This window comes from Kitasatospora sp. NPDC059812, from assembly GCF_042732075.1.
In the GTDB taxonomy this organism is placed as follows: domain Bacteria; phylum Actinomycetota; class Actinomycetes; order Streptomycetales; family Streptomycetaceae; genus Kitasatospora.
In genome coordinates, this window is the sequence record NZ_JBHWIO010000009.1 from 70,525 (window position 1) to 127,608 (window position 57,084).

44 protein-coding genes and 1 pseudogene (1 of these 45 only partly in view) are annotated in these 57,084 nt (G+C 74.5%); 32 read left to right on the plus strand and 13 right to left on the minus strand.

What is annotated here, in order from left to right; genetic code table 11:
• The first annotated feature begins 167 nt into the window (after nt 1–167).
• Nucleotides 168–1,163 carry a LysR substrate-binding domain-containing protein gene (locus tag ACFV6D_RS07345; protein ID WP_363369282.1) on the plus strand — a complete coding sequence of 332 codons (996 nt, stop codon included), beginning with the start codon at nt 168–170 and terminating at the stop codon, nt 1,161–1,163.
• 89 nt (nt 1,164–1,252) lie between these two features.
• Here ACFV6D_RS07345 and ACFV6D_RS07350 read toward each other — a convergent pair whose 3' ends face one another.
• Nucleotides 1,253–1,579, minus strand: coding sequence for a WhiB family transcriptional regulator (locus tag ACFV6D_RS07350; protein ID WP_063348997.1), 327 nt, complete (start codon nt 1,577–1,579; stop codon nt 1,253–1,255).
• Nucleotides 1,580–2,139: 560 nt separating this feature from the next.
• On the opposite strand from ACFV6D_RS07350, the gene ACFV6D_RS07355 reads away from it, so the two are divergent.
• The 4 genes from ACFV6D_RS07355 (at nt 2,140) to ACFV6D_RS07370 (ending at nt 6,898) form a co-directional block, all read left to right on the plus strand.
• Entirely contained in the window at nt 2,140–2,751 is a 612-nt protein-coding gene (locus tag ACFV6D_RS07355) for a response regulator transcription factor (RefSeq protein WP_014136228.1), read from the plus strand.
• Nucleotides 2,752–3,089: 338 nt separating this feature from the next.
• The gene (gene shbA / locus ACFV6D_RS07360; RefSeq protein ID WP_079135824.1) at nt 3,090–3,806 is read left to right on the plus strand and encodes an RNA polymerase sigma factor ShbA; all 717 of its coding nucleotides are present in this window, start codon (nt 3,090–3,092) and stop codon (nt 3,804–3,806) included.
• 285 nt (nt 3,807–4,091) lie between these two features.
• Nucleotides 4,092–5,594 carry an IMP dehydrogenase gene (gene guaB / locus ACFV6D_RS07365; protein WP_063348998.1) on the plus strand — a complete coding sequence of 501 codons (1,503 nt, stop codon included), beginning with the start codon at nt 4,092–4,094 and terminating at the stop codon, nt 5,592–5,594.
• 176 nt (nt 5,595–5,770) lie between these two features.
• Nucleotides 5,771–6,898 carry a GuaB3 family IMP dehydrogenase-related protein gene (locus ACFV6D_RS07370; protein ID WP_063348999.1) on the plus strand — a complete coding sequence of 376 codons (1,128 nt, stop codon included), beginning with the start codon at nt 5,771–5,773 and terminating at the stop codon, nt 6,896–6,898.
• A 65-nt stretch (nt 6,899–6,963) separates the two neighbouring features.
• Here the strand turns inward: ACFV6D_RS07370 and ACFV6D_RS07375 are convergent, their stop codons facing one another.
• Nucleotides 6,964–7,527, minus strand: a complete 564-nt coding sequence (locus tag ACFV6D_RS07375; protein WP_063349000.1) for a hypothetical protein — start codon at nt 7,525–7,527, stop codon at nt 6,964–6,966.
• Nucleotides 7,528–7,781: 254 nt separating this feature from the next.
• Here ACFV6D_RS07375 and ACFV6D_RS07380 point away from each other — a divergent pair, with 254 nt between their 5' ends.
• Entirely contained in the window at nt 7,782–9,767 is a 1,986-nt protein-coding gene (locus ACFV6D_RS07380; RefSeq protein ID WP_380490516.1) for a protein kinase, read from the plus strand.
• A gap of 10 nt (nt 9,768–9,777) precedes the next feature.
• Here the strand turns inward: ACFV6D_RS07380 and ACFV6D_RS07385 are convergent, their stop codons facing one another.
• A complete protein-coding gene (locus ACFV6D_RS07385; RefSeq protein WP_063349002.1) occupies nt 9,778–10,320 on the minus strand; it encodes an SHOCT domain-containing protein in 543 nt (180 codons plus the stop codon).
• A gap of 57 nt (nt 10,321–10,377) precedes the next feature.
• Between ACFV6D_RS07385 and ACFV6D_RS07390 the strand changes: the two genes are divergently transcribed.
• From ACFV6D_RS07390 to ACFV6D_RS07425, 8 genes and pseudogenes are all read left to right on the plus strand, one after another.
• Nucleotides 10,378–11,502 carry a protein kinase gene (locus ACFV6D_RS07390; protein ID WP_380338895.1) on the plus strand — a complete coding sequence of 375 codons (1,125 nt, stop codon included), beginning with the start codon at nt 10,378–10,380 and terminating at the stop codon, nt 11,500–11,502.
• A 160-nt stretch (nt 11,503–11,662) separates the two neighbouring features.
• Nucleotides 11,663–13,414, plus strand: coding sequence for a serine/threonine-protein kinase (locus tag ACFV6D_RS07395; RefSeq protein WP_380558809.1), 1,752 nt, complete (start codon nt 11,663–11,665; stop codon nt 13,412–13,414).
• 86 nt (nt 13,415–13,500) lie between these two features.
• The gene (locus ACFV6D_RS07400; RefSeq protein ID WP_380558812.1) at nt 13,501–15,132 is read left to right on the plus strand and encodes a succinic semialdehyde dehydrogenase; all 1,632 of its coding nucleotides are present in this window, start codon (nt 13,501–13,503) and stop codon (nt 15,130–15,132) included.
• Between the two features lie 168 nt (nt 15,133–15,300).
• The gene (locus ACFV6D_RS07405) at nt 15,301–17,106 is read left to right on the plus strand and encodes a GMC oxidoreductase (protein ID WP_380558815.1); all 1,806 of its coding nucleotides are present in this window, start codon (nt 15,301–15,303) and stop codon (nt 17,104–17,106) included.
• Between the two features lie 218 nt (nt 17,107–17,324).
• Nucleotides 17,325–19,073, plus strand: a complete 1,749-nt coding sequence (locus ACFV6D_RS07410) for a hypothetical protein (protein WP_380558818.1) — start codon at nt 17,325–17,327, stop codon at nt 19,071–19,073.
• Between the two features lie 1,092 nt (nt 19,074–20,165).
• A complete protein-coding gene (gene guaA / locus ACFV6D_RS07415) occupies nt 20,166–21,761 on the plus strand; it encodes a glutamine-hydrolyzing GMP synthase (protein WP_063349008.1) in 1,596 nt (531 codons plus the stop codon).
• A 190-nt stretch (nt 21,762–21,951) separates the two neighbouring features.
• A pseudogene (locus ACFV6D_RS07420) lies at nt 21,952–22,500 on the plus strand (DoxX family membrane protein); the annotation flags it as partial.
• 204 nt (nt 22,501–22,704) lie between these two features.
• A complete protein-coding gene (locus ACFV6D_RS07425) occupies nt 22,705–22,989 on the plus strand; it encodes a Rieske (2Fe-2S) protein (protein WP_279634955.1) in 285 nt (94 codons plus the stop codon).
• A 16-nt stretch (nt 22,990–23,005) separates the two neighbouring features.
• Here ACFV6D_RS07425 and ACFV6D_RS07430 read toward each other — a convergent pair whose 3' ends face one another.
• Both ACFV6D_RS07430 and ACFV6D_RS07435 read right to left on the minus strand, forming a co-directional pair.
• Nucleotides 23,006–23,215, minus strand: coding sequence for a hypothetical protein (locus ACFV6D_RS07430; protein WP_063349010.1), 210 nt, complete (start codon nt 23,213–23,215; stop codon nt 23,006–23,008).
• Nucleotides 23,212–24,648, minus strand: coding sequence for a PspC domain-containing protein (locus ACFV6D_RS07435; protein ID WP_380558821.1), 1,437 nt, complete (start codon nt 24,646–24,648; stop codon nt 23,212–23,214). The genes ACFV6D_RS07430 and ACFV6D_RS07435 overlap by 4 nt, the downstream gene beginning before the upstream one ends.
• Nucleotides 24,649–24,911: 263 nt before the next feature.
• On the opposite strand from ACFV6D_RS07435, the gene ACFV6D_RS07440 reads away from it, so the two are divergent.
• From ACFV6D_RS07440 to pcrA, 3 genes are all read left to right on the plus strand, one after another.
• Entirely contained in the window at nt 24,912–26,240 is a 1,329-nt protein-coding gene (locus ACFV6D_RS07440; RefSeq protein WP_380558863.1) for a PspC domain-containing protein, read from the plus strand.
• The gene (locus ACFV6D_RS07445) at nt 26,233–26,910 is read left to right on the plus strand and encodes a response regulator transcription factor (RefSeq protein WP_063349012.1); all 678 of its coding nucleotides are present in this window, start codon (nt 26,233–26,235) and stop codon (nt 26,908–26,910) included. The genes ACFV6D_RS07440 and ACFV6D_RS07445 overlap by 8 nt, the downstream gene beginning before the upstream one ends.
• Nucleotides 26,911–27,027: 117 nt before the next feature.
• Nucleotides 27,028–29,655: a DNA helicase PcrA gene (gene pcrA, locus ACFV6D_RS07450; RefSeq protein WP_380484490.1), complete on the plus strand. Its 2,628-nt coding sequence runs from the start codon at nt 27,028–27,030 to the stop codon at nt 29,653–29,655.
• 25 nt (nt 29,656–29,680) lie between these two features.
• On the opposite strand, the gene ACFV6D_RS07455 is transcribed toward pcrA, so the two are convergent.
• Nucleotides 29,681–30,538, minus strand: coding sequence for a peptidoglycan DD-metalloendopeptidase family protein (locus ACFV6D_RS07455; RefSeq protein WP_380558824.1), 858 nt, complete (start codon nt 30,536–30,538; stop codon nt 29,681–29,683).
• A gap of 358 nt (nt 30,539–30,896) precedes the next feature.
• Between ACFV6D_RS07455 and ACFV6D_RS07460 the strand changes: the two genes are divergently transcribed.
• On the plus strand, nt 30,897–31,304 hold the full coding sequence (locus ACFV6D_RS07460) for a cobalamin B12-binding domain-containing protein (RefSeq protein WP_063351339.1): 408 nt from the start codon (nt 30,897–30,899) through the stop codon (nt 31,302–31,304).
• A gap of 81 nt (nt 31,305–31,385) precedes the next feature.
• Here the strand turns inward: ACFV6D_RS07460 and ACFV6D_RS07465 are convergent, their stop codons facing one another.
• Both ACFV6D_RS07465 and ACFV6D_RS07470 read right to left on the minus strand, forming a co-directional pair.
• The gene (locus tag ACFV6D_RS07465) at nt 31,386–32,987 is read right to left on the minus strand and encodes a DUF5691 domain-containing protein (RefSeq protein ID WP_380558827.1); all 1,602 of its coding nucleotides are present in this window, start codon (nt 32,985–32,987) and stop codon (nt 31,386–31,388) included.
• Between the two features lie 52 nt (nt 32,988–33,039).
• Nucleotides 33,040–34,338 (minus strand): SWIM zinc finger family protein, encoded by a 1,299-nt coding sequence (locus tag ACFV6D_RS07470; RefSeq protein ID WP_380558830.1) that lies wholly within the window; start codon nt 34,336–34,338, stop codon nt 33,040–33,042.
• 150 nt (nt 34,339–34,488) lie between these two features.
• On the opposite strand from ACFV6D_RS07470, the gene ACFV6D_RS07475 reads away from it, so the two are divergent.
• The 5 genes from ACFV6D_RS07475 to sucD all read left to right on the plus strand — a co-directional run bounded on the left by ACFV6D_RS07475 (nt 34,489) and on the right by sucD (nt 41,578).
• Entirely contained in the window at nt 34,489–35,601 is a 1,113-nt protein-coding gene (locus ACFV6D_RS07475; RefSeq protein WP_363369253.1) for an AAA family ATPase, read from the plus strand.
• Nucleotides 35,598–38,015: a DUF5682 family protein gene (locus ACFV6D_RS07480; protein WP_380558833.1), complete on the plus strand. Its 2,418-nt coding sequence runs from the start codon at nt 35,598–35,600 to the stop codon at nt 38,013–38,015. The genes ACFV6D_RS07475 and ACFV6D_RS07480 overlap by 4 nt, the downstream gene beginning before the upstream one ends.
• 20 nt (nt 38,016–38,035) lie before the next feature.
• Nucleotides 38,036–39,199: a VWA domain-containing protein gene (locus ACFV6D_RS07485; RefSeq protein WP_063349019.1), complete on the plus strand. Its 1,164-nt coding sequence runs from the start codon at nt 38,036–38,038 to the stop codon at nt 39,197–39,199.
• 302 nt (nt 39,200–39,501) lie between these two features.
• Nucleotides 39,502–40,674 carry an ADP-forming succinate--CoA ligase subunit beta gene (sucC, locus tag ACFV6D_RS07490; RefSeq protein ID WP_063349020.1) on the plus strand — a complete coding sequence of 391 codons (1,173 nt, stop codon included), beginning with the start codon at nt 39,502–39,504 and terminating at the stop codon, nt 40,672–40,674.
• 19 nt (nt 40,675–40,693) lie between these two features.
• Nucleotides 40,694–41,578, plus strand: a complete 885-nt coding sequence (gene sucD / locus ACFV6D_RS07495; RefSeq protein ID WP_063349021.1) for a succinate--CoA ligase subunit alpha — start codon at nt 40,694–40,696, stop codon at nt 41,576–41,578.
• A gap of 71 nt (nt 41,579–41,649) precedes the next feature.
• Here sucD and ACFV6D_RS07500 read toward each other — a convergent pair whose 3' ends face one another.
• Complete coding sequence (locus ACFV6D_RS07500; RefSeq protein ID WP_380558836.1) at nt 41,650–43,362, minus strand: LuxR C-terminal-related transcriptional regulator; 1,713 nt, start codon at nt 43,360–43,362, stop codon at nt 41,650–41,652.
• A 132-nt stretch (nt 43,363–43,494) separates the two neighbouring features.
• Here ACFV6D_RS07500 and ACFV6D_RS07505 point away from each other — a divergent pair, with 132 nt between their 5' ends.
• A complete protein-coding gene (locus tag ACFV6D_RS07505; RefSeq protein WP_380558839.1) occupies nt 43,495–44,982 on the plus strand; it encodes a DUF6350 family protein in 1,488 nt (495 codons plus the stop codon).
• Nucleotides 44,983–45,013: 31 nt separating this feature from the next.
• On the opposite strand, the gene ACFV6D_RS07510 is transcribed toward ACFV6D_RS07505, so the two are convergent.
• Nucleotides 45,014–45,661, minus strand: a complete 648-nt coding sequence (locus ACFV6D_RS07510; RefSeq protein WP_063349025.1) for a hypothetical protein — start codon at nt 45,659–45,661, stop codon at nt 45,014–45,016.
• Nucleotides 45,662–46,029: 368 nt separating this feature from the next.
• On the opposite strand from ACFV6D_RS07510, the gene purN reads away from it, so the two are divergent.
• On the plus strand, nt 46,030–46,689 hold the full coding sequence (gene purN / locus ACFV6D_RS07515) for a phosphoribosylglycinamide formyltransferase (RefSeq protein ID WP_371518479.1): 660 nt from the start codon (nt 46,030–46,032) through the stop codon (nt 46,687–46,689).
• A complete protein-coding gene (gene purH, locus ACFV6D_RS07520) occupies nt 46,686–48,263 on the plus strand; it encodes a bifunctional phosphoribosylaminoimidazolecarboxamide formyltransferase/IMP cyclohydrolase (protein ID WP_063349027.1) in 1,578 nt (525 codons plus the stop codon). The genes purN and purH overlap by 4 nt, the downstream gene beginning before the upstream one ends.
• Before the next feature lie 131 nt (nt 48,264–48,394).
• Here purH and ACFV6D_RS07525 read toward each other — a convergent pair whose 3' ends face one another.
• Together ACFV6D_RS07525 and ACFV6D_RS07530 are read right to left on the minus strand one after the other, a co-directional pair.
• The gene (locus ACFV6D_RS07525) at nt 48,395–49,021 is read right to left on the minus strand and encodes a hypothetical protein (RefSeq protein ID WP_063349028.1); all 627 of its coding nucleotides are present in this window, start codon (nt 49,019–49,021) and stop codon (nt 48,395–48,397) included.
• 135 nt (nt 49,022–49,156) lie between these two features.
• Nucleotides 49,157–49,279, minus strand: a complete 123-nt coding sequence (locus tag ACFV6D_RS07530) for a hypothetical protein (RefSeq protein ID WP_363369236.1) — start codon at nt 49,277–49,279, stop codon at nt 49,157–49,159.
• Nucleotides 49,280–49,570: 291 nt separating this feature from the next.
• On the opposite strand from ACFV6D_RS07530, the gene ACFV6D_RS07535 reads away from it, so the two are divergent.
• The 6 genes from ACFV6D_RS07535 to ACFV6D_RS07560 all read left to right on the plus strand — a co-directional run bounded on the left by ACFV6D_RS07535 (nt 49,571) and on the right by ACFV6D_RS07560 (nt 55,156).
• Nucleotides 49,571–50,425: a bifunctional methylenetetrahydrofolate dehydrogenase/methenyltetrahydrofolate cyclohydrolase gene (locus ACFV6D_RS07535; RefSeq protein WP_063349029.1), complete on the plus strand. Its 855-nt coding sequence runs from the start codon at nt 49,571–49,573 to the stop codon at nt 50,423–50,425.
• 35 nt (nt 50,426–50,460) lie between these two features.
• The gene (locus ACFV6D_RS07540; protein ID WP_063349030.1) at nt 50,461–50,886 is read left to right on the plus strand and encodes a DUF3017 domain-containing protein; all 426 of its coding nucleotides are present in this window, start codon (nt 50,461–50,463) and stop codon (nt 50,884–50,886) included.
• 204 nt (nt 50,887–51,090) lie between these two features.
• A complete protein-coding gene (locus tag ACFV6D_RS07545; protein WP_063349031.1) occupies nt 51,091–52,083 on the plus strand; it encodes a malate dehydrogenase in 993 nt (330 codons plus the stop codon).
• A gap of 125 nt (nt 52,084–52,208) precedes the next feature.
• Nucleotides 52,209–53,534: a hemolysin family protein gene (locus tag ACFV6D_RS07550; RefSeq protein WP_063349032.1), complete on the plus strand. Its 1,326-nt coding sequence runs from the start codon at nt 52,209–52,211 to the stop codon at nt 53,532–53,534.
• 30 nt (nt 53,535–53,564) lie between these two features.
• The gene (gene trpS, locus ACFV6D_RS07555; protein ID WP_063351340.1) at nt 53,565–54,605 is read left to right on the plus strand and encodes a tryptophan--tRNA ligase; all 1,041 of its coding nucleotides are present in this window, start codon (nt 53,565–53,567) and stop codon (nt 54,603–54,605) included.
• 62 nt (nt 54,606–54,667) lie between these two features.
• Nucleotides 54,668–55,156 (plus strand): 2'-5' RNA ligase family protein, encoded by a 489-nt coding sequence (locus ACFV6D_RS07560; RefSeq protein ID WP_363369230.1) that lies wholly within the window; start codon nt 54,668–54,670, stop codon nt 55,154–55,156.
• A gap of 20 nt (nt 55,157–55,176) precedes the next feature.
• Here the strand turns inward: ACFV6D_RS07560 and ACFV6D_RS07565 are convergent, their stop codons facing one another.
• A protein-coding gene (locus tag ACFV6D_RS07565) for a CDP-glycerol glycerophosphotransferase family protein (RefSeq protein ID WP_380558842.1) crosses the window boundary here: on the minus strand, nt 55,177–57,084 show its 3' portion. 603 nt of this gene lie beyond the right edge of the window; 1,908 of the gene's 2,511 nt are visible here — the last part of the coding sequence; the start codon falls outside the window, past its right edge; it ends in the stop codon at nt 55,177–55,179.

Here is a 57,084-nt window from a genome sequence, read left to right on the forward strand (position 1 = left end):
GGGGGCCCCCGCCGTGCTCGCGCCCACCCTCCCCGCCCGCTTGCGGTCCGCGGGGCGGCCGGCCGCCCCCGGGGGGGGGGCGGCCGGGCCTCCGGCGTGTCCGGCGTTTGAGGCTTCAATCATCAGTGGAATTTTGCCATTGGCAAAGATTGCCTTATAACTAAGGCATGATCGAGGCCCGTCACCTGCGCGTCCTGCGTGCTGTCGCCCGCACCGGCTCCTTCTCCGCCGCCGCTCGCGAGCTGGGCTGTACGCAGCCCGCCATCAGCCAGCAGATGAAGGCCCTGGAGAAGTCGGTGGACACCCCGCTGGTGGTCCGCTGCGGCCGGGGCATGCAGCTCAGCGAGGCGGGGCGGGTGCTGCTCAAGCACGCCACCGGGATCCTGGCCGGGCTCTCCGCCGCCGAGGAGGAGATCGCCGCGATCGCCGGGCTGCGGGCCGGCCGGGTGCGGCTGGTCTCCTTCCCGACCGCGAGCTCCACCCTGGTGCCGCCCGCGGTCGCCCGGCTGCGGGACAGCCATCCGGGGGTGCGCGTGTCGCTGGTCGAGGCGGAGCCGCCGGAGTCGCTGGCGATGCTGCGCGGCGGCGAGTGCGAGATCGCGCTGGCCTTCCGCTACCCGCAGTCCGACGGCGGCGCCGCGCTGCCGGCGCCCGCGCACGGGACGCCGCGCGAGGCGCGGGCCGAGGCCAACCTGGAGGCGCAGCAGCTGAGTGCCGGCTCCGACTGGTCCGATCTGGTGGTCACCCCGCTGCTGGACGACCCGCTGGTGGGCCTGCTGCCCGCCGCGCACCGGCTGGCGGGGCGCGGCAGGCCGGTGGAGCTGGCCGAGCTGGCGGGGGAGCAGTGGATCGCGGGCTGCCCGCAGTGCCGGGGGCACCTGGTGGAGCTGTGCGCGGGGGCGGGCTTCGAGCCCCGGATCGACTTCGCGACCGACGACTATCCGGCGGTGGTCGGCCTGGTGGCGGCCGGACTGGGGGTGGCGGTGCTGCCCCGGCTGGCGCTGCAGTCGGTGCGCCCGGACGGGGTGTCGACGGTGCCGGTGCGGACGGCCGCGGGGGCGCCGGCGGTGCGGCAGGTGGTCGCGCTGACCCTGCCGGATCTGGCCGAGGTGCCGGCCGTGGCGCTGATGCTGGAGCGGCTGGCGGGGTCGGCCGGGCGCTGACCTCTGGGGCCTGAGCGTTCTGGACCGGGCTTGAACAGCCCGAAACGCCGCGAGGAAACGTTTCTTCACGGCGCGCCGTGGAGGCGGGGCTAGCGCCGGGCGATCGCCGGCGGGGTCAGCGGGACCTCCACCAGCCGGTGCCGCGAACGCCCCAGCATCTCCTCGCGCTCGTCCTCGGTCATCCCGCCCCAGACGCCGTACGGCTCGCGGACCGCCAGCGCGTGCGCCGCGCACTCGGTGATCACCGGGCAGCGCATGCAGACCTCCTTGGCACTGGCCTCGCGTGAACTCCGCGCGGCCCCGCGTTCGCCCTCGGGGTGGAAGAAGAGCGAACTGTCCACGCCACGGCAGGCTGCGGAGAGCTGCCAGTCCCAGAGGTCCGCGTTGGGACCTGGGAGGCGGGAGAAATCTGCCATGGCTCATTCCCTTCAGAGGCTCGTCGGCCGTGGGCCGGCGCTCAGCGGGCTGCTGCTGGGCGGCGCGGCGGGCGTCGATGCACTGGTGTGGACACCTGGAAATATGACTTACGGCAACTCCATGGACAAGTCACCCACAGAGTGGCACAACAGTCAATGACCATACGAAAGCTATAAAAACGGGCAAAGTGGGCAAGGGGTTCGGCGGGCGCGGGCGTGGCATTCGGGTGGCCGACGGGCGCGCGACACTCCGCGCCGGTGTGCGGGTCGTGCGCCCACCGCGCGCGAGCTGGGCAAAAGTGCGGCGTGTGCACCGCGATGCGGCTGATCGGTAATGGGTTGGCCACGTACAGTGGTGGAGATGGCCCCGAAGGCCGTAACTCATTCGAGTGACGGTCGTTGGAAGTGCGGAGGCGGTTAGCGGGCGCCGGACGTCGGGAACGATCGCGGGGAATTTGAGGCGATCAGCACGGACTCTGTCGCCGATCGGCCGTGTCGGAGAGGTTCGTACCAGCCAGGAGGCTCAACGTGACGCGGATCAGCTGCGGAGGACGACGGTCATGACTTCCGTTCTCGTTTGCGACGATTCCCCGCTCGCCCGCGAGGCGCTTCGCCGCGCGGTCGCGACCGTACCCGGTGTGGACCGGGTCACCACCGCGACGAACGGGGAGGAGGTCCTCCGCCGCTGGGTGGCCGACCGCTCCGATCTCGTTCTGATGGACGTCCGGATGCCCGGCCTCGGCGGGGTCGAGACGGTCCGGCGGCTGCTGTCCGCCGATCCGGGCGCGCGGATCATCATGCTCACCGTCGCCGAGGACCTCGACGGGGTCGCGCTCGCGGTGGCCGCGGGCGCCCGCGGGTACCTGCACAAGGACGCCTCGCGCGCCGAACTGCGGGCCACCGTCACCCAGGCCCTCGCCGACCCGACCTGGCGGCTCGCCCCGCGCCGGCTGCGCAGCCCCGACATGGGCGCGGCGCCCACGTTGACGGCGCGTGAGATCCAGGTGCTGGAGGGCATGAGCCACGGCCGCAGCAACGCCGAGATCGGCCGCGAGCTGTTCCTGTCCGAGGACACCGTCAAGACCCACGCCCGACGGCTGTTCAAGAAGCTCGGGGCCTCCGACCGCGCGCACGCGGTGGCGCTGGGTTTCCGCTGGGGCCTGGTCCGCTGACCGCCGGTGGCGCCGCCGGCTGCGGCGCGCCGCCGGCGGTTCCCGGCACGGGCGCCGTCCGGGCGTGTGACGTTACGGTCCCGAGGTTGCACCATGGAGTAGTGGAGCACCTCGGGGACCAGCGGACAGGCACTGCGGCGAACCACACGGCCGCAGCACATTCGGCGGACGGCGCGAAGGACGGGACCACCGACGGCGGCGGGGCGGGAGGCGGCACGGTGCAGGAGGGGCCGGTGGTGCGCGGCGGCACGCCGTACGGCACCGCAGCGCATAACGTTCCGGTGCACAACTCCGGACGCGGTGCCGCGTTTTCCCGCGCGACCAGGCACCATGGACCGATGCGTGACGACGTCGCCGGTGCGGCCGGCCAGGCGGACCCGGTGGAGGCCGAGCCCTCCGGCCCGGGTGGCGATCCGTCGTACGCCGACCCCGGCGGCCCCGGCGCGGTGCCCGGCCCCGGTCGACCGCCGGTGCTCGGCGCGGGCGGCTCCCCGCTGGTGGGCGAGCTCGTCGCGGCCGCCGTCCGCGGTGAGGGCCCGGCCATCGACGCCCTGCTCGCCTACGTCCATCCGCTGGCGCTGCGCTACTGCCGCGGCCGGCTCGTGCGGCTGCCCGGCGGCGCCCGGCACCACGTGGACGACGTCGCGCAGGAGGTCTGCGTCGCGGTGCTGTGCGCGCTGCCCCGGTACAAGGACCAGGGGCGGCCGTTCGAGGCCTTCGTCTACGGCATCGCCGCGCACAAGATCGCCGATCTGCAGCGGGCCGCGATGCGCGGGCCCGGCTCGACGGTCGTCCCGCAGGACGACCTGCCGGAGGTGCCGGACGAGGCGCTCGGCCCGGAGGAGCAGGCGCTGCTGAGCAGCGACGCGGCCTGGGCCAAGGAACTGCTCTCCAACCTGCCGGCCCGTCAGCGCGAACTGGTGCTGCTGCGGGTGGCCGCCGGGCTCTCGGCGGAGGAGACCGGCGAGGTGCTGGGGATGTCCCCGGGCGCCGTCCGGGTGGCGCAGCACCGGGCGCTCAGCCGGCTGCGGGCGCTCGCGGAGGAGTCCTCCTAGGTCCTGTCCGGCAAGATCCGCCGGTCAGGACCTAAGTCCTGACCGGCCGGAATGAGCCACGGGGGGCCGGTGTTGTCAAGGGCACACGAGGACACATTCGCCGTGCCAGTACCATGGGGTATCGGCGCCTGGGCGGGTTGCCAAAGTTTCGCGGGTGCGCGCGGGGTTCCCCTGGAGGTTCCTCCAAAACCACCCGGCTTCGGCGGTCTGCTGCGAGTGAGCGATGAACGCGCCCCACCCTCAGGGCGTGAGCGGAATAGGCCGGCCACGGAAGGTACCCCCCAAATGTCTTACAACGCCGCAGGCGTACCCGAGAAGTTCGCCATGCTCGGGCTCACGTTCGATGACGTCCTGCTGCTGCCCGGGGCTTCCGCGGTGCTGCCGAACCAGGTCGACACCTCCTCGCGGGTCTCCCGGAACGTGCGCGTCAACATCCCGCTGCTCTCCGCCGCGATGGACAAGGTCACCGAGGCGCGGATGGCGATCTCGATGGCCCGCCAGGGCGGCGTCGGCGTGCTGCACCGCAACCTGTCGGTCGAGGACCAGGCCAACCAGGTCGACCTGGTGAAGCGCTCCGAGTCCGGCATGGTCACCGACCCGATCACGGTCGGCCCGAACACCACGCTGGCCGAGGCCGACGCGCTGTGCGCCAAGTTCCGCATCTCCGGCGTGCCGATCGCGGACGAGGCCGGCAAGCTGCTCGGCATCGTCACCAACCGTGACATGGCCTTCGAGTCGGACCGCAGCCGCCAGGTCCGCGAGATCATGACCCCGATGCCGCTGATCACCGGCAAGGTCGGCATCTCCGGGGTGGACGCGATGGCGCTGCTGCGCCGCCACAAGATCGAGAAGCTGCCGCTGGTCGACGACGAGGGCCGGATCAAGGGCCTGATCACCGTCAAGGACTTCGTCAAGGCCGAGCAGTACCCGAACGCCGCCAAGGACGCCGAGGGTCGTCTGCTGGTCGGTGCCGCCGTCGGTGCCAGCGCCGAGGCGTTCGACCGGGCCCAGGCCCTGGTCGAGGCCGGTGCGGACTTCCTGGTCGTGGACACCTCGCACGGCCACAGCCACAACGCGCTGGCCTGGATCGGGAAGATCAAGTCGGCCGTCGGGATCGACGTGGTCGGCGGCAACGTGGCCACCCGTGACGGCGCCCAGGCGCTGATCGACGCCGGCGTGGACGGCGTCAAGGTCGGCGTCGGCCCCGGCTCCATCTGCACCACCCGCGTGGTCGCCGGCATCGGCGTCCCGCAGATCACCGCCATCTACGAGGCCGCGGTGGCCTGCCAGGCGGCCGGCGTGCCGGTCATCGGCGACGGCGGCCTGCAGTACTCCGGCGACATCGGCAAGGCGCTGGCCGCCGGCGCCGACACCGTGATGCTGGGCTCGCTGCTGGCCGGCTGCGAGGAGTCCCCGGGTGAGCTGATGTTCATCAACGGCAAGCAGTTCAAGTCCTACCGCGGCATGGGCTCGCTGGGCGCGATGCAGTCCCGCGGCCAGGGCCGCTCGTACTCCAAGGACCGCTACTTCCAGGCCGAGGTGGCCTCGGACGACAAGCTCGTCCCCGAGGGCATCGAGGGCCAGGTGCCCTACCGCGGCCCGCTGTCGGCCGTGCTGCACCAGCTGGTCGGCGGCCTGCGCCAGACCATGGGCTACGTCGGCGCCGCCACCATCGCCGAGATGGAGAGCAAGGGCCGCTTCGTCCGGATCACCTCGGCGGGCCTCAAGGAGAGCCACCCGCACGACATCCAGATGACCGTCGAGGCGCCGAACTACTCCAACCGCTGAGTCCGCGCTTCCCAAGGGCCCGTCGCCGCACCGCGGCGCCGGGCCCTTCGGCGCGCCCGGGGGCGGGGGCGGGCCCCGCGCCCCGGAGGCGAGCGCGCGAGGCAACCGGGGTGCGGGATACTGGGGGCGGCCGGGGTGACCCGGCGGGCATGAGCAACAAACCAGAAGGGCTCGAAGTGACTGAGATCGAGATCGGGCGAGGCAAGCGCGGCCGACGGGCGTACTCCTTCGACGACATCGCCGTCGTCCCCAGCCGCCGTACCCGGGACCCGAAGGAGGTCTCGATCGCCTGGCAGATCGACGCCTACCGCTTCGAGCTGCCGTTCCTGGCCGCCCCGATGGACAGCGTGGTCTCGCCGCAGCAGGCCATCGCCATCGGCCGCCTCGGCGGCCTCGGCGTGCTGAACCTCGAAGGCCTCTGGACCCGCTACGAGGACCCGCAGCCGCTGCTCGACGAGATCGCCACGATCACCGACGAGGCCGCCGCGACCCGCCGCCTCCAGGAGATCTACGCCGCGCCGATCCGCGCCGAGCTGATCAAGCAGCGGATCCAGGAGGTCCGCGACTCCGGTGTGGTCACCGCCGCCGCGCTCTCGCCGCAGCGCACCGCCGAGTTCTCCAAGGCCGTCGTGGACGCCGGCGTCGACGTCTTCGTCATCCGCGGCACCACCGTCTCGGCCGAGCACGTGTCCAGCGGCGCGGAGCCGCTCAACCTCAAGCAGTTCATCTACGAGCTGGACGTCCCGGTGATCGTCGGCGGCTGCGCCACGTACACCGCGGCCCTGCACCTGATGCGCACCGGCGCGGCCGGCGTGCTGGTCGGCTTCGGCGGCGGCGCCGCCCACACCACCCGGGGCGTCCTCGGCATCCAGGTGCCGATGGCCACCGCCGTCGCCGACGTGGCCGCCGCCCGCCGGGACTACATGGACGAGTCCGGCGGCCGCTACGTGCACGTGATCGCGGACGGCGGCGTCGGCTACAGCGGCGACATCCCGAAGGCCGTCGCCTGCGGCGCCGACGCGGTGATGATCGGTGCCGCGCTGGCCCGCGCCACCGACGCGCCCGGCAAGGGCTTCCACTGGGGCATGGAGGCCGTCCACGAGGAGCTGCCGCGCGGCAAGCGGGTGGACCTCGGCACGGTCGGCACCACCGAGGAGATCCTGACCGGTCCCTCGCACACCCCCGACGGCACCATGAACCTGTTCGGCGCGCTGCGCCGCGCGATGGCCACCACCGGCTACACCGAGCTCAAGGAGTTCCAGCGGGTCGAGGTGACCGTCAACCCGGCGCTCAACCACCGCTGAGACGCGTCGTGGTGAAGGCCCCCGTCGGTTTCGCCGGCGGGGGCCTCGGGCTGTCCGGACCGGCGTCAGCCGCGGTTGGCGGTGCGGCGGGTGAGGAGGAAGCCGCCGACCAGGGCGATGCCGTAGAAGGCGAGGTCGAGTGCGCGCAGCTCGGCGCGCCAGTGCGCCAGGGCGTCGTGCGGCAGGCCGCGCGGGCCGGGGCCGGCCGCGTGCACCCGGCGGAGCTGGCCGGTCAGCTGGCCGAGCAGCAGCGCGCAGGCCGCGAGCAGCGCGCCGAGCAGCGGCAGCACCCGGCTGCGGCCGCCGAGCCGGCCGAGCGGTAAGGCGACCAGGGCGGCGAGGGCGATGGCCAGCCAGCCGAGGCTGTCCGCGGCCCGGGCCGGCGCGCAGCCGTAGGCCAGGCCGCCGAGCAGCATGGCGAGGACGGCGAGGGCGACCGCCAGGGCGGTGCGGCGGCGCGGGCCCGTCCGGTGGGAGCGGACGGTGGGGACGTATCCGGCCACCGGGACACCGGGCATACCGGGCGCGACGTAGCCCTCGGGGGAATCCAGGGTGGGTGTGACCGAGTAGTGCTGGGCGGTGCGCGGCCGGCCCGACTGGCCGTCAGCGCCCGGTGCGGGTGCGGTCATGGGCGTCGGATCCCCCCGGAAAGACGATGAGCTGCCGAACGGTAGCAGCGCCCCGGCCAGATCTTGGCGAGTTTTCGATCACAGATCGGGCACGGAGCGCCGAGCCCGATCCGGTATGCCCCGGATCGGGTGCGGGGGTCGGGTGGTCCCGGCCCCCGGGGACAGGGGATGATGGAGACTTGGGCGTTCGGGCCTGAGGCCGGGCCGACACGCCGTCACCACGACCGCCAGCAGCACATGGGGGAACGTTCCGAATGACCCAGGCGCAGGGTTCCACCGGCCGCCTCCTGGCCGGCCGCTACCGGCTGAACGGCGTGCTCGGGCGCGGCGGCATGGGCACCGTCTGGCGCGCCGAGGACGAGATGCTGGGGCGGACCGTCGCGGTCAAGGAACTGCGGATGAACGCCAGCGTCGAGGAGGAGGAGAAGCACCGGCTGATTGTCCGGACGCTGCGCGAGGCCAAGGCCACCGCGCGGATCCGGCACAACTCGGCGGTCACCGTCTTCGACGTGGTCGACGAGGACGACCGGCCGTGGATCGTCATGGAGCTGGTCGAGTCCCGCTCGCTGGCCGACGTCATCCGGGAGGACGGGCCGCTGGCCCCCGCCCGGGCCGCCGAGATCGCGCTCGACGTGCTCGGCGTGCTGAGCGCCGCGCACGCGCTGGGCATCCTGCACCGGGACGTCAAGCCGTCCAACGTGCTGATCGGCGACGACGGCCGGGTCGTGCTCACCGACTTCGGCATCGCCAGCGTGGAGGGCGACGCCTCGGTCACCTCCACCGGCATGCTGGTCGGCGCCCCCTCGTACATATCTCCGGAGCGGGCCCGCGGGCAGAAGCCCGGGCCGCCGGCCGACCTGTGGTCGCTGGGCGGCACGCTGTACGCGATGGTCGAGGGCCGGCCGCCGTACGACCGGGGCTCGGCGCTGGCCACCCTGACCGCGGTGATGACCGAGGAGCTGACCGCCCCGGTGAACGCCGGGGCGCTGCAGCCGGTGATCGAGGGGCTGCTCGCCAAGGACCCGGCCGAGCGGCTGGACGCCTCGCAGACCCGGTCGATGCTGAAGCGGGTCGTCGCGGAGGCCACCTCGAAGGCCGAGTCGACCACCGTGCACGCGCTGCCGGTCGAGAGTCCGGCCGCCGCCGCGGAGCCCGAGGAGGCCCCGGCCGAGGCCGAGGAGGGCCGCAAGCGGTCCATCGGGGGGCTGCTGGGGACGGTCCGGGTGGGCAGCCGGGCCAAGGACGAGGAGCCCGCCGCCGTGGCGGAGCCCGTCGTGGAGCCGGCGCCCGAGCCCGCTTCGCCGTCCTCGGACGTGGCATCGGGCTCGGCGTCGGGTTCGCTCGCGGCGTCGGGTTCGGCTCCGGCGGCCGAGCCGATCCGGCCGGTGACCAGCGAGTGGACCCTGGGCGCCACGCAGGCGGCCGGCGCCGACCCGCGCAACGGACGGCGGCGGCTGGCCGTCGTCACCGTGGTGCTGGTCCTGCTGCTGATCGCCGGGGTGGTCGCGGTGCTCCAGGCCGTCGGCAACGGGGACGACTCGTCGGCGAACGGCGCGGGCGCCACCTCGTCGGTCTCGACCAGCTCCGAGGCCGGGCCGAGCGGGACCCCGGCCGCCTCCGTTCCGGCGGCGGAGCCGGAGCCGGGCACCGACAAGCCCGCCCCGGACAAGCCGGCCACCGACACACCGGCCCCCGACAAGCCGGCCGACACGCCCGGCCCCTCTGCGGCCAACCCGCCGGCCGCCGGCGCGCCCGCCACCACCCCCGCGCAGAGCCCGACCCCGCCGGGGGCCGCCGTCCCGGCCGGTTACCACGAGTACAAGGACCCGACCGGCTTCTCGGTCGTCCTGCCGGACTGGCTCCAGCCGGCCGGTTCGGAGGGCGTCCGCCGGATCTTCAAGGGCAACGGCAGTACCCTGACCATCGAGTGGACCACCACCCCCGGCCCCAGCGCCGTCGCCGACTGGCAGGACTCCGAGCCGGGCCTGCGTTCGAAGGTCACCAACTACCAGCGGGTCAACCTGGCCGCGATCAACTACCGGCAGTGGAGCAACGCGGCCGACTGGGAGTGGATCAGCGGCACGCCGCGCACGCACTCGCTCAACCGGGGCTTCGTCACCGGGAACCCGGCCAAGTACGGCTACGCGATCTACTGGATCACCCCGGACGCGGACTGGGGTGCCCCGGCCAACTCCCAGGCCCGGGACACGGCCTTCGCCACCTTCCAGCCCGCGCCGTAGGGCGCTAGGCCTAGCCGATCAGGCGGGCCTTGGCCCGGGTGAACTCCTCGTCGGTGAGCGCGCCGGAGCCGTGCAGGGCGGCCAACCGCTCCAGCTGGCCGAGGAGTTGGTCGCCCGCGCCGAGTTCGGCGGGGGCGGTGTCGGCCGCCGGCCCGGCGGCCGACGCGGCCTTGCGGGCGAGCCGGGCGGCCTCCCGGAGCTGCTCGGCGAAGACGTCGGCCTTGGCCACGTCCTCGAACCGGTGCGAGCCGGTCAGTGCGACGATCGTGAGCACGTCGCCGTTGAGCTTGGTCCTGGCCACGGTCGCGTCCGTGACCGCCGTAAGCGGAACCGGGACCGGCGGTTTACCGTCCTTGAGAAAGAGCAGTCGGTGGGTGGTGAGAACGAGCACGCCCTTGCGGAAGTGGTCGGGATGGCGCCCGGCCGTCGAGGCGACCGGATTCTCGCCGTCGATGACGACCGCCTCCACCGTGCGCACGGCCTCGGCCTGATTGGCTTGGCTGTTGTTTCCCGCCACCTTGAAGGCGGTGTCGATCAGATCGGTCCAGTCCATGGGACCGAGCGTAAAGGAGCCGCTCAGTAGGCTGCTCGGCGAGCGAGAGGAACTGGCATGCGAGGCGGCCCGGAGCAGTTGCTGGCGGGGCGGTACCGGCTGACGGACCGTCCCGAACTCCTGCGGGCCCTGGCGGTGGACGACCGCACCGGGGAGTCCGTGCTGCTGCGCGCCCTGGAGCTGCCGGCGCTGCTGACCACCGGTCAGGACCTGGACGGCGAGGTGCCCGCGCACGCCGACCGGCTGGTCCGCCGGGTGGCGGCGGTCGGCTCGGCCGCGCCGACCGGGCACCCCCGGCTGCTGCGCGGGCTCGGTGCCTTCGTCGAGGGCGAACTGCTGTGGACGGTGGAGGAGCGGTCGGGCGCCATGACGCTGGCGGACCTGGCGGCGGTCGGACCGGTGCCGCCCTACCGGGCGGCGGAGCTGGCGGCGGACCTGGCCGGCGCGCTGCGGGCGCTGCACGAGGACGGACTCGTCCACGGCAACCTGACCGCCGAGTCCGTGCTGGTCTGCGAGGACGGCGCGGCGATGCTCGGCGGGCTGCTGTCCGGGGTGGCGCAGGAGGCGCTGGCCGAGGACCTCGGCGGCCCGGGCGGGCGCCGCCGGTACGAGGTGCGGGCCACCCTGGTCGGCCCGGTGGCGGAGCGCTGGCCGCTGGACGGCGGCCCGGCGGGCGACTGCTGGGCGCTCGGGGTGCTGGTGCAGCGGCTGGTCACCGGCCGCTCGCCGTTCCCGGACGGTGGCGTGCCGGAGCTGGTGTCGGCGGTCCGGGACGGGCGGCGGGAGCCTGCGGCGGCCTGCGGGCCGCTGGCGCCGCTGGTCGAGCGGCTGCTGCAGCCCGACCCCTCGCTGCGGCCGACCGCCGAGGAGGCCCGCCGGGAGTTGGCGGCGCTGCTCGCGGGCGCGCCGGAGCCGGTCGACGAGGAGTGGGCGGCGCGGGCGCTGGTGCTGAGACCGGAGGCCCCGCTGGTGCGGCGCCGGCGCGGGCGGGGTGGTGGACGAGGGCGGTCGGAGGTCGTCGTGGGCGCGAACGCCGGCGCGAACGCCGGGGCGGGCGCCGGGCGGCCGGACGAGGTGCGGCCGCCGCGGATACCTCCGGCGCTGTTCGGCCCGCTGCTGGTGGGGGGCGTGTTCCTGCTGCTGGTGCTCGGGGTGGCCGCGGTGGTGCTGTTCGCAGGCTGACGGCCCCGGAGTGTCCCGGACCGTCGGTCCGACGGGCGAGCGTGATTACCGGGGCTGGCAAGGTGCGCCTAATGTGTGCGTGGGATTTGTTCGAACAGTGGTCTGCACCAGGCCCTCCGTCGCTGTGACGGCAGACGGATGTGAGGGGGAGTGGTCGCCGATGGGCGTGCAGGACCGGCCGGAGACGGCCGAGACGGAGCGGCTGCTGGCCGGGCGGTACGAGCTGGGCGACCGGCTCGGCCGCGGCGGGATGGGGACCGTCTGGCGGGCCTGGGACCGGATGCTGAACCGCGAGGTCGCGGTGAAGGAACTGACCGTCAACCACCTGCCCGAGGACGAGCTGCAGATCCTGCACGCCCGGATGAAGCGGGAGGCCAGCGCGGCCGCCCGGATCAAGCACCCCGGCGTGATCACGGTGCACGACGTGCTGGAGCAGGACGGCCGGCCGTGGATCGTGATGGAGCTGGTCGACGGCCGCTCGCTGGCCGACGTGATCAGCCAGGACGGCACCCTGCAACCGCGCGCCGTCGCCGAGGTCGGCAGCCAGGTGCTCGCCGCACTGCACCGCGGCCACCAACTCGGCGTCCTGCACCGCGACGTGAAGCCGGCCAACGTGCTGCTGGAGCGCGGCACCGGGCGGGTGGTGCTGCTGGACTTCGGCATCGCGACGTACGAGGGCTCGGCCGAACTGACCCGGCCGGGTGACCTGGTCGGCTCGCCGGACTACCTGGCGCCGGAGCTCGCCCAGGGCGAGCGGCCCGGGCCGGCCTCCGACCTGTGGGGCCTCGGGGCGACGCTGTACGCCGCGGTGGAGGGCCAGTCGCCGTTCCGCCGGACCTCGCCGATCACCACGCTGGCCGCCGTGGTGGGCGAGCCGCTGCCGGAGCCGGTCCGGGCCGGGCCGCTGGGCCCGGTGCTGGCCGCGCTGATGGCCAAGGACCCGGCCGAGCGACCGAACGCGGACGAGGCCGCCCGGATGCTGGCCGAGGTGCAGGCCGGGCACACGATCGGCCTGAAGCCGGTCGCGCCGCTGCGCGCGCCCACCCAGTCGGTGCCGGTGGTGGACCGCAGCGAGCGCCCGGCGGCGGAGGAGGACCCCGAGGAGGAGGACGCGCCGGGGACGACGGCGGCGGAGGCCGAGGAGCCGACCGGGGCGCGCTCGGGGGCCGTTCCGGACACCACCGGGGGCGTGGCTGCCGAGGCGGCAGCGCCCACCGCCGAGGTCGCGCCGGTGGCGCACCCCGTCACGCCCGCGCGCGGGCCGGCCAAGCGCCGCAGCACCCTGAAGATCGTCGTGATCGCGGTGGCCGTCGGCCTGCTGGCGGCCGGCGCGACCTTCCTCGCCACCCGGCACACCACCACCGGGCACGTCGCCGCCCCCACGGCCGACGATCCCGTCCCGACCGCCTCCGTCAGCCCGGACCCGACCAGCGACGCCAGCCCGGGACCGGCGGCGCCCAACGGCTACCACTGGGTCGACGACCCGGCCGGCTTCCGCTTCCCGCTGCCCTCGGTCAGCCCGGCCTGGCAGCGCAGTGCCACGCCCGACAACCAGGTCTACTACAGCCCCGACAACAAGGTGCACTACCTGCAGTTCGCGGTCACCGTCGGCCAGTCGGTCAAGCCGCTGGAGCACCTGCGGCAGATGGAGGCCACCGTCTCCAAGAACCTGAAGGACTACAAGCAGCACAAGATGACCGGCGTCGCGGTGAACGGCCACGAGGCGGCCGTCTGGGAGTTCAGCTACCTCGCCAAGGAGGGCGGCCGGCGCCGGGCGGTCGAGGCCGAGTTCATCGACGACGACGGCACCAGCTACGCGATCTACTCGTCCAGCCCGGACCGGGGCAACGAGTGGAACGAGGCGGAGCAGCGCTTCAACGCGGTGCTGCACTACTTCACGCCGACCCGCTGACCGGGGGCGCCCGCTCCGCCCGGCCGCGGCAGATTCTTGTTACCGACGGGTACCGGACCGGCCGCCGAGCGCCTAGGCTGCGCCGTATGTCGGACCTCACAGCAGGCGCAGCGGCCACCGAACACCCCGCGACCGGGAACCCGCCCGCCCCCGGCGGGGGCCGGACCGTCGCGGCGGCCGTCCCGCCGTCCCTGGTCGCCCGGCTGGCCGCCGGCGTCACCGCCACCGGCGAGCCCAGCCTGGTGGAGACCGTCGCCCCGCTGACCGGCGAGCGGCTGGCGAGCCTGCCGCAGTCCACCCCGGCCGACGTCGAGGTCGCCTTCGAACTGGCCCGCCGCGCCCAGCCGGCCTGGGCCGCGCTGCCGGTGCGCCGCCGCGCGGCCGTCCTGCTGCGCTTCCACGACCTGCTGCTCAAGCGGCAGGACGAGGTGCTGGACCTCGTCCAGGCCGAGACCGGCAAGGCCCGGCTGCACGCCTTCGAGGAGGTGCTGGCCACCGCCATGGCCGCCCGGCACTACGGGCGGGCCGCGCACGGCTACCTCCGGGACAAGCGGCGCGGCGGGGCGCTGCCGGTGCTCACCCACGCGGTCGAGGCCCGTCGGCCCAAGGGCGTGATCGGCCACATCTCGCCCTGGAACTACCCGCTGGAGCTGTCCGTCGGCGACGTCCTGCCCGCCTTCGCGGCCGGCAACGCCGTGGTCAACAAGCCGGACACGCAGACCGCGCTGACCGCGCTGTGGGCCCGCGAGCTGCTGATCGAGGCCGGGCTGCCGGCCGACCTGTGGCAGGTCGTGCTCGGCGACGGCCCGGTGATCGGCCCCGCCGTGGTGGAGCACGCCGACTACGTCTCGTTCACCGGCTCCACCCGCACCGGCCGCGAGGTCGCCCAGCGCGCCGCCGCCCGGCTGGTCGGCGCCTCGCTCGAACTCGGCGGCAAGAACGCCATGCTGGTCCTCGCCGACGCCGACCTCGACCGGGCCGCCGCGGGCGCCGTGCGGGCCTGCTTCTCCTCCGCCGGGCAGCTGTGCATCTCGATCGAGCGGCTGCTGGTGCACCGCTCGGTGGCCGACGACTTCCTGGAGCGCTTCGCCGCCCGCACCCGGGCACTGCGCCTCGGCGGCGGCCTCGCCTACGGCGCCGACATGGGCTCGCTGGTCTCCGTCCGCCAGCTGGAGGCCACCACCCGGCACGTGGAGGAGGCGGTCAAGGCGGGCGCCACCGTGCTGGCCGGCGGCCGGGCCCGGCCCGACCTCGGCCCGTACTTCTTCGAGCCGACCATCCTCGACGGGGTGACCCCGGACATGGCGGTCTGCGGCGAGGAGACCTTCGGCCCGGTCGTCTCCGTCTACCGCTTCGACACCGACGACGAGGCGGTGGCCGCCGCCAACTCCACGCCGTACGGCCTGAACTCCAGCGTCTGGACCAGGGACACCCGGCGCGGCCGGGCGGTCGGGGCCCGGCTGCGCACCGGTACGGTCAACGTCAACGAGGCCTACGCGGCCGCGTACGGCTCGATCGGCTCGCCGATGGGCGGCATGGGCGACTCCGGGCTCGGCCGCCGCCACGGTGCCGAGGGCATCCTGCGCTTCACCGAGGCGCAGACCGTCGCGACCCAGCGGCTGATGCCGATCGCGCCCGCGTTCGGCCTGGACGACCGGCAGTTCGCCGCGGTGATGACCGGCGGGCTGCGGGTGCTGAAGGCGCTGCGGTTCAAGTAGCCGTCCCGGACCGGGGGTCCAAGTAGCCGTCCCGGCCCGGGGGTTCGCCCCCGTGGTCGGAGCCGGCCCGGCGGGTGGTCCGATCCGCCCGTCCTGTGGTCGGGTTCCGTCCTGTGGTCAGGTTCGCCCGTCCCGTAGTCAGTTCGTGTCCCGAAGGAGCAGTGGCAGATGGTGGAGTCCGGCGGTGCGGCGGAGTTCGACTACGACGTGGTCGTGGTCGGCTCCGGCTTCGGTGGTTCGGTCGCCGCGCTGCGGCTGACCGAGAAGGGCTACCGGGTCGCCGTCCTGGAGGCCGGCCGGCGCTTCGAGCGCGACGAACTGCCCAGGAACTCCTGGGACCTGCCGAACTACCTGTGGGCGCCGAAGCTCGGCCTCTACGGCATCCAGCGGATCCACCTGCTGGCCAACGTGCTGATCCTGGCCGGCGCCGGGGTCGGCGGCGGCTCGCTGAACTACGCCAACACCCTGTACGTGCCGCCGAAGGCCTTCTTCGAGGACCGCCAGTGGCGCCACATCACCGACTGGCAGGAGGAGTTGGCGCCGTTCTACGACCAGGCGCAGCGGATGCTCGGGGTCCGGCTCAACCCGACCGTCACCCCCTCCGACGTGCACCTCAAGGCCGCCGCCGAGCAGATGGGGGTGGGCGACACCTTCCACATGGCGCCGGTCGGGGTCTTCTTCGGGGACGGCCAGGACGCCGGCGGCAGGGCCGAGGCGGCGCCCGGGGACGAGGTCGCCGACCCGTACTTCGGCGGCGCCGGGCCGGCCCGCAAGGCCTGCGTGGAGTGCGGCGAGTGCATGACCGGCTGCCGGCACGGGGCGAAGAACATGCTCACCGAGAACTACCTGCACCTGGCCGAGCGGGGCGGCGCCGAGATCCACCCGCTCACCACGGTGGCCCGGATCCGGGAGCTTCCCGGCGCCGACGGGAGCCGCGGCTACGCGGTGGACGTGCGCCGGACCGACTCCCGCTCCCGCACCGACCGGGTGAAGGCGGGCGCACGGACCATCACCGCCGCCCGGGTGGTGGTCGCGGCCGGGACGTACGGCACCCAGTCGCTGCTGCACCGGATGCGTGACGGGGGGCACCTGCCCCGGATCTCCGGCCGGCTCGGCGAGCTGACCCGCACCAACTCCGAGGCGCTGGTGGGCGCGCAGACCACCGACCGGCGCTACGGCACCCGGGTGGACTTCACCAAGGGCGTGGCGATCACCTCCTCGATCCACCCGGACGCCAGCACCCACATCGAGCCGGTCCGCTACGGCAAGGGCTCCAACGCGATGGGCGCGCTGTCGATAGCCCAGGTCAAGGGCGGCGGACGGGCCCCGCGCTGGCTGCGCTACCTGGGTGGGTCGGTGCGCCACCCGGTGACCTTCGCCCGCTCGATGAACCAGCACCGCTGGTCCGAGAAGACGATCATCGGCCTGGTGATGCAGTCGCTGGACAACTCGATCACCGTCTCGCTGAAGAAGGACCTGCTCGGCAAGAGCCGGCTCACCTCCGCCCAGGGCCACGGCGCCCCCAACCCGACCTGGATCCCGGCCGCCGAACAGGGCGCCCAGGCGCTGGCCGAGCAGATCAACGGCTTCGCCGGCAGCAGCGCCGGCGAGATCTTCGACATCCCGATGACCGCCCACTTCCTCGGTGGCTGCCCGATCGGCGACGCCCCCGAGACCGGCGTGGTCGACCCTTATCACCGGCTGTACGGCCACCCGGGGATCAGCGTGGTCGACGGCGCGGCCGTCTCCGCCAACCTCGGGGTGAACCCCTCGCTGACGATCACCGCGCAGGCCGAGCGTGCCATGTCGATGTGGCCCAACAGGGGCGAGGCGGACCGCCGCCCGGCCCAGGGCGAGGCCTACCGGCGGGTCGCCCCGGTGGCGCCGGCCCGGCCGGCCGTCCCGGAGGACGCGTTCGGCGCGCTCCGACTGCCGCTGCTGCCCGTCCCGGAGATCCCGAAGAAGCGCGGCTGAGCAGGCCCCGACGGGCCAACCCGCCCGGCTCGGTACCCGGTTGACATTCGTTCGGATCCGATGGGATAAACGGGCTTTCTGGGGGACCAGGAACTCGTCGAGCGGGGGGAAACCGGTCCATGGCCATCTGCGCATCGTGCGGCGCGGCATCGGTGGAAGGGGCGCCCGCGTGCGTCTCGTGCGGGCGGCCGCTGACGCCGCCCCCGCCGACGGCCGCCATGCCCGCGGTACCTCCCGCGGTACCTCCCGCCGTTCCGCCCGCCGTACCGCCCCCGCCGGCGTACGGTCCGCCGTCCGCCGCGCCCGGGTACCCGCCGCCGCCTCCGCCTTCGCCGCCCGGCTACGGGCCGCCGCCGCCCGCGCCCGGGTACGGCCCGCCGCCCGGCTACGGCCCGGGCCACCCGCAGCCCGCCGGGCCGCCCACGCTGGGCAGCTGGGGCGCCGGGCAGCCGTACGACCCGCGGGCCGACCGGCCGAACGTGCTGAGCCGGCTGCTCGGCGCGGACTGGCGCCCGGCGCTCCTGGTCGCCATCGCCCCGACCGCCGTGCTGCTGCTGGCGGCGCTGATCGTGGCGGTCCCGAGCGACTACCAGTACGCCTACCTGGTCCGGGCGCCCGGGTTCGGCGAGCGCTTCGGCGCCGCCCTGTCGATGGCGCTGAGCGCGCTCGGTGCGCCGTTCAAGCTCGGGTACACCACCGCGCTGCGACGCGGCGACGCGGCGGGCATGGACGCGCTGCTCCGGGCGGTGCCGCTGACGGTCACCGTGCTGTGGGCACTGGCGCTCTGGCTCGGCCTGCGGACCGCGGCACGCCGCCGCCGGGCCGCCGGCCTCCAGCTCACCCGGGCCCAGGCCGCGGGCGAGGCGCTGCGCACCGCGGTGGTCCTGGCGGCCGTGACCGCGCTGCTCGGGCTGGCCGGCGGGACGTCCTGGGAGCCGCAGCGCACCGGCCTCGTCGGCCGCGCCCTCGGGGTGACGTACACCGTGGACTCCGGCTGGCTGGAGGCGACCGGCTGGACGGCCCTGCTCGCCGCGCTGACGGCCTTCGCCGTCCACGGCACCGACGCGCTGCGCTGGGCCGCCTGGCGCAGCCGGGCGGTGCGCGGCTGGGCGGTCGCCGCGCTCACGGCCGGCCGGGCGCTGGCACTGTCACTGGGCCTGGCCTCGGTGACGGGCTTCGTGCTGGTCGCCGTCAACAGCGACGAGGGCTGGCAGACCCCGGTCTCGGTGGCCTTCCTGCCCAACCTCGGTCTGGGCCTGCTCGGCCTGGGCTCGGGGGCGACCTTGCAGGCGTTCAACGGGGCGAGCGGCGGGGCGAGCGACGCGGCGGTCGCGATCGGCGGCGACTGGCGGGACACCCCCGACAGGGGGGAAATCTCCTTCTTCGACCTGCACGACCAGACCGCCGACTGGCGCTGGACCGGCCTGCTGGCCCTCGCCACGGCGGGCGTCCTCGGCTGGTCGGCGTACCGGCGGCGGCTGGACGCGGCCGACCGGTTCCGGCTGGCGGCCGTCCACGCCGTGGCGCTCACCGCGCTGATGGTGGTGGGCGGCGCGCTGATGACGACCTCGACGTCCTCGGCGGTCGCGGGGTGGGACACCTTCGCGAACCAGACGGAGGTGTCCCGGGACACCTCGATCAACCTGGGCTTCGCCAGCGTGCTGGTGGCCAACCTGGTCTGGGCGGCGATCGGCGCGCTGCTGGTGCCGCCGCTGCTGGCGGCCGTCCGCGGCCGGGGCGCGGTGGCCCGCGAGGACGCCTACGGCGCTCCGCCGTACGGCGCGCCCCCGTACGGCGTGGTGCCGCCGCCGGGGGCGCCGTACGAGGCCGGGCCGGAGCCGCAGCCGTACGCCCCCGGGGCGGGGGTGGGCGACGTGGTCGGCTCGGACGACACACCGCTGGTGCCGCCGCCCGGGGCGTCGGCCGAGGAGCCGGTCGATCCGAGCGTCTGGCGCAAGCAGCCCTGAGCCGGGCAGCCGTGGGCGGAGCGGTCTGAGCGGAGCGGCCCTGAGCCGGCGGCCCGGACAGGGCAAAGGGCCCCGCGGGGGAACGGGGCCCTTTGTCGCTCAGCACGCGGCGTCAGGGCTGCGCCGGTGCTGGGGGTGACGGCGCCGGGGGAGGGGCGCCGTCGGGTCGGTCGGCTTCGGGGTCGCGCCGTCGCGGCCCGGCGTGGGTGGCCGGTGGCGCGGGGCGCGCACGCTCGCGGTGCGGCGGGTCGGCGCGCAGGTCTGCGCCGGGCCTTCGCTCACGGAGCGTGAGGTGGCGTACGGGGCTGCCGCCCAGTGCGGCGGCATCGGTCGGGGCCTCCACGGTGAGCCTGCCGGCCGCCGGGAGAACCGCTTCCACGCAGCATCGTGCTGGACGAAGGGCTTGCTCTGCAACCGATTCGGCACAGTTCGACCCGGCACATTTGGTGCGGGTGCCGACTCCCGGGTGTGGCCCGGGCGCGGGTGCAGGCCTCGTTCCGCCCCGTCGGGCGGTTGTGGGCAGGTGTCGACACGAGGCGTCGATGATCACGGTGCGTAGTGGTGTGGGTGGCTGCGGCGCACGGGGACGCGCGTAGCGGCGCGGGACGGGAAAGGGTGTGCGCCCGGGCGTGCCCGGCTCGCGACGGGGGTGCGACGACCGGCCCGGGCGTCCCCGGGGACCGGCCGTCCCACCTCTCGGTCCAGTCGCGGCCGGGGTCGCTGTCCCCTGCTGTCCGGCCGCGGCACCCGCGCACGGTCCCACGGCGCCGCACTCCCGGCGGGGCCGGGGCGGCGGCGCCACATGCGCCGGTGGACTGGGATGAAACTCCACGCGTGGTCCTGCAAGTCCGTACGGCGGCGCCCCTGGCCGGGGCGAAGGCGGCGCGTCTGGCGGGCGCGGCGCGGTCGTACGGTCGTCTGAAGCAACGAAAGGCGGCCCCGCCCGGTCACGGTCGTTTGGACGGGCAGACGAGTGAAACCGGACAGCCCGGTAGAATCGGTGTCCAGACACCCCCACCCGTCGCCGCCGCGGCCCCCGCCGGGGAAGCGGTTCGGTGTGACACCTCTCGTACCGCTGCCGGAAGGCCGTCTGTGTCCTCTGCAATTCCCGTCCAGTCCGCGCCGGACAACGACACCGTCCTGGTGGTCGACTTCGGCGCCCAGTACGCCCAGCTCATCGCCCGTCGGGTGCGTGAGGCGCGGGTCTACAGCGAGATCGTGCCGAGCAGCATGCCGGTCGCCGAGATGCTCGCCAAGAACCCGAAGGCGATCATCCTCTCCGGCGGTCCGTCGTCGGTCTACGAAGAGGGCGCGCCGCAGCTCGACCGCGCGATCTTCGAGGCCGGGGTCCCGGTCTTCGGCATGTGCTACGGCTTCCAGCTGATGGCCAAGACCCTCGGCGGCACGGTCGACAACACCGGCGCCCGCGAGTACGGCCGCACCCCGCTGACCGTCAGCCGCACCGGCTCCACCCTGTTCGAGGGCGTTCCGGCGGAGCACTCGGTGTGGATGTCGCACGGCGACGCCTGCTCCGCCGCCCCGGAGGGCTTCACCGTCACCGCGTCCACCGCGGTGGTCCCGGTCGCGGCCTTCGAGAACGACGAGGCCCGCCTCTACGGCGTCCAGTACCACCCCGAGGTGCTGCACTCCGACCACGGCCAGCAGATCCTGGAGCACTTCCTCTACCGCGGCGCCGGCCTCGCCCCGACCTGGACCACCGGCAGCGTGGTCGAGGAGCAGGTCGCGCTGATCCGCGCCCAGGTCGGCGAGAAGCGCGCGATCTGCGGCCTCTCCGGCGGTGTGGACTCCGCGGTCGCGGCGGCCCTGGTCAACAAGGCCATCGGCTCCAAGCTGACCTGCGTGTACGTCGACCACGGCCTGATGCGCAAGGGCGAGACCGAGCAGGTCGAGAAGGACTTCGTGGCGGCCACCGGCGTGCAGCTGAAGGTGGTCGACGCCGCGGAGCGCTTCCTGAACGCGCTGAAGGGGGTCACCGACCCCGAGGAGAAGCGCAAGATCATCGGCCGGGAGTTCATCCGGGTCTTCGAGCAGGCGCAGGCCGAGATCGTCGCCGAGGCCGGCGAGCACGGCGAGTCGGTCGACTTCCTGGTCCAGGGCACCCTGTACCCGGACGTGGTGGAGTCCGGCGGCGGCACCGGCACCGCCAACATCAAGTCCCACCACAACGTCGGCGGCCTGCCCGAGGACCTCCAGTTCCAGCTGGTCGAGCCGCTGCGCAAGCTGTTCAAGGACGAGGTCCGGATGGTCGGCCAGGAGCTGGGCCTGCCGGAGGAGATCGTCCAGCGCCAGCCGTTCCCGGGCCCGGGCCTGGGCATCCGGATCGTCGGCGAGGTCACCCAGGAGCGGCTGGACCTGCTCCGCGACGCCGACGCGATCGCCCGCGAGGAGCTGACCGCGGCCGGCCTGGACCGCGAGATCTGGCAGTGCCCGGTCGTGCTGCTCGCCGACGTGCGCAGCGTGGGCGTGCAGGGCGACGGCCGCACCTACGGTCACCCGATCGTGCTGCGCCCGGTCTCGTCCGAGGACGCCATGACCGCCGACTGGTCGCGCCTGCCGTACGACGTGCTGGCCAAGATCTCCACCCGGATCACCAACGAGGTCCGCGACGTGAACCGCGTCGTCGTCGACGTCACCAGCAAGCCGCCGGGCACCATCGAGTGGGAGTGAGCACTCCCGCCGGCCGCTGAGCCGCTGCTGAACGGCCGTGCCGTCGTTCCCGTACCAGGGAGCGGCGGCACGGCCGTTCGCGGTGGGGCGGCCGCCCGGGTGGGGACCTCCCACCGAAAGCGATCGGGAGCGGGCAGAATGCGGACCGGACCTGTCAGGGAGTGGCGGGCCGCGAGGGAAGGTGTGAGCGATGTCGGAGGCTGGCAACTCCGTGGCGGGTGACGGGGAAGCGGGCGTCGGGGGAGCGGCCGGTCTGGCCGACCGGGCGGCGCAGTGGCGGGCGTCCGCGTCCCGGTACGCGCTGCTGCCGCTGCGGCTCTTCCTCGGCGTCACCTTCGTGTACGCCGCCCTCGACAAACTGTCCGACGCGCACTACCTGGCCGGGGCGGCCGACCCGGCGTCGTTCGTCTCGCAGGCCCAGGCGGTCAAGGGCGGCAGCCCGATCTCCTTCCTGCTCGGCGCCGCCCTGGACGCGCCCACCCTGTTCGCGCTCGCCGTCGCCTTCGGCGAGCTGGCGGTCGGCCTCGGCACCCTGCTCGGCCTCTGGGGCCGGGTCGCGGCGCTCGGCGGCGCGATGATCAACCTCAGCCTCTGGCTGTCCATCAGCTGGAGCGTCTCGCCGTACTACCTGGGCAACGACCTCGGCTACCTGATGGCCTGGACACCGCTGCTGCTGGCCGGCACCCCGGACCTGTCGGTGGACGGCTACCTCGCCCGGCGGGCCGGCCGGGACCGGGGGCGCGGGCTGGGCGAGGACCGCGTCAGGCGCCGGGCGCTGGTGGACGGCGGGATCGCCGCCGTCGCGATCGGCGGCGCCGGGCTGCTCACCGGCTCGCTCACCCGGACCTTCGGCCGGGCCAAGCACTCCGCGCCCAAGCAGTCCGCGGCCCCGGCCACCACCCCGGCGCCGTCCGGACCGGCCCCCTCGGTGGCCGCCGCGAGCGTGCCGGTCGGCGGCTCGGCCCAGGTCAAGGACCCGGCCACCGGGGACGCCGTCTACATCGTGCAGCCCAAGGCGGGCCAGTACTGCGGCCTGTCCGCGGTGTGCACCCACTCCGGCTGCGCGGTCGACGCCCCGAAGAACGGCCAGCTGTACTGCCCCTGCCACGGCTCCCGGTTCGACGCCGCCACCGGCGCGGTGGTCAACGGGCCGGCGGTCAAGCCGCTGCCGAAGTACACCGTCACCCAGGCCGGCGACAAGCTGAACCTCGGGCCGCTGCAGAGCTGAGCCTGATCGGGCGGGTTCAGTCCCGGCGGTCGGTGCGGCCGCGCCGGGTGACCGCCGCGACCGCGCCGGCCAGGCCGCCGAGGCCGAGCACGATGAAGGTGACCGGGATGACGATCCGGCCGTTCACCGCCTGGTCGTTGAGCGCCGCGACCAGGTAGACCACCGCGATCGTGCTGAACAGCGCCCCCGCGATCAGCGAGAACAGGTCGAGCCGGTGCTTCCTCACTGCTGGACCACCTTGATGTTGCCGATCCCGACCGCGAGTTCGAGATCGAATGTGCCCTTGGACGGATGGCCGCTGCCCGGTGGCAGCAGGTAGGTGTGGCGGCCGGTGCCGTCGTTGCGGTCACCGGGGGCGGAGACGTCGCCGAGGCCCACCCGGGCCACCAGGTTCACCGTCACGTCCGGCGGCAGGATGACGGTCAGCTCGCCGGCGCCGAGTTCGACCTTGCTGGTGAGGGTGGTCCCGGCCGGGTCGAGCCCGCTCAGGTCCAGCCGGAGCTGGCCGGCCCCCAGGGAGTACCGGGGCTGGAGGTCGGCCGAGGCGACGACGGTGAAGTCGCGCTGGCCGACGGCGTTGCGCATGGAGTCCGGGGAGTGTCCGACGAAGACCAGCGCCAGGGTGAGCATCAGGCCCGTCACCGCGAGCTTGCGGGCCCGGCCGAACTTCGAGCCGATCAGCAGCGTCAGGCCGATCACCAGCAGCGCGGTGGCCAGCACGGTCGCACTCAGCACGGTGACGCTGGTGTGGCCGGCCGAGACGGACCAGACCGCGGCACCCGCGCCGATCGCCAGCAGCAGGCCGAAGAAGCCGAGCGCGGACCGCTCCCGGGGGTGCCGGGCGGTGGCGGGCCGGGGCCGGCAGGCCGGGCCGTCCTTGCGCAGCGGGTCGCCCGCGGGCAGGTCGACGCGCTGCCACCAGGGCTGGGCCGGGCCGCCCGCCGGCGGCACCGGGGTGCCGAACGGGGGGGTGGGGCCGGCGCCGTACGGGTTGCGCTCGGGGTGGCGCGGGTCCCACAGGTAGCCGGTCGGGCCGGGGGCCGGGGAGTCGGCGGGCACCGTTCCGGCGGCGCGCTCGGCCGCGTGCCGGGCGCGGGCGGCCTCGTCGTCCTCCGCCCCGGACCACGGGGACGGGCCGTACTGCTCCCCGTCGGGGTAGTGGCGGTCGTACGGGCCGCCGGGGCGGCGTCGGCGCGCCCGGCCGCGGCGGCGGTCCGGGTCGTAGCGCACCGCCAGGAAGACCAGTCCGGCGAGCAGCAGCAGCGGGAACAACTGGTCGTCCTGGCCCATCGAGGAGAAGAACACCCCGGTACCGATCACGGCCAGCAGCACCGCGCCGACCGACTGGCCGTCCACCCGGCCGGTGAGCACCCGCTGGAGTTCGGTGCGCCCGTGCCGGGTGCCGCCCCGGCCGTCCGGCACCGGCTCGGTGGGGACGATCAGCCAGGCCAGGCCGTACAGGAACAGCCCGAGGCCGCCGGAGAGGCAGAGCACCACGGTGACCACCCGGAAGACCACCGGGTCGATGTCCAGGTGCCGCCCGAGGCCGCCGCAGACGCCGGCCACCACGCGGTGGTGCTCGGTCCTGGTCAGCGGGGGGCGTTCCGGTTCCGGCGGGGCGGCGGGCCCGGTCTCCTGGATGCGGTGGTCGTCGGTCATGGGCACCATCCTCCCGGCTGCCCCGGCCCGGCCCAACCGGTGCGAGCCCTGCCCGGACCCTGACTTGTCCCTGAGAAGGGGTCAGGGACACACCCTGATGCGTCCGCGTGCGCGGGCGTGGAACCATCGGTGGCGTGGCAGCACCCGGTTCCGACCCCCGACCCCTCGCCCCCGACGCCGTGCCGTCGGGCGGCACCGACCCGACCGCGCCCGACGGCGGACGGCCGCCGTACCGCCGGCTCTACCGCAGCCCGCAGGGGCGGATGCTCGGCGGCGTCGCGCAGGGGCTCGCGGTGCACCTCGGGCTCCCGGTGCGGTGGGTGCGGCTCGCGTTCGTGCTGCTGTTCTTCGCGCAGGGGATCGGCACCCTGCTGTACGCGGCGTTCTGGTTCGTGGTGCCGATCGGCATCGGCGAGCCCGCGCAGCGCGGCGCCGCCCACTGGGTGTACGTCAACGGCGTCTTCGTCCCGACCGGGTCGGGGCAGCAGCCGGGCGGCGCGCTGAGCAAGGGCCGCGGCGGCTGGCTCGGCCGGCTGCGCGAACTGCTCCAGCACGCCCTCCAGGGCGAGCCGGCCGCGGCCCCCGCGGAGGGGGAGGACAGTGCGGCCGGCAAGACCGGGCAGGGCGGCCTCGGCCAGCTCGCCGCCCTGGTGATGATGGTGATCGGCATCACCGCCCTGCTCAACGCGCTCGGCCTGCAGACCGCCAAGCCGTACACCTGGCCGCTGCTGGCGATCGGCGTCGGCGTCGCGCTGGTCTGGCGGCAGGCCGACGACTCGCGCTGGCAGCGCTGGTTCGGCCTGGAGGAGGGCGACAAGCGGCGCGGCGCCTACACCCGGGTCGGCACCGGCGTGCTGCTCGTGGTGGCCGGCACCATCGCCTTCCTCGCCATGCAGGGCAGCGGCTCGACGCTCGGCTCGGTGGTCGAGGCCTCGCTCGCGGTGCTCGCCGGGGTGCTGGTGCTGCTCGGCCCGTACGGGCTGCGCCTGTGGCAGGACCTCGGTGCCGAGCGCACCGCCCGCATCCGCGCCCAGGAGCGGGCCGAGATCGCCGCGCACGTCCACGACTCGGTGCTGCACACCCTGACCCTGATCCAGCGCCGGGCCGAGGACCCCAAGGAGGTGCTGCGGCTGGCCCGTGCCCAGGAACGCGAGCTGCGGCTGTGGCTGTACCGCCCGGAGGCCGCCGCCGAGGCCGCTCCCGACACCATGGCGGAGAGCCTGCGCGCCGTCGTCGCCGAGGTCGAGGATCGGCACGGCGTCCCGGTCGAGGTCGTGATCGTCGGCGACTGCCCGATGGACGACCGGATCGCGGCCCAGATGCAGGCCGCGAGGGAGGCGACCGTCAACGCGGCCAAGTACGGTGGCGGGGGACCGGTCCAGGTCTACGCCGAGGTGGAGGGGAAGACGGTGTCGGTGTTCGTCCGCGACCACGGTCCCGGCTTCGACCCCGACACGGTGCCCGAGGACCGGATGGGCGTACGGGAGTCGATCATCGGCCGCATGAAGCGCAACGGCGGCACCGCACGGGTGCGGCCCGCGCCGGACGGCGGGACCGAGGTCGAGCTGGAGATGGAGAGAACGAATGACTGAGGCAGCGCCGGAGCGCACCGCGAGAGTCGTCCTGGTGGACGACCACCGGATGTTCCGCACCGGGGTCCGGGCCGAGATCGGCCGCACCGAGGCGACCGGCATCGACGTGGTCGGCGAGGCCGACGACGTCGAGTCGGCGGTGCGGGTCGTCGCCGAGACCCGGCCGGACGTGGTGCTGCTCGACGTCCACCTGCCCGGCGGCGGCGGTGTCGAGGTGCTGCGCCGCTCGGCCGGGCTGATGGGCGAGCAGGGCGGGGTCAAGTTCCTCGCCCTGTCGGTGTCGGACGCCGCCGACGACGTGATCGGCGTCATCCGCGGCGGCGCGCGCGGCTACGTCACCAAGACCATCACCGGCACCGACCTGGTCAACGCGATCTTCCGGATCGCCGACGGCGACGCGGTGTTCTCGCCCCGGCTGGCCGGCTTCGTCCTGGACGCCTTCGCCGCCACCGACACCCCGCCGGTCGACGAGGACCTGGACCGCCTCACCCAGCGCGAGCGCGAGGTGCTCCGCCTGATCGCGCGCGGCTACGCGTACAAGGAGATCGCCAAGCAGCTCTTCATCTCGGTGAAGACGGTCGAGAGCCACGTCTCCGCCGTCCTGCGCAAGCTCCAGCTGAGCAACCGGCACGAACTGACCCGCTGGGCCACCGCCCGCCGGCTGGTCTGAGCCCCGGCCCGGGCGGCCGAGCCCATGTGCTGCTGAGCCCCGGTCGCGAGCCCGTCCGGTCCGGTTCTCTCCGGGCCGGGCGGGCTTGTCGGTGGGTGGCCATAGACTCGGAGTGCCATGAGTAGCCTCTTTGACGACCTCCCGCTCCCCGGTTTCGAGGCACCCGCCGCCGGGTCGAAGCAGCCCGCCGTGCCCCTCGACGAGGAGCCCCCGCCGTACGAGGACGACGCCCCGTACGAGGCCTACGAGGAGGCCATCCCGGAGGGGCTGTTCCAGACCGACCACGCCGCCGAGACCGCGCGGGACGCCTGGTACCGCAACGGCGCCGCCCGCACGGTGGTGGATCCGGCGCAGCTGCTGGAGGGCATGAACGACCCGCAGCGCGAGGCGGTGCTGCACGCGGGCTCGCCGCTGCTCATCGTGGCCGGCGCCGGCTCCGGCAAGACCCGGGTGCTGACCCACCGGATCGCCCACCTGCTGGGCGCCCGCGGCGTGCAGCCGGGCGAGATCCTGGCGATCACCTTCACCAACAAGGCCGCCGGCGAGATGCGCGAGCGCGTCGAGGCGCTGGTCGGCCCGCGGGCCCGGGCGATGTGGGTGTCCACCTTCCACAGCGCGTGCGTGCGGATCCTGCGCCGCGAGTCCAAGGTGCTGGGCTTCACCTCCAGCTTCTCGATCTACGACTCGGCCGACTCGCAGCGGCTGATGTCGCTGGTCTGCCGCGACCTCGACCTGGACCCGAAGCAGTTCCCGCCGAAGTCCTTCACCGCGAAGATCAGCAACCTGAAGAACGAGCTGATCGACGAGGAGACCTTCGCCGACCAGGCCGCCAACCCGATGGAGAAGAAGCTCTCCGAGGCGTACACGCTCTACCAGCGGCGCCTGCGCGAGGCCAACGCGCTGGACTTCGACGACATCATCATGACGACGGTGAACCTGCTCCAGGCCTTCCCCGACGTCGCGGAGCACTACCGGCGCCGGTTCCGGCACATCCTGGTCGACGAGTACCAGGACACCAACCACGCCCAGTACATGCTCGTCCGCGAGCTGAGCGGCGGATCCGTCGCGGCCGCGCCGAAGCGCACCGTGGACGGGGAGTTCGTGAACCCGGCCGCCGGGCGCCTGTCCGAGGTGCCGCCGGCCGAGCTGTGCGTCGTCGGTGACGCGGACCAGTCGATCTACGCCTTCCGCGGCGCGACGATCCGCAACATCCTCCAGTTCGAGGAGGACTACCCGAACGCGACCACGATCCTGCTGGAGCAGAACTACCGCTCCACGCAGACCATCCTGAGCGCCGCCAACGCCGTCATCGAGCGCAACGCCAACCGGCGCGAGAAGAAGCTCTGGACGGCCGGCGAGCACGGCGAGAAGGTCGTCGGCTACGTCGCGGACGACGAGCACGGCGAGGCCCAGTTCATCGCCGACGAGATCGACCGGCTCACCGACGCGGGCGACGCCAAGCCCGGTGACGTCGCGATCTTCTACCGGACGAACGCCCAGTCCCGCGTGTTCGAGGAGGTGTTCATCCGGGTCGGCCTGCCGTACAAGGTGGTCGGCGGGGTGCGCTTCTACGAGCGCAAGGAGGTCCGGGACGTCCTGGCGTACCTGCGGGTGCTCTCCAACCCGGAGGACACCGTGCCGCTGCGCCGGATCCTCAACGTGCCCAAGCGCGGCATCGGCGAACGGGCCGAGGCGATGGTCGACGCGCTGGCCGCACGGGAGCGGATCTCCTTCGCCCAGGCGCTGCTGCGGGTCGACGAGGCGTACGGGATGGCCGCGCGCTCGGCCAACGCGGTGAAGAAGTTCAACGTCCTGATGGCCGGGCTGCGGCAGGTCGTCGAGTCGGGCGCGGGCCCGGCCGCGGTGCTGGAGGCCGTCCTGGAGGAGACCGGCTACCTGGCCGAACTCCAGGCCTCCACCGACCCGCAGGACGAGACCCGGGTGGAGAACCTCCAGGAACTCGCCTCCGTCGCCCTGGAGTACGAGCAGGACCCGGGCGAGCGGCCCGACGCCGACGAGGAGGGCACCCCGCCGGTCGGCTCGCTGCCCGACTTCCTGGAACGGGTCGCGCTCGTCGCCGACTCCGACCAGATCCCGGACGACGAGGAGGGCCGGGGCGTCATCACGATGATGACCCTGCACACCGCCAAGGGCCTGGAGTTCCCGGTGGTCTTCCTGACCGGCATGGAGGACGGGATCTTCCCGCACATGCGGGCGCTCAACCAGGTCAAGGAGCTGGAGGAGGAGCGGCGGCTCGCCTACGTGGGGCTCACCCGGGCGCGGCAGCGGCTCTACCTGACCCGCTCGGTGCTGCGCAGCGCCTGGGGGCAGCCCGCGTACAACCCGGCCTCGCGGTTCCTGGAGGAGATCCCGGAGGACCTGGTGGAGTGGAAGCGGAGGGGGGCGGCGCAGGCGCCGGCCGCGCGCGGCTTCTCCTCGGGGTCGTCCTGGGGCAAGTCCTCGTCGGGGGGTGGCGGTTCGCGCTCCTCGTCGGGTTCTTCGGGCTCGTCGGCCTCGTCGAAGCCGAAGGCGGGCTGGGGGCAGTCGGCGCGACGCGGCGGCCAGGCCGTCGAACGGGACGCCGTCTCGCTCGCGGTCGGGGACCGGGTCACCCACGACACCTTCGGGCTGGGTACGGTGGTGGGCGTCACCGGCGTCGGCGACCGGGCGCAGGCCACGGTCGACTTCGGCTCGGAGGGCCGCAAGCAGCTGCTGCTGCGCTACGCGCCGGTGGAGAAGCTCTAGAGCGTTTCCTAGGCCGGACGGGGCCTCAGCGGGGGTCGAGCCCGTTCGAGAGGAACCACGGCAGCGGGTCGACCGGCCCGCTGCCGGCCGGGCGGATCTCGAAGTGCAGGTGCGGCCCGGTGCTGTTGCCGCTGCTGCCGACGAAGGCGATGACGTCGCCCTGCTTCACCGGCCCCTTGCGGACCTTGTACGCCCGCAGGTGGCAGTACCAGGCCTCGGTGCCGTCGGGCATCTTCAGCACCGTCATGTAGCCGTACGACGGGTTCCACTGGGTGCGGATCGTGCCGTCGGTGACGGCCATCACCTCGGAACCGCCGTCCACCGGGAAGTCGATGCCGGTGTGGCGGTTGGCCCAGTGGGTGCCGGCCTCGCCGAACAGCTCACCGAGGCCGTGCCGGGCGACCGGCATGACCACCTTGGGCTTGACGGGCTCGGCGCTCGGCTGCGCGCCCGGGGTGCCCTGCGCGCCCGGGGTGCCCTGGGCGTCGGCGGGCTGGGCGCCGGCCAGCGGCTGGCGGGCGTCGCCGCGGGAGGCCTGGGCCGGGTCGCCGGCCGCGACCGCCTGCCGGGCGGCCGTCTTGGCGGCCTCGGCGCCGCCGTCGGCCGGGTTGTCCGGGCTGTTCGGGTTGCCCTGGGCGTCCGGGGCGTCGACCGCCGTCCGTGCCGTCCGGCCGGCCGCCTGGGCGTGCTGATCGGCCTCGCCCCGCACGGTGACGGCCGCCGCGGCGGCGACCCCGAGCGCGGCCACCGACGGCAGCGCGACCCGCAGCAGCGCGGTTCTGGTGGCGGCCTTGGCGGCGCCGCGGCGCTGGGTGCGGGACTGCTCGCGGGCGGCGAGGCGCAGCTCCGCACGGGTCGGGCGGGCGGCTGCGTCGGGAGCCATCGGGGGCTGCCTCCTCGGTGGGCCTGGGGCGCGTCGTCGGGCAGGGGGGAGCGGCAGGGAAAAGCGGTACGGGGGGAGCGGGGAGAAATCAGCCGAGACTGTAGCCGCAAGGCCGACGCCCCGGAAAAACCTCCGGTTGTCAAGAGGTCGGCCGAGGGTCTGTGCGGTGGACGGGTGGACGGGCATACCCACTGGTAGCAAGGCCGGGGGCTGTGACTTTGCCCTCCTCTTGGGAGGTGGCGCGGTCAACCGGGCCGGGTGGCGCTAACCTCCCCTCAGGTTGGTTATTGGCCGTTAACCGCACCCGTGGCCCGCGAGGTCCGGTCGGATGGTGGACGACGAGGTCCAGGAGGCAGTCATGAGTGTGTCGGGGCCGATCCGTGTGGTGGTCGCCAAGCCGGGGCTCGACGGTCACGACCGTGGCGCCAAGGTCATTGCGCGCGCCCTGCGCGACGCCGGTATGGAGGTCATCTACACCGGGCTGCACCAGACGCCCGAGCAGGTCGTCGACACCGCGATCCAGGAGGACGCGGACGGCATCGGGCTGTCGATCCTCTCCGGTGCCCACATGACGCTGTGCGCACGGGTGTTGGAGCTGTTGAAGGAGCGCGACGCGGCGGACATCAAGGTCTTCTGCGGCGGGATCATCCCGGACGACGACATCGCCGAGCTCAAGGCGATGGGCGTCGCGGACATCTTCACCCCGGGCACGTCCACCCGGGACGTCGTGGCCTGGGTCGCGGCCAACCTGCGGGCGGCCGGCTGAGGTTGACGGTGCGGGACGGGCCGGCCCCAGGCTTCGGCGGGGCCGGCCCGTCCCGTCGTTCCGTCGCTTCGGGAACGGGCGTCAGGCGTCGAGTTCGGCGAGCATCGCGGCCCGGAAGCGCAGCGTTCCGGCCAGCCGGGCGAAGGTCTCCGACCAGGCGGAGTCGGGCGCGGCCCCGGCGGCCAGCTCCTCCACGGCGGCCGCCGTCTCCGGGGCGAGCGCGCGTTCCGTCATCCCGAGCACCCCGCTGTGGCTCCACGGGTACGCGCCGGAGCCGGCGGCGCGGGCCAGGGCCGTCACCACGGCGGTGGACAGCGGCGGCGTCCATGGCGTGCCGCAGGCGCCGAGCAGTTGGAAGGCCTCGCCCAGGCCGTGCACCTCGATGAACGCGGCCGTCCAGGCGGCCCGCTCCTCGGGTGGGAGGACGGCGAGCAGCTTGGCGGGGGCGCCGGTGACGCGGGGGGCGCGGGCCCGTCCGGCGCCGCGGGCGGGCGGTGCGGGCGCCGGGCCGAGCAGCGCCCGGGCCCAGTCGGCGTCGTGCTGGCGGACGGCGGCGCGCGCCCAGGCCTCGCGCAGGTCGTCGGCCCAGCTGCTGCTGGTCTCGTCGATGCTGTCGCCGACCCGCAGGGCGAGCAGCTGCTCCGGTGTCAGGCCGGTGCTCTCGGGCCAGAGTCGCAGCGGTGCGGCGGCGATCACTTCGCCGAACCACCAGGCCCGTTCGCCGCGTCCGGTGGGGGACTTGGGCGGTATGCCGTCGCGCTGCATGGCCGCGTCGCACTCGGCGGGCGGGGTGACCAGCAGGTGCGTCCCGGCCGCGGCGAGGCGGACGGCGGCCCTCGCCCGCTCGGCCATCCGCCGGGCGAGGGCCGAGCCGGGCAGGGTGGAGAGCAGTTCGGCGGCGGTGGCGCGGACGTTCTTGCTGCGGTCGCCGAGGGCGGCCTCCAGGAAGGGTTCGTCGGCGGCGGAGAGGCCGTCCTGGAGGGCGTCCAGGAAGAGCAGGCGGTCCTCGGCGCGCTCGGTGGACCAGGTGCCGCTCAGCAGCTCCAGGCCGGCGGCCGGATCGCGGCGGCGCAGCAGGGTGAGGTGGGTGACCCGCTCGGCGAACAGGCCCTCGTGCCACAGCTGGTGGTCGACGGGCCCGCCGGGCTGCTCGGCCGGGTCGGGGGCGGCGGTGCGCAGCACGAAACGCCAGTCGGGGTTCTGCTCGGCCAGCCAGCGGCCCAGCGGTCCGGCCAGCGCGACGGCGTCGGAGCGCAGTTCGCTGCGGGCGCGGGCGGCGTCGAGCAGGCCGGGTATCAGCGCGCCGGGCGGGCGCAGACCCCGGGCGCGGGCGGTGGCGAGCCACTGCGGGAGCAGTTCGGCGAGGTTGGCCAGGGTGGCGCCGCCGCTGCCGCCGGACCGGCCGGCCAGCAGGACGGCGAGCCGGCGGGCGGCCGCCGCGGGCAGCTCCGGGCGCCCGTCCTCGGGCGCGGGCGGGCCGGGTGGTCCGGCGGCGGGGACGGGCAGGGCGCCGGCCCGGCGGCGGACGGTGGCGAGGGCGGCCAGCTCCAGCAGCGCGGTGGCCGGGTCGGCCTGGTCGACGGTGTCGGCGAGCGGCAGGGTGGTGGCCGGGAGCGGGCGGCGGTCGGTGCCGAGCAGGGCGGTGGTGTGCAGGGTCTCCCACGGGTCCTGGGTGATCGTCATCTTCGGTGCTCCTGAGGTGTGCTCGGGCGTGTCCTGATCCACAAGGCACGCCCTAGACGGTGGTGAGGCCGATCGGGCGGTCGTGGCCGGCCCAGGCCGTGACCGGGGCGAAGCCCTGGTGGCCGTACTCGCCGAAGACCGTCAGCGGGCGGCCGGTGGAGACCGCGGCCAGCCGCCACAGGGCCGCCTCCGGGAGGGCCGAGGTGCGGACGGGCAGGGTGTGGTGGCCGTCCGTCAGGTGCCAGCCGTCCGGGGTGCGGACGGGCACGGCGCCGGTGAGGACGGTCGGCCAGCTGTCCAGCCACGGGTCGTCGGCGACGGCGGTGCCGTAGCCGGCGACCGCCTCGGCGACGGTGAGGCCGTCGGGCGGGCCGGCCGGGCCGGGCTCGGGGGCGCCGTAGCGGGTGCCGAGGGCGGCGCGCAGCGGGCGGGCGCCGGGGTGGAAGGCGAGGTCGGCCTCCAGCAGGTGGCCGGTGGGCAGGGCGAGGTCGGGGGCCTGGCCGGGGCGGCCGAAGGCGAGCAGCAGGGCGGGGCGGCCGGTCTTGGCGCCGCGCAGCCAGACCCGGCGGGTGGTGAGCCGTTCGTCGGCGGAGTCGCGGCTGCCGAGCACCTGCCAGCGGTCGCGCACGGTGGGGCCGGCCAGGATCTCGGTGGTGTCGGTGGGGTAGCCGACCCGGGTGCGGACGGTGGCGGCCAGTTCGGCCGGCAGTTCGTCGACGCGGGTGGCGGCGGTGGCGAGCAGGTGCAGCATCGCGTACTCCTCCAGGAGCCGGTCCTGCGGGGCGGCGTCGAGTTCGCGGACCCGGGTGGCCAGGCCGGGGGCCTGGGCGTCGACCATTCGGGCGGCGACCTCCTCCCAGGGCCCGGCGGTGGACTGGTCGGCCAGGCCGTGCCGGATCCGGTCGGCCAGGCGAAGCCGCAGCTCGGCCGCGCCGGCCGCCACCCGGGCACCGCGCCGCTCGGCCCGGCGGCGGGCGGCGGCCGGGTCGGCGGGGGGCGCGGCGCGCTTCTCGGCGCGCTCCTCGCGGGACGTGAGCCAGTCGGCCGCCCACACGGCGGGTTCGGCGGCCGGGACGGCCTCCGGGGCGCCGCTCCACAGCAGGAGGAGCCCGAGCGCGTGCTTGCACGGGAACTTCCGGCTGGGGCAGCTGCACTGGTAGGCGGGCGTGGCGAGTTCGATCACGGTGCGGTACGGCGTGCTGCCGCTGCCCTTGCACTCGCCCCAGAGCGCGGTGCCGTCGGTGCCCGCCCCGGACCAGGGCGCGGGCGAGGAGAGCTTGCCAGCCGCCTTCTGCGACGCAGCGTCAGGTGCCAGGGACAGGACGTGTTCGGTGCTCCAGCGTTCCTCCATGCGACCGACGGTAGGCGGCGGCACTGACATCGGCTGACCGCCCGTCGGGAGCGCCCCGGGGTTTGTCAGTGCCGGGGTGCAGGGTGGTTCCCACAGGCCGGGACGCCGGCCCCAGCTCCCCCCGATCACCCTGCCGCCGAGGGCACCCGTGTGCCCGGCGGCCGACCCGAAGGAGCCCCCGTGACCGACGTTCTGCGGCAGCATGCCGAGGACGCCTTCGCCGGTGAACTGGCCGCGCTGGCCGCGCAGGACGACCGTCCGCGCCCGGAGCGCTGGAAGCTCTCGCCGTGGGCCGTGGCGACGTACCTGCTCGGCGGCGAACTGCCGGACGGCACCCCGATCACCCCCAAGTACATCGGCCCGCGCCGGGTGGTGGAGGTCGCCGTCACGACCCTGGCGACGGACCGCGCGCTGCTGCTGCTCGGCGTGCCCGGCACCGCGAAGACCTGGGTGTCCGAGCACCTGGCCGCGGCGGTCAGCGGCGACTCCACCCTGCTGGTGCAGGGCACCGCCGGCACCCCGGAGGAGGCCGTCCGGTACGGCTGGAACTACGCCCGGCTGCTCACCGACGGCCCGAGCCGGGACGCCCTGGTGCCCTCGCCGCTGATGCGGGCGATGGCGGACGGCAAGCTCGCCCGGATCGAGGAGCTGACCCGGATCCCGGCCGACGTGCAGGACAGCCTGATCACCATCCTGTCCGAGAAGACGCTGCCGGTGCCGGAGTTGGGCGGCGAGACGCAGGCGGTGCGCGGTTTCAACGTGATCGCCACCGCGAACGACCGCGACCGCGGCGTCAACGAGCTGTCCAGCGCGCTGCGCCGGCGGTTCAACACCGTCGTGCTGCCGCTGCCGGGCTCGCTGGAGGAGGAGGTCGACATCGTCACCCGCCGGGTGAACCAGCTCGGCCGCTCCCTGGAGCTGCCCGAACTGCCCGGCGGCGCCGAGGAGATCAGGCGGGTGGTCACCGTGTTCCGCGAGCTGCGGGCCGGGATCACGACGGACGGGCGGACGAAGGTCAAGAGCCCGAGCGGCACCCTCTCCACGGCGGAGGCGATCTCGGTGGTGGCCAACGGCCTCGCCCTGGCCACTCACTTCGGGGACGGCGTGCTGCGCGCCGGGGACGTGACGGCCGGCATCCTCGGCGCCGTCGTCCGGGACCCGGTGGCGGACCACGCGGTGTGGCGCGAGTACGTCGAAGGGGTGGTGCGCGAGCGCGACGGTTGGAAGGACTTCTACCGGGCCGCCCGCGAGGAGGTGCGATGACCGCGGACGTCGCGCTGCTCGGCATCCGGCACCACGGTCCGGGCTCGGCCCGGGCGGTGGCCGCCGCGCTGGAGCGGTGGCGGCCGGACGCGGTGCTGATCGAGGGCCCGCCGGAGGCCGACGGCATCGTCCACCTCGCGGCCGGGAACGGCCTGGTGCCGCCGGTCGCGCTGCTGGCCCACGCGGTGGACGACCCGGCGAGGGCCGCGTTCTGGCCGTACGCCGAGTTCTCCCCGGAATGGGTGGCGATCCGCTACGGCGTCGAGCGGGAGCTGCCGGTCCGCTTCATCGACCTGCCCGCCGGGTACGGCCTCGGCCCCGCCGCCGAGGCCGCCGAGGCGGGGGAGGCCGGGGAGCCGGGGGAGCCGGGGGAGCCCGCCGGGCCGGTCGCCGACCCGCTGGCGCTGCTCGCCGAGGCGGCCGGGTACGACGACCCGGAGCGCTGGTGGGAGGACGTGGTCGAGCACCGCGCGCCCGGTGCGGGCGGCGCGGACGACCCGGACGGACTGGCGCCGTTCGCCGCCGTCGCGGAGGCGATGGCGGCGCTGCGCGCGGAGGGCCTCGGCGAGTCCCGGCGGGACGAGCTGCGCGAGGCGTACATGCGCCAGCAGATCCGGGCCGCCCGCCGCGCCGGGCACCGCCGGATCGCCGTGGTGTGCGGGGCCTTCCACGTGCCCGCGCTGGCGGTGCTGCCGACGGTCGCGCACGACCGGGCGCTGCTCGCCGCACTGCCGCGGAAGGTGCGGACGGACATCACCTGGGTGCCGTGGACGCACCGCCGGCTCTCCCAGGCCACCGGCTACGGCGCGGGCGTGCAGTCACCGGGCTGGTACCACCACCTGTTCGGCACCGAGGGCGATCCGGTGCCGCGCTGGCTCGCCCGGGCCGCCGAACTGCTGCGCGCCGAGGACCACCCGGTCTCCTCCGCCCACGTCATCGAGGCGGTCCGGCTCGCCCGCACGCTGGCGGTGCTGCGCGGCCGCCCGCTGGCCGGCCTGACCGAGACCCTGGACGCCGTCCGGGCGGTGCTCTGCGAGGGTTCGGACGTCGCCCTGGAGCTCGTCCGGGACCGCCTGGTGGTCGGCGACGCGCTCGGCGAAGTCCCGGACGCGGCACCGGCGGTGCCGCTCCAGCGGGACCTCACCCGCTGGCAGCGCACGCTGCGGCTCAAGCCCGAGGCCGCGCCGAAGGACCTCGACCTCGACCTGCGCAAGGACACCGACGCGGCCCGCTCGCGGCTGCTGCACCGGCTGCGGCTCCTGGGCGTCGACTGGGGCGTGCCGGCCCGCTCGGCGGTCAACTCGACCGGGACGTTCCGGGAGAGCTGGCGGCTGTGCTGGCAGCCCGAGTTCGCGGTCCGGATCGCCGAGGCCGCCCAGTGGGGCACCACGGTGGAGGAGGCGGCGACCGGCAAGGCCGTCGGCACCGCCCGCGCCGCCGCCGAACTCGCCGAGCTGACCGGCCTGGTGGAGACCTGCCTGCTGGCCGGGCTGGCCGGCGCGCTGCCCGCCGTGATGCGGGTGCTCGCCGACTGCGCCGCCCTGGACACCGACGTCGCGCACCTGGCCGGGGCGCTGCCCGCGCTGGTCCGGGCGCTGCGCTACGGCGACGTGCGCGGCACCGACCACGGCGCGCTCGGCGAGGTCGCCACCGGCCTGGCCGACCGGATCTGCGTCGGGCTGCCGCCCGCCTGCGTCGGGTTGGACGCCGAGGGGGCGGCGGCGATGCGCGGCCGGCTCGACGAGGTGCACGGCGCGATCGGCCTGCTCGGCCCGGCCGCCCGTCCGGAGCCGGACGCCCCGGAAGGCCCGGACGCCCCGGACGAATCAGCGGGCCCGGACGCCCCGGCAGCCTCCCCGGGCCCGGACGGTTCCGAGGCCCTGGCCGACCGCTGGGCCGCCGCCCTGCGCTCGCTGGCCCGCCGCGAGCCGGCCGGCGGCCCGGCCACCGGCGCCCCCGGCCTGCTGCGCGGGCGCGCCGTCCGGCTGCTGCTGGACGATGGGCGGCTCGACTCCGAGGAGGCCGCCGGCCGGCTGCGGCTGGTCCTGTCCACCGCCAACGCCCCGGCGGACGCGGCCGGCTGGATCGAGGGCTTCCTCACCGGCGGCGGCGCCCTGCTGCTGCACGACCCGCGCCTGCTCGCCCTGCTCGACGAGTGGCTGACCGGCGTGCCCGGCGAGGTCTTCACCGACGTCCTGCCGCTGCTGCGCCGCACCTTCGCCGGGCTGGAGGCGGGCGTCCGCAGCACCATCGGCGGCCGGGTCGCGGCCGGCCCGCTCGGCGAGGCCCCGGCGGCCCCGACCCCGGGCGGCACCCTCGACCGGGCCCGGGCCGACGCCGCCGTCCCGGTGGTGGCCCTGCTGCTCGGCGCCCGCCCCCGGATCCCCCGGCAGGCCGCCGGCCGCAACACCTGACACCCGTGAAGGAGGACCTGATGGCGACCACGACCGACGAACGGCTGCGCCGCTGGCGGCTGGTGCTCGGCGGCGAGGCCGACGGCACCGGCTGCGCCCTGCGCGGCCGGGACGCCGCGATGGACGGCGCGCTGGCCGCGCTCTACCGCGGCGCGCCCGAGGAGGGCGGCCGGGGGGCCCGCGGCGGCCGGCGCAGCGCCGGGCTGGGCGGCTCGGCCCCGCAGGTGGCGCGCTGGCTGGGCGACATCCGCGAGTACTTCCCGTCCACCGTCGTCCAGCTGATGCAGCAGGACGCGATCGCCCGGCTCGGCCTGGAGCGGCTGCTGCTGGAACCCGAGATGCTGGAGGCCGTCGAACCGGACGTGCACCTGGTCGGCACCCTGCTGTCGCTCAAGCACGCGCTGCCCGAGACCACCCGGGAGACCGCCCGGGCCGTGGTCGGCAAGGTGGTCGCCGATCTGGAGCGCCGGCTCGCCGACCGCACCAGGGCCACCCTGGGCGGCGCCCTCGACCGCAGCGCCAAGGTCAACCGGCCCCGCCACCGCGACATCGACTGGGACCGCACCATCCGGGCCAACCTGAAGAACTACCTGCCCGAGCACGGCACCGTCGTGCCCGAGCGGCTGGTCGGCTACGCCCGCGCCCAGCGCGCGGTGAAGAAGGACGTCATCCTCTGCATCGACCAGTCCGGCTCGATGGCCCCGTCGGTGGTGCACTCGGCGGTGTTCGGCGCGGTGCTCGCCTCGATGCGCACGCTGGACACCCGGCTGGTCGTCTTCGACACTTCGGTGGTCGACCTCACCGAACAGCTCACCGACCCGGTCGACGTCCTGTTCGCCACCCAGCTCGGCGGCGGCACCGACATCAACCGCGCGCTCGCCTACTGCCAGTCGAGGATCACCCGGCCGTCCGAGACCGTGGTGGTGCTGATCAGCGACCTCTACGAGGGCGGCATCCGGGACGGCATGCTCAAGCGCGTCGCCGCGATGAAGGCGGCCGGCGTCCAGTTCATCGCCCTGCTGGCGCTCTCCGACGAAGGTGCGCCCGCCTACGACCACGCCCACGCCGCCGCCCTGGCCGCCCTGGGGGCCCCGGCCTTCGCCTGCACCCCGGACGCCTTTCCGGAGATCATGGCCGCGGCGATCGAGAAGCGCCCGCTGCCGGTGCCTGACCAGGGAGTGTGAGGATTCACCCGGACGTGCGAACCGGCCGACCGGCGGACGGGGGGTGCGCCGACCGCCCCCGTAGGCTGTCTGTGACGGTTCTCACCACGGACGGGCAGGCCCCGGGCGAAACAGTCCCGTCGTACGGGGATAACCTGCCAGACGGACGTGACGCGCGTGTTGATTGACGTGTGCGCCCGTGGCTGTGTGGGCCGCAAGGCCGTACCTCTGCGTACCCGCACCGCCCCGACGACCCGCAGCGAAGATCCTGCCGTGGCACGCTCGTAGAGACACAATCCGCGACCACGAACAAGGACAAACACGTGGACCTGTTCGAGTACCAGGCGAGGGACCTCTTCGCCAAGCACGGTGTGCCCGTGCTTGACGGTGATGTGATCGAGACCGCCGCAGACGCTGCCGCCATCGCGGAGCGCTTCGGCGGCCGCGCCGTCGTCAAGGCTCAGGTGAAGGTGGGTGGCCGAGGCAAGGCCGGTGGCGTGAAGCTCGCCTCCGACCCGGCTGACGCCGTCGCCAAGGCCGAGGCGATCCTCGGCATGGACATCAAGGGCCACACCGTCCACAAGGTGATGCTGGCCCAGACCGCGGACATCAAGGACGAGTACTACGTCTCGTTCCTGCTGGACCGCACCAACCGCACCTTCCTGGCGATGGCCAGCGTCGAGGGCGGCGTGGAGATCGAGGTCGTCGCCGAGGAGAACCCCGACGCGCTCGCCAAGATCCCGGTCGACGCCAACGAGGGCTGCACCCCGGAGAAGGCCGCCGAGATCGTCGCCGCGGCGAAGTTCCCGGCCGAGATCGCCGACCAGGTTGCCGACGTCCTGCAGAAGCTGTGGAAGGTCTTCATCGCCGAGGACGCGCTCCTCGTCGAGGTCAACCCGCTGATCAAGTCCGGCGAGGGCAAGATCATCGCGCTTGACGGCAAGGTCTCGCTGGACGAGAACGCCGAGTTCCGCCAGCCCGAGCACGAGGCCCTGGAGGACAAGGCCGCGGCCAACCCGCTGGAGGCCGCCGCCAAGGCCAAGGGCCTGAACTACGTCAAGCTCGACGGCCAGGTCGGCATCATCGGCAACGGCGCGGGCCTCGTGATGAGCACCCTCGACGTGGTCGCCTACGCCGGTGAGAACCACGGCGGCGTCAAGCCCGCCAACTTCCTCGACATCGGCGGCGGCGCCTCCGCCGAGGTCATGGCGAACGGCCTGGAGATCATCCTGGGCGACCCCGACGTCAAGTCGGTGTTCGTCAACGTCTTCGGCGGCATCACCGCCTGTGACGCGGTCGCCAACGGCATCGTGCAGGCCCTCGCGCTCCTGGAGAGCAAGGGCGAGAACGTCACCAAGCCGCTGGTCGTCCGTCTGGACGGCAACAACGCGGAGCTGGGTCGCAAGATCCTCGACGACGCCAACCACCCGCTGGTCCAGCGCGTGGACACCATGGACGGCGCCGCTGACCGCGCCGCCGAGCTGGCCAACAAGTAAGGAAGGGGACTTTCACACCATGGCTATCTTCCTTACCAAGGACAGCAAGGTCATCGTCCAGGGCATGACCGGCTCCGAGGGCATGAAGCACACCCGCCGCATGCTCGCCTCCGGCACCCAGATCGTCGGCGGTGTCAACCCGCGCAAGGCCGGCACCACGGTCGACGTCGACGGCACCGAGGTGCCCGTCTTCGGCGGCGTCGCCGAGGCCATGGAGAAGACCGGTGCCGATGTCACCGTCATCTTCGTGCCGCCGAAGTTCACCAAGGACGCCGTCGTCGAGGCCATCGACGCCGAGATCGGCCTGGCCGTCGTCATCACCGAGGGCGTTCCGGTGCACGACACCGCCGCCTTCTGGGCGTACGCCGGTTCGAAGGGCAACAAGACCCGGATCATCGGCCCGAACTGCCCCGGCCTGATCAGCCCCGGACAGTCGAACGCCGGCATCATCCCGGCCGACATCACCACCTCCGGCAAGATCGGTCTGGTCTCGAAGTCGGGCACCCTGACCTACCAGCTCATGTACGAGCTGCGGGACATCGGCTTCTCCTCGGCCGTGGGCATCGGCGGTGACCCGGTCATCGGCACCACCCACATCGACGCCCTCAAGGCGTTCCAGGAGGACCCGGAGACCGAGCTCATCGTCATGATCGGTGAGATCGGCGGCGACGCCGAGGAGCGTGCCGCGGCCTACATCGCCGAGCACGTCACCAAGCCGGTCGTCGGCTACGTCGCGGGCTTCACCGCCCCCGAGGGCAAGACCATGGGCCACGCCGGCGCCATCGTCTCCGGCTCCTCGGGCACCGCCCAGGCGAAGAAGGAGGCCCTCGAGGCCGCCGGTGTCAAGGTCGGCAAGACGCCGTCCGAGACCGCCCGCCTGGCGCGCGAGATCATCGCCGGCTGACGTCGGTCGACTGCGCAGCGAGCGCCCCTGCCCTTTCACGGGCAGGGGCGCTCGCGCGTTCGCGGACGCCGTCAGTACGGCGTCGGCCCGGTCGTGCACGGCAGCGGTGACCACAGCGGGCAGACCTCCGGGCCCTGCGGCGGCGGGGCGCCCGCCCCCCGGGCGACCGCCGGCAGCTCCCACCGCGCGGCGGCCTGCGGCGCCGACTCCACCACGACCGCCTCCACCCCCGGCGTCGGGCTGCACCACAGGCTGCGGACGACGTTCGGCGGCCCGCCCGGCAGCGCCGGCACACCCGGCACAACAGGCACGCCCGGCACGCCCGCGTTCGCCGTCGACAGGCACATCGCCGGCTCCGGCGGCTCCGGGGACCGGAACAGCGTCACCGGCCGGATCCCCACCAGCGTCGCCAGCGCCGCCCCGCCCACCGCCGCCGTCAGCAGCGCCGCCGCCCCCGTCCGGCTCGCCGTCCACAGCCGGTGCCGGGCCAGCAGCACCGGCACCGGCGGCCGGTGCGGCTGCGGGCAGCCCCGGACCGCCGCCCGGTGCAGCAGCCCGCTCAGGCCGTCCGCGAACCCCGGTGCCGCCGGATCCGGCCCCAGCAGCTCCGGCACCCACCGGGCCAGCGCCACCCGGGCCGCCCACACCCGCCCCTCGGCCGCCGCCAGCGTCGACTCCACCTCCACCGCGACCGCCGCCGCCGGCAGGCCCAGCCCGTCGTGCAGCACCAGCGCCCGGCGCTGCGGCCGGGACAGCCGCCGCAGCGCCTTCAGCAGCGCCCGGTCCCGGTCGGTCAGCCGGTCGTGATCGGGCAGCACCGCCTGCGACTCGTCCGCCGGCCGCACCCGGATCCGCCGGTGCGGCAGCTTCCAGGCGTGCATCCGCCGGGGCCCGCCCCGGTGCCACGGGGACAGCGCCAGCTCGCACGCCCGTACCCGCACCCACCCTTCCGGATCCCCCGTCGCGGCCACCTCCGCCCAGCCCCGGCGCGCGGCCCCGAACGCCAGCCGGACGCAGTGCGCCGCCCGGTGCCGGCAGGCGGTCAGCAGGAACATCTGCTGCACCAGCCGGGTGTGCGCCTGCTCGTACAGCTCCTCGAAGCTCCCGGCCGGCCCGGCCCGCTCGTCGTCGGCCGGCGTGGCCGCGTGGGCGGGCCGCCCGGTGCCGGCGGCCGGGTCGTCGGGTCGGGCCTGCGCCGCGGGCGGGGTGTCGCGGGTGCCAGGCGGTGTCATGGTGGCGGCGGGTGTGCTGATGCTCCCTCCCGGGGCGTTCGGGGCCGCCTGGGCGCTAGCGGCGTCGGTGGCGTGGGCGTGGGCGTGCGCGGGGTGGGTGGCCTGGCCGGGGTGCTCTCCTCCGGTGCCGAGGACGGGCGGGCGCGGCGGCGCGGGGTCGGGGGTACGGGGGGCGGCGGCAGGGTCCGCCTGGGCGTCGCCCGGCGCGTCGGGGCCGGGTGGTGTGGGGCCGGGTGGTGCGGGGTCGGGGCTCTTCGGGCGGGCGGTGGTGAGGGCGACGGCCTCGGCCTCGGTGGCCGCGCCGAGTTTGCGCATGGCCCGCTGGACGTAGCTGCGGGCGGTGGCCGGGGTGACGCCGAGGGCGGCGGCCGCCTGCGGGAGGTCGCGACCGGCGGCGAGGTGGGCGAGCACCTGGGCCTCACGGGGCGTCAGTTTCCCTAGGGGGCGCGCCGCGTCCTGGTCGGGGCGGGTGGCCCGGGGTTTGCGGGGGCGGTTCTCGGGGGTGGGGGAGTCGGCGCCGGCGGGGTGTTCGGCGGTGGGTGGCGTGGTCATCAGACGCTCCGGGCCGGTGCGCCGGCGGCTTGGGGATCGGGTCTGAAAATGCGCATAAGCCAATAATCTGGGACACGGCGGCGGTTTGCTGCTTCACGGGGCATGGCGAGTCGCCTTGGCACCATGAGGCGCATGACGCAGCTGATGGGCCGTCCGATCCTGGAACTGCCGGGCGAATTGGGCGGACGCCCGTTGCCGGCCGACCTGTTGGCGGGGGTGCGGACGGCACTGGTCGGCCTGGCGGTGGTCGGGGTGCCGGTGCTCGGACTCTGGGTGGCGACGCCGTACGCGGACAACGGGGCGACCGGCGCCACCCGGTTGGCGGGGGCGCTGTGGCTGCTCGGGCACGGCGCGCCGGTGCTGCGGGGGGACGCGGGCGCCCCGCTGACCGTCACCCCGCTGCTGCTGGGCGTGCTGGCGGTGGCTCAGCTGTACCGGGCCGCCGCCGCGGTGGCGTCGCGGAGCGGGCCCCGGCCGCGCTGGGGCGGCCCGGCGGCGGTCTGGGCGGGCTACTGCGCGGTCGCGGTGGCGGTGATGCTGCACTGCACGGGCGCCGGGCTGTTCCGGGCCAGGGTGCTGCCGGACGTCCTGGTGGTGGGGTTGCTGGCCGGGCTGGCGACGGCGGCGGGCGCGCGTTCGGCCCGGGCCGCCGGCCCCGACGCCCCGCCCCGCCGCCCGGCGTGGCCGCTGCTGGACCGGCTGCCCGCGCCGCTCCGACCGGCCGGCGGCGCGGCGGCGGTGCGCGGCTCGGTGCTGGCGGCCGGGGCGGGCCTGGTGGCGGCGGGCGGGGTGCTGGTGGCGGTGGCGGCGGCGCTGGACGCGGCGGTCGGGGGCGGGCACGGGATGGCGGTGCTCGGGCGCGGGCCGGCGGCCCTGGTCGGGCTGCTGCTGCTCGGGGTGGTGCTGCTGCCGAACGCGGTGCTCTGGGGGACGGCGTACGCCCTGGGCCCGGGGTTCGCGGTGGGTTCCGGGACGGTGGTGGCGCCGGGCGGCACCGTGCTGGGCCCCGTCCCGGAGTTCCCGATGTTCGCCCTGCTGCCGGCGGAGGGCCCGGGCGGCTGGCGGCTGGCGGCACTGCTGCTGCCGGTGCTGGCGGGGGTGGTGCCGGCGGTGCTGCTGGGCCGGGCGGCGGCCGGCCCGCGCGCAGCGGCCGAGGCGGGGTCCGGGACCGGCGACGGGGACGGCAACGGGGGCGGCGACGGACCGTGGCCGCTCGCGGTGACGGTGGTGGCGGTGCTGGTGGCGGCGCTGCTGACCGGCGTCGCGGTGGCGGCGGCGAGCTGGCTGGCGGGTGGCGCGCTGGCGGGCGGCCGGATGGCCCGGCTGGGGCCGGCGCCCTGGTGGACGGGACCGGCGGCGGCGGGCTGGTTCGCGCTGGTGGCCGTGCCGGGCGCGCTGCTGGTACGCCATCGGGCGCTGTGCCCCGCGACCGTCCCGGAGGTCGACGAAGGGGTCGACGGAGAGGTTGACGGGCAGGCCGCCGAGGAACTCGACGAGGAGGCCCTGCCCGCCGCCCGCGCCCGGTCGGCCGAGCGGCTGCGCCGGGGGGTGCTGCTGCTGCGGGCCCGCGGGTACGGCGCGGTGCTGCGCCTGGGCGGGCGGGGCCCCGGAAGTGACTAGGGCGTGTCCGGCAAGATCGGCCGGACCGGGCCTAGCCGGCGTTCCCGGTGAAGTCGACGTACCACTTGGGCGCGAACCGGTCGCAGTTGTCGGCGCCGACGGAGGTCAGCGAGTCCCGGACGCAGGTGACGTAGTCGTTGTAGTACATCCCGAGGCCGATCACCGAGGTCGCGACCACGACGGTCATCGCGCCGGTGAGGATTCCGGCGAGCGCGGCCGGGGTGAGCGGGTTCGGGGCGGCGGGCTGGCGGGCGGCGGTCTGGGGGGCGGCGCCGGTGACGGCGGCGGCCGGGGCGGGCTTGGGGGTCCGCAGCGCGCTGATGCCCCACACGATGCCGAGCGCGCCGACGAACAGGGCGGCCCAGTGGAAGCCGGCGAACAGGCAGACCAGCGCGAGCGGCCCGGCCAGTGCGGCGTTGCGGGCCCGGCGCTGGGCGGGGTCGGCGGGGTCGAGCTTGGGCGGCTGCGGGGCCGGTGGGGTGGGGCGGCCGTCCTCGGGCCGGCCGGGGCCCCAGGGGTGCGGCGGCGGGAGCTGCGGGCGTTCGCCGGCGCCCTGGCCGCCGGTGCCGTCCGGGCCCTCGCCGGGCCAGGGGTTGCGCGGCTGCCACGGCTGGTCCGGGGCATCCGCCGGCGGCGGCGCGAAGGGGTTGCGCTCGCCGGTGTCGTCACCGCTGCTCATGGTTCAGCCATTCCTTCTCGGTCGGGGCGGCGGTCTCCCGCCTTCCCTATGATCCCGCAGCCGTTCGCCGGTCCTCAGGCGGCCTGCCCGCTGCGGGGGTGCCGGGAGGGCCCGTGCCCGGGGCGACTCCGCTGTGCGGGCCGGAGGAGATCCCCGTCTCAACTACGCGCGTAGCGCCGCCGGGAGGGTGCGGAGGCCGTCCGACCAGCCGTTATCGTGGTGACGGTCAGCAGCTCGCAGAGGTTCCCGGGTGCCCGCGTCGCGGTGGGTTCTCCTGGTGTTCCCCCTCGCTCGACCTGCCGTTCGTAGTGGCCCCACCACCGGTGGACGTACCAGCGGGCGGCGCCCGACCTACGGAGAATCGCGCAGTGGCCGCCGCCCCCGCCCAGCTCTTCCCGCCCCGTACGCCCGGACCGGCCCGCCTGGTGGTGCTGGTCTCCGGTTCCGGTACCAATCTGCAGGCGCTGCTCGACGCCGCAGCCGATCCGGCGTACGGCGCCGAGATCCTCGCCGTGGGTGCGGACCGCGACGGCATCGCGGGCCTGGAGCGGGCCGAGAAGGCGGGCCTGCCGGTCTTCGTCCACCGGGTGAAGGACTTCGCCGACCGGGCCGACTGGGACCGCGCGCTGACCGCCGCCGTCGCCGCCCACGAGCCGGACCTGGTGGTCACGGCCGGGTTCATGAAGATCCTCGGCCCCGAGTTCATCGCGGCCTTCGCCGGGCGGATCGTCAACACCCATCCCGCACTGCTGCCCTCCTTCCCCGGCGCCCACGGCGTCACCGACGCGCTCGCGTACGGGGTGAGGGTCACCGGCTGCACCGTCCACCTGGTCGACGCCGGGGTGGACACCGGGCCGATCATCGCGCAGGGCGTCGTCGAGGTTGTCGACGCCGACCACGCCGATGGCGGCGAAGCGCTGCACGAGCGCATCAAGACTGTCGAGCGCAAGCTGCTCGTCGACGTCGTGGGCCGGCTGGCCCGCGAGGGCCACCGCATCGAGGACCGAAAGGTATGGATTCCGGCATGAGTGCCAGCTCCACCACGCCCCCCGTTTCGGAGAACATCCGTCCGATCCGTCGTGCGCTGATCAGCGTGTACGACAAGACCGGTCTGGAGGAGCTGGCCCAGGGCCTGCACGCCGCCGGGGTCGCCATCGTCTCCACCGGCTCCACCGCCGGCCGGATCGCCGCCGCCGGCGTCCCGGTGACCGAGGTCTCCGAGCTGACCGGCTTCCCGGAGTGCCTGGACGGGCGCGTGAAGACGCTGCACCCCCGCGTGCACGCCGGCGTGCTCGCCGACCTGCGGCTGGAGTCGCACCGCGCGCAGCTGGCCGAGCTGGGCGTCGAGCCCTTCGACCTGGTCGTGGTGAACCTCTACCCGTTCAAGGCCACCGTCGCCTCGGGCGCCACCCCGGACGAGTGCGTCGAGCAGATCGACATCGGCGGCCCGAGCATGGTCCGCGCCGCCGCCAAGAACCACCCGTCGGTGGCCGTGGTGGTCGACCCGGCCCGTTACGTCGACGTGCTGCGGGCCGCCCAGGAGGGCGGCTTCGACCTGGCCACCCGCAAGCGCCTGGCCGGTGCGGCGTTCGCGCACACCGCCGCGTACGACGTCGCGGTCGCCTCCTGGTTCGAGGCCGGCTACGCGCCGAGCGACGAGCGGTTCCCGGAGTTCCTGGGTGCCACCTGGGAGCGGCAGAACGTGCTGCGCTACGGCGAGAACCCGCACCAGGGCGCCGCGCTGTACAGCGACGGCAGCGGCGGCCTGGCCGGCGCGGAGCAGCTGCACGGCAAGGAGATGTCGTACAACAACTACGTCGACACCGACGCCGCCCGCCGCGCCGCGTACGACCACGCCGAGCCGGCCGTCGCGATCATCAAGCACGCCAACCCGTGCGGCATCGCGACCGGCGCGGACGTCGCCGAGGCGCACCGCAAGGCGCACGAGTGCGACCCGGTCTCGGCGTACGGCGGCGTGATCGCGGTCAACCGCCCGGTCACCGTCGAGCTGGCCGAGCAGATCGCCCCGATCTTCACCGAGGTCGTGGTGGCCCCCGGTTACGAGGACGGCGCCGTCGAGGTGCTGGCCCGGAAGAAGAACCTGCGGGTGCTGCTGGCCCCCGAGGCGCCGGCCAACCGCCAGGAGCTGCGCCCGGTCTCCGGCGGCGTGCTGCTCCAGGACGCCGACCGGGTGCAGGCCGAGGGCGACGACCCGGCGAACTGGCGGCTGGCCACCGGTGAGGCGCTGTCCGAGGCCGAGCTGGCCGAGCTGGCCTTCGCCTGGCGGGCCTGCCGGGCCGTCAAGTCCAACGCGATCCTGCTGGCCAAGGACGGCGCCTCGGTGGGCGTCGGCATGGGCCAGGTCAACCGGGTCGACTCCTGCAAGCTCGCGGTCGAGCGGGCCGGGGAGCGGGCCAAGGGCGCGTACGCGGCCTCGGACGCGTTCTTCCCGTTCGCGGACGGCCCTGCCATCCTGATCGCGGCCGGCGTCAAGGCGATCGTCCAGCCGGGCGGTTCGATCCGGGACGAGGAGGTCGTCGCGGCGGCCGCCGAGGCCGGGGTGACGATGTACTTCACCGGTGCGCGGCACTTCTTCCACTGATCGCGTTCCACCGCTCGCCCGGCGCACCGCCCGGGTGACGGCATGACAGAGCGGCCCGGCTCCTCCGGAAGGGGAGCCGGGCCGCTCGTCGTCCGATCGGCTCGGACCGGGCCGGTCAGTGGTGCGGCCGGTCAGTAGCGCGGCCGGGCGAACCAGGCGACGCCGTCCTTGACGCTCATCCCGACGATCATCGTGATCGAGACCGCGAGCCACATCAGCGTGAAGACGATGCCGACCGGGTTGGCGTTGTTGGCGAACGAGCCGGCCAGCCCCAGCAGGCCGAGCAGCGCGCCGAACGAGCCGTACACCAGGGTGGTGATGCGGACCGCGGGCCCGCCCTTGCCGAACTTCACGCCCAGCGTGATGGAGAAGGCCGCGAACAGCGCGCACACGATGCCGACGACCACCAGCACGCCGGCCGCCGCGTTGCCGAAGCCGTTGAACGGGTCGCTCCCGTCGATCTGCTGGGCCCGGTTGGTGACCTCCTTGGCCGCCGCGGCGGCTATCAGGTAGATGCCGCCACCGATGATCTGCACGGCGCCGATGATGAACAGCAGCACCCGGGTGGTGACCACCAGGCCCGGCATGTTCTGCGGGACGGCCGGCGGGTAGCCGTAGCCCGGTCCGCCGTAGCCCGGCGCGGGCGGCGGGTAGCCGTACCCGGCCGGCGGGGCCTGCTGGGGGTAGCCGTAGCCGGGAGCCTGCGGCGGCTGGCCGTACGGGTTGTTCGGGTTGTTCGGGTCGGGCGGGTAACTCATCGATGCCTCCGGGCAGTTGCGGGGACGTGGGGACGGGACGGAGGGCCCGGTTCCGGTTGGCGAGTCGGGTCGCCGGTGGAACGGGACGCTAACGGAGGGGAGTGACAGCCCGGAGCGGATCCGGGCGCGGCCGGCTCAGGCGCGCGGTGAGAGCGCTGAGAGCGGTGAGAGCAGTGCGAGCGGAGTCGTCGACGGGCCCGCTGCGGGCAGGACGGCGCCGCAGTGGTCGGGCGGCTCGGTCTGAAGTGGTCGGCTCACGTGCTCTTTCCCCCGGGTACGCCCCCGCCGGGTGTCCGTCGGCCCGTCACCGGGCCGGGTCGCGGCAGGGAATGCCCGCATATCGTCAACCGGACGGCGGGGCCGTGTCCAGCCGGTTCCGCGCGCCGGACCGAGACTGTGGCGCAACCGCAACGTGGTCCGGGCCTTCCGTACCCGTCCGAACCCGTCCGACCGCAGGACGGGAGGACGGCGGGGGCCGGCGGGAGGACGGCGGGAGTTCGAAGACGGGCCCTGGTGCGGCGGCTTGCCGGGATCCGGGAGAATGGGGTCATGACTGCCCAGATTCTCGATGGCAAGGCCACCGCCGCCGCGATCAAGTCCGAACTCGCCGCCCGCGTGGCGGTCCTCAAGGCGAAGGGCGTCACGCCCGGCCTCGGCACCGTCCTGGTCGGCGACGACCCGGGCAGCCGCTGGTACGTCAACGGGAAGCACAAGGACTGCGCCGAGGTCGGCATCGCCTCGATCCAGCGCGAGCTGCCCGCGACCGCCACCCAGGAGGACGTCGAGAACGTCGTCCGCGAGCTCAACGCCGACCCCTCCTGCACCGGCTACATCGTCCAGCTGCCGCTGCCCAAGGGCCTGGACCAGAACCCGGTCCTGGAGCTGATGGACCCGGACAAGGACGCCGACGGCCTGCACCCGACCTCGCTCGGCCGGCTCGCCCTGGGCATCGAGGGGCCGCTGCCGTGCACCCCGCTGGGCATCGTCGAGCTGCTGCGCCGGCACGACGTCGAGATCAACGGCGCCGAGGTGGTCGTGGTCGGCCGCGGCGTCACCGTCGGCCGCTCGATCGGCCTGCTGCTGACCCGCCGCAGCGAGAACGCCACCGTGACCCTGTGCCACACCGGCACCCGGGACCTCGGCTACCACCTGCGCAAGGCCGACATCATCGTGGCCGCCGCGGGCGTGCCGCACCTGGTCAAGCCGGAGGACGTCAAGCCGGGCGCGGCGGTGCTGGACGTGGGCGTCAGCCGCAGCGAGGGCAAGATCGTCGGCGACGTGCACCCGGGCGTGGCCGAGGTGGCCGCCTGGATCTCCCCGAACCCCGGCGGCGTGGGCCCGATGACCCGCGCGATGCTGCTTAACAACATCGTCGTGGCGGCCGAGCGCCGCGCCGGCGTCTGACCCCGCGACCGACACCACCACGAGGGACGGCGAGCATGACGGAACCGCGACCGGCGCGGACCCCGCGCAGGCCGGTCAAGACCACCGGCACCCTGCCGCCCGAGGGCGCGGCCGCAGCCCTCGGACGCGACCACACCCTGCCGGTCCGGCAGTGGCCGATAACGCTGGTCCTGCTGGTGGTCGGGGCCGGCCTCGCGGTCACCTGGTTCGCCGACTTCAAGGACGGCTTCAAGTACGGGCTGCTGATCCTCGGCTGCGGGGTGCTGCTCGGGGCCGTCCTGCGGCTGGTGCTGCCCGAGGTCGGGATGCTGGCGGTGCGCAGCCGCTTCACCGACGTGATCGTGCTGACCTTCCTGGGAGCGTCGATCGTGCTGCTGACCCTGGTGGCGCAGCCGAACCCGTGGCTGGAGATCCCGTTGCTCGACAACATCGGCAAGTTGATCGGCCGGCCCAAGCACTGACGCCGGGGTGACCGTGACGGCCCCCGCCCTGCGAGCCAGGGCGGGGGCCGCCGTCCGTTGTGACGCATCAGCCAGGCCCGCACCCGCGGCGTACGCTTCCCTTTGCGATAACCTGACGCCGGTCTCTCGATGTCGAGAGACCATCCTCGGCTCCAGCGCGCCGGTGTGCCTGGGGCACCTGGCGATCTGCTGGAGAAGGTAGAAATGACCCGCACCCCCGTCAACGTCACCATCACCGGAGCGGCCGGCCAGATCGGCTACGCGCTGCTCTTCCGCATCGCCTCGGGCCACCTGCTCGGTGCCGACGTCCCGGTGAACCTGCGCCTCCTGGAGATCCCGCAGGGCCTCAAGGCCGCCGAGGGCACCGCCATGGAGCTCGTCGACTGCGCGTTCCCGCTGCTGCGTGACATCACGATCACCGCCAACCCGAACGAGGCCTTCGACGGCGCCAACGTCGCGCTGCTGGTCGGCGCCCGTCCGCGCACCGCCGGCATGGAGCGCGGCGACCTGCTGCAGGCCAACGGCGGCATCTTCGGCCCGCAGGGCAAGGCCATCAACGACCACGCCGCGGACGACATCAAGGTCCTGGTCGTCGGCAACCCGGCCAACACCAACGCCCTGATCGCCCAGCGCAACGCCCCGGACGTCCCGGCCGAGCGCTTCACCGCGATGACCCGCCTGGACCACAACCGCGCGGTCGGCCAGCTCTCCGTCAAGACCGGTGCGCCCGTCTCCGACATCAAGCGCGTCACCATCTGGGGCAACCACTCCGCCACCCAGTACCCGGACATCTTCCAGGCCGAGATCGCCGGCAAGCCGGCCTTCGAGGCCATCGGCAGCGATCAGGCCTGGCTGGACGAGACCTTCATCCCGACCGTCGCCAAGCGCGGCGCGGCCATCATCGAGGCCCGTGGCGCCTCCTCGGCCGCCTCGGCCGCCAACGCCGCCATCGACCACGTGTACACCTGGGTCAACGGCACCGCCGAGGGCGACTGGACCTCCATGGGCGTCGTCTCGGACGGCTCCTACGGCGTCCCGCAGGGCCTGATCTCCTCCTTCCCGGTCACCACCAAGGCCGGCAAGTTCGAGATCGTCCAGGGCCTGGAGATCTCCGACTTCTCGCGCGCCCGCATCGACGCCTCGGTCAAGGAGCTGACCGAGGAGCGCGACGCGGTCCAGGAGCTGGGCCTCATCTGAGCCCCGCAGCACAGCTTTTCCCGACGGCCCGCCGTCTCCTTCCCGGAGGCGGCGGGCCGCCGTGTGACCGGCCGCCGCCCCTTCTTCCACTCCCCGGGCGCCGGCCGGTCCTACACTGACCCGCTGTGAACGAAACCCTCGGGGACGCTCTGCTCGTCCTCGTCTTCATCCTGCTGGGCGGGCTGTTCAACGTCGCCGAGATCTCGCTGATCTCGCTGCGCGAGGGCCAGATCCGGACGCTGGAGGCGCTCGGCACCCGGCGGTCCGCCCGGGCCGCGCACCTGGCCGCCGACCCCAACCGCTTCCTGGCCGCCGTCCAGGTCGGCGTGACCTGCATGGGCTTCCTGTCCGCCGCCTTCGGCGCGGACACCCTGGCCGGCAAGGTCGCCCCGCTGTTCGTCCGGGCCGGGCTCACCGAGGGCGTCGCCGACGCGATCGCCCTGGTCGGCCTCACCCTGGTGATCAGCTACGTCTCGCTGGTGCTCGGCGAACTCACCCCCAAGCGGATCGGCCTGCAGCGGGCCGAGTCGATCGCGGTGATCGCGGCCCCGGTGGTGGACGTGATGTCGGTGGCGCTGCGCCCGGTGATCTGGCTGCTCGGCCACTCCACCAACCTGATGGTCCGCCTGCTGGGCGGCGACCCGGCCGCCGGCCGTGGCTCGATGAGCTCCGAGGAGCTGCGCGGCCTGGTTGCCGCCAACACCGAACTCGGAAGCGACGAACGGGCGTTGATCGCGGACGTGTTCTCCGCCGGGGAGCGGCAGCTGCGCGAGGTGATGGTCCCGCGCACCGAGGTGACCTTCCTGGACGCCGAGCGCCCGCTGGCCGCCGTCCGGCACCAGGCGGACACCTCGCCGCACTCGCGCTACCCGGTGGTCGAGGGCAGCGCCGACGCCGTGGTCGGCTTCGTGCACGTCCGCGACCTGTACGGCGCGCGCGGCGAGCAGGCCGCCAAGGTCCGCGACCTGGCCCGCCCGGTGAAGCTGCTGCCCGGCACCAAGCGGGTGCTGGAGGCGATGGGCGAGATGCGCCGCGAGGGCCACCACCTGGCCATCGTGGTGGACGAGTACGGCGGCACCGCCGGGATCGTCACCCTGGAGGACCTGGTCGAGGAGGTGATCGGCGAGATCCGGGACGAGTACGACCGGCCGGAGACGGCCGCGACCCGCCGGCTGGTCGGCGGCGGCATGGAGCTGGACGGCCTGCTCAACCTCGGCGACTTCACCGAGGAGACCGGCGCCACCCTGCCCGAGGGCCCGTACGAGACGGTGGCGGGCTGCCTGGTCGCCTCGCTCGGCCGGCTGCCCCGGGAGGGCGACCAGGTGCGCGTCCCGGTCGAGGGCGGTGGAGGGGTGCTGCTGACGGTGGCCAAGTTGGAGGGCCGGCGGATCGCCAGGGTGAGGGTGAGTGCGGTCACACTGGCGGAACCTCCTGGGGCGGACGTTTCCTGAGCGCCCGGTGGAACTGGAACAATGGCCCGCATGGTCAACGCAGCGGTCACTGGTCCGGTCAAGGACCGTCCCCGGGTTCTCTCCGGCATCCAGCCCACCTCCGGCTCGTTCCACCTCGGCAACTACCTGGGCGCGGTGCGCCAGTGGGTGGACCTGCAGAAGGAGAACGACGCCTTCTACATGGTCGTCGACCTGCACGCGATCACCGTCTCGCAGGACCCGAAGGAACTGCGCGAGAACACCCGGGTCTCCGCCGCACAGCTGCTCGGCGCCGGCCTGGACCCGGAGCACTGCACCCTGTTCGTCCAGTCGCACGTGCCCGAGCACGCGCAGCTCGCCTGGGTGATGAACTGCCTCACCGGCTTCGGCGAGGCCTCCCGGATGACCCAGTTCAAGGACAAGTCCGTCCGGCACGGCGCGGACAGCACCACGGTCGGCCTGTTCACCTACCCGGTGCTCATGGTCGCGGACGTCCTGCTCTACCAGGCGGACGCCGTCCCGGTCGGCGAGGACCAGCGCCAGCACCTGGAGCTCACCCGCGACCTCGCCGACCGCTTCAACACCCGCTACAGCCCGACCTTCACGGTGCCGAAGCCGTACATCCTCAAGGAGACGGCGAAGATCCAGGACCTCCAGGACCCGGGCGCCAAGATGAGCAAGTCCGCCTCCTCGGACAAGGGCCTGGTCAACCTGCTGGACGAGGCGAAGGTCAGCGCCAAGAAGTTCAAGAGCGCCGTCACCGACACCGGCACCGTCGTCTCCTACGACGAGGACGGGAAGCCCGGCGTCTCCAACCTGCTGCGCATCCACTCCGCGCTCAGCGGCCAGTCGATCGACCAGCTGGTCGCGCACTTCGAGGGCAAGATGTACGGCGCCCTGAAGACCGAGCTGGCCGAGCTGTTCACCGAGTGGGTCACTCCCTTCCAGGAGCGCACCCGCACGTTCCTGGACGACCCGGCCGAGCTGGACAGGGTGCTGGCGATCGGCGCCGAGAAGGCCCGCGAGGTGGCCGCGCAGACGCTGGAGACGGTGTACGACCGGGTCGGCTTCCTCCCGGCCGCCAAGCGGTGACTCCCCTCACACACCTGCCCGATGGTGACGGTCTCCCCGAGGCCGTCACCATCGGCGTGTCCGTGAGCGTTCCGGATCCGTACGGTGCGCGGATCCAGGACGCCCGGGCCGGGCACGGCGATCCGCTGGCCCGGTCGATACCGACACACGTCACCCTGCTGCCGCCGACCGAGGTGCCCGCCGAGGCGCTGCCGAAGATCGAGGAGCACCTGGCGGCGGTGGCGGCCGCGCACCGGCCGTTCCGGATGCTGCTGCGCGGCGCCGGCACCTTCCGCCCGGTCTCCCCGGTGGTGTTCGTCCGGGTCGAGGAGGGCGCGCAGGAGTGCCGGCTGCTGGAGGCGGACGTCCGCTCCGGCCCGCTGGCCCGCGAGCTGGCGTTCCCGTACCACCCGCACGTGACGGTCGCGCACGGCCTGCCGGACGACGCGCTGGACCAGGCGTACGCGCAGGCGCGCGGCTTCCGGGCGGCCTTCCCGGTGCCGGGCTTCGGCCTCTCCCGCTTCGACGCGGACGAGGTCTGGCGGCCCTGGCGGAGCTACCTGTTCTCCTGAACTACCGCCCTGATCTTCAACTACCGTACTGACCTTCCGAGTTCGAGCATCCGGTCGACCACCCGGCGGGACGCGCCGCCGTCGTCCAGGACGCAGTGCTCGGCCCGGAAGCGCCGGTGGCGCTCCGCGTACCCGGGCGGCAGGGCCGCGCCGGTGTCGGCGAGTTCGCGCAGCGCGCCGAGCAGTCCGGCCGAGGTGGGGACGAGCGGGCCGGGGGCCTGCGGCTCGAAGTCGAAGTAGAAGCCGCGCAGGGTGTCGCGGTAGTGCTCCAGGTCGTAGGTGAAGAAGAGCACCGGGCGGCCGGTGACGGCGAAGTCGAACATGATCGACGAGTAGTCGGTCACCAGGACGTCCGCGACCAGCAGCAGTTCCTGCGGGTCGGGATAGTCCCCGCAGTCGTACAGGAAGCCGTCCCCGGCGCCCGGCAGCGGCTCGCGGACGTGCGCGTGCGGGCGGATCAGCAGCACGTGGTCCCGGCCGAGCAGGCGCCGGGCGTGGTCGAGGTCCAGCCGCAGGCCGAGCCGGAAGCCGTCGCCGTCACCGCGCTGCTGGTCCTCGCGCCAGGTCGGCGCGTACAGCACGATCCGCTTGCCGTCCGGGATGCCGAGCCGACGGCGGACGGCCGCTGCGGCGGCCTCGTCGGGGCGGGCGAGCACGTCGTTGCGCGGGTAGCCGGCCTCCAGGATCTCGCCGTCGTAGCGGAACGCGCGGCGCAGGATCGGGGTGGCGAACGGGCTGGGGGAGAGCAGCAGGCTCCACTGCGGGGTCTCCCGGTCGAGCGCCTCCAGGTAGCCGTGGTCGGCCAGCCAGGGGTTGTCGACGTCGTGGGCGATCCGCTTCAGCAGCGAGCCGTGCCAGGTCTGGAGCACCACCTGGCCGGGGCGGCGCTCCAGGAAGTCCGGGAAGTGCGTGTTGCCGACCAGGTACCGGCAGGTGGCCAGCGCGCGGTACCACTCCGGGCTCCAGATCCGGACGGCCCGGACCCCGGGCGGCAGTTCGGCCTGGGCGTCGTCGACCACCCAGAGGTGCTCCAACGGCGCGCCGCGGCGGGCCAGTTCGGCGTGCACCGCGCGCGGCGAGTCGGCGTAGCCGCGGCCGCCGAACACGTCGTACAGCACGGCCTCGCGCAGCGGTTCGCGGCGGGCGGCGGGGTAGTGGACGGCGCGCTGGCGGCTCTGCGTCCAGGCGCTGCGCTCGGTGGGGGTGAGCACCGGGGTGGAGTCCACCAGCAGGGTGTCGTGCCAGCGGCGCTGGAGCAGGATCCGCTTGCCGCCGGCCGTGGTGGCGGCGGGCAGCGTGGGAAGGGCGGCGGGTGCGGCGAGCAGCGGGCGGCTCGGGCCGGGCCGCCCGGCGGGCGTCAGCGCGGCCTCCCAGATGCCTTTGCGCAGGGGCAGCGCGGTGCCGTCGGCGCCGGTGCGGGTGGCGGGCAGCAGGACCTTGAAGCGGCCGTCCTGGTCGGCCTCGACGGGGGAGCGGACCTCGCTCGCGGTGCCGGTGTGCCGCAGGACGAGTTCCAGCCGGTCCGCGGCGCGGTCCGGGCAGCGGCCGGTGAGCTCGAAGCCGCCGGCCCGGACGGCGATCCGCTCGACCAGGCCGGCCGCGGGCTGGACGCACAGTTGGAGCCGGCCGTCGGCGAGGTGCTTGAGGTAGAGGGCGCGGTCCGGGGTGTCGGGCAGCCGGTGCTGGCCGGCGACCGGGCCGCCGCGCTCGTCCGGGCAGAGCTGCTCGGTGCTGCCGTCGGGGTGCAGGAACTCGGTGTCCCAGTGCTCCAGTTCGCCGCTGCCCCGGCCGTCGGCGGTGAACGGCCGGTACGGCAGGTGGACGGCGAAGGTGTTGCCGGTGCGGGCGACCGGCCGTTCGATCACGGCGTCGCTCTGCCGGTGGCGCAGCCGCAGCACGGTGCCGGTCGGGCAGGAGTCCGCGCTGCC

Bases quoted from the DNA above. Each gene is read 5' to 3' on its own strand.
- purH (WP_063349027.1), top strand. From the start codon at position 46,686: ATGAGTGCCAGCTCCACCACGCCCCCCGTTTCGGAGAACATCCGTCCG.
- ACFV6D_RS07525 (WP_063349028.1), bottom strand. From the start codon at position 49,021: ATGAGTTACCCGCCCGACCCGAACAACCCGAACAACCCGTACGGCCAG.
- trpS (WP_063351340.1), top strand. From the start codon at position 53,565: ATGGTCAACGCAGCGGTCACTGGTCCGGTCAAGGACCGTCCCCGGGTT.
- ACFV6D_RS07460 (WP_063351339.1), top strand. From the start codon at position 30,897: ATGAGTGTGTCGGGGCCGATCCGTGTGGTGGTCGCCAAGCCGGGGCTC.
- shbA (WP_079135824.1), top strand. From the start codon at position 3,090: ATGCGTGACGACGTCGCCGGTGCGGCCGGCCAGGCGGACCCGGTGGAG.
- ACFV6D_RS07465 (WP_380558827.1), bottom strand. From the start codon at position 32,987: ATGACGATCACCCAGGACCCGTGGGAGACCCTGCACACCACCGCCCTG.
- ACFV6D_RS07395 (WP_380558809.1), top strand. From the start codon at position 11,663: ATGGGCGTGCAGGACCGGCCGGAGACGGCCGAGACGGAGCGGCTGCTG.
- ACFV6D_RS07440 (WP_380558863.1), top strand. From the start codon at position 24,912: ATGCTCGGCGGCGTCGCGCAGGGGCTCGCGGTGCACCTCGGGCTCCCG.
- ACFV6D_RS07345 (WP_363369282.1), top strand. From the start codon at position 168: ATGATCGAGGCCCGTCACCTGCGCGTCCTGCGTGCTGTCGCCCGCACC.
- ACFV6D_RS07350 (WP_063348997.1), bottom strand. From the start codon at position 1,579: ATGGCAGATTTCTCCCGCCTCCCAGGTCCCAACGCGGACCTCTGGGAC.
- ACFV6D_RS07435 (WP_380558821.1), bottom strand. From the start codon at position 24,648: ATGACCGACGACCACCGCATCCAGGAGACCGGGCCCGCCGCCCCGCCG.
- ACFV6D_RS07480 (WP_380558833.1), top strand. From the start codon at position 35,598: ATGACCGCGGACGTCGCGCTGCTCGGCATCCGGCACCACGGTCCGGGC.
- ACFV6D_RS07470 (WP_380558830.1), bottom strand. From the start codon at position 34,338: ATGGAGGAACGCTGGAGCACCGAACACGTCCTGTCCCTGGCACCTGAC.
- ACFV6D_RS07355 (WP_014136228.1), top strand. From the start codon at position 2,140: ATGACTTCCGTTCTCGTTTGCGACGATTCCCCGCTCGCCCGCGAGGCG.
- ACFV6D_RS07385 (WP_063349002.1), bottom strand. From the start codon at position 10,320: ATGGACTGGACCGATCTGATCGACACCGCCTTCAAGGTGGCGGGAAAC.
- ACFV6D_RS07410 (WP_380558818.1), top strand. From the start codon at position 17,325: ATGCCCGCGGTACCTCCCGCGGTACCTCCCGCCGTTCCGCCCGCCGTA.
- pcrA (WP_380484490.1), top strand. From the start codon at position 27,028: ATGAGTAGCCTCTTTGACGACCTCCCGCTCCCCGGTTTCGAGGCACCC.
- ACFV6D_RS07445 (WP_063349012.1), top strand. From the start codon at position 26,233: ATGACTGAGGCAGCGCCGGAGCGCACCGCGAGAGTCGTCCTGGTGGAC.
- ACFV6D_RS07505 (WP_380558839.1), top strand. From the start codon at position 43,495: ATGACGCAGCTGATGGGCCGTCCGATCCTGGAACTGCCGGGCGAATTG.
- ACFV6D_RS07500 (WP_380558836.1), bottom strand. From the start codon at position 43,362: ATGACCACGCCACCCACCGCCGAACACCCCGCCGGCGCCGACTCCCCC.
- ACFV6D_RS07375 (WP_063349000.1), bottom strand. From the start codon at position 7,527: ATGACCGCACCCGCACCGGGCGCTGACGGCCAGTCGGGCCGGCCGCGC.
- sucD (WP_063349021.1), top strand. From the start codon at position 40,694: ATGGCTATCTTCCTTACCAAGGACAGCAAGGTCATCGTCCAGGGCATG.
- ACFV6D_RS07455 (WP_380558824.1), bottom strand. From the start codon at position 30,538: ATGGCTCCCGACGCAGCCGCCCGCCCGACCCGTGCGGAGCTGCGCCTC.
- ACFV6D_RS07545 (WP_063349031.1), top strand. From the start codon at position 51,091: ATGACCCGCACCCCCGTCAACGTCACCATCACCGGAGCGGCCGGCCAG.
- ACFV6D_RS07390 (WP_380338895.1), top strand. From the start codon at position 10,378: ATGCGAGGCGGCCCGGAGCAGTTGCTGGCGGGGCGGTACCGGCTGACG.
- ACFV6D_RS07405 (WP_380558815.1), top strand. From the start codon at position 15,301: ATGGTGGAGTCCGGCGGTGCGGCGGAGTTCGACTACGACGTGGTCGTG.
- ACFV6D_RS07400 (WP_380558812.1), top strand. From the start codon at position 13,501: ATGTCGGACCTCACAGCAGGCGCAGCGGCCACCGAACACCCCGCGACC.
- ACFV6D_RS07485 (WP_063349019.1), top strand. From the start codon at position 38,036: ATGGCGACCACGACCGACGAACGGCTGCGCCGCTGGCGGCTGGTGCTC.
- ACFV6D_RS07380 (WP_380490516.1), top strand. From the start codon at position 7,782: ATGACCCAGGCGCAGGGTTCCACCGGCCGCCTCCTGGCCGGCCGCTAC.
- ACFV6D_RS07535 (WP_063349029.1), top strand. From the start codon at position 49,571: ATGACTGCCCAGATTCTCGATGGCAAGGCCACCGCCGCCGCGATCAAG.
- ACFV6D_RS07540 (WP_063349030.1), top strand. From the start codon at position 50,461: ATGACGGAACCGCGACCGGCGCGGACCCCGCGCAGGCCGGTCAAGACC.
- ACFV6D_RS07510 (WP_063349025.1), bottom strand. From the start codon at position 45,661: ATGAGCAGCGGTGACGACACCGGCGAGCGCAACCCCTTCGCGCCGCCG.
- guaB (WP_063348998.1), top strand. From the start codon at position 4,092: ATGTCTTACAACGCCGCAGGCGTACCCGAGAAGTTCGCCATGCTCGGG.